Genomic DNA, 54,908 nt, shown 5'->3' with positions numbered 1-54,908 from the left:
ATCTCGGACGCGTGTGCGGGCTTAATCGCTTCGAACCTGTTGTTGGTCGAAGCCGGCACGAGCCGCGAGAGGGCTATGCAGGGCTTTCGAAGCCAGCGCCAACTGGGCGAGGTCCAGGCCCTTGAGCGCTACCACCTCGTCGATCCGCAGGGTCATATCCAGGCTTTTGCCGGCGTTGGTTGGACTCATGTGTAACTGCGCGGCGAATGATTCGTCGCTTATTGCGCGATTCAGAATAGTCGCGAGACGTTCCTGAAGGCAGGTATTGGAGTGGGGCATGGCGGTCTCCGGATAACGGTTGAAACTTTTATAGAGAAGCAGGCCAGGGGACTGTTTTCAATGGCGGTGCTCGGGTGAATATAGCAAGATGATTTTGTTTTTCAATGTGTCGTTATTGAATTTTTTAAGATTTTAATTGGCAGGTTTTGGAAAGTTGTTAGTTGTTGTTGTGGGGAAGGTTTTCAATGTTTTTATAGGTGAGATAGTTCTGTAGTTTCATTCGTACATAAAGGATCGATACGTGTTCTGTTGGCCGGGCCTGGCCATTGCTTTTCACGAGACTGTGCTGCACGGGCCTGTGTCTCGACTGACGGCTCTTGTCAGGGAAATCCCACAGGAGTACAAATGTACTCCATGACGACTTTAAGCCCCCGCCGTTCCGCCATCCTGACCTTTATCCGCGAGCGCATCGTGCGTAACGGCCAGCCCCCGAGCCTTGCCGAGATCGCCGAGGCCTTTGGCTTCGCCTCCCGCAGCGTGGCGCGCAAGCACGTGGTGGCCTTGGCCGAGGGCGGTTTTATCGAGGTCAACGCGCATCAGGCGCGGGGCATCCGCCTGCTCGATCAGGCACCACGGGCCGCGTTGCTGGATATCCCGTTGCTGGGCCGGGTCGCGGCGGGCCGGCCGATCGATGTCGATGCCCAGGAGCAGCGCCGCGTGCTGCTCGACCCGGCGCTGTTTTCCCGCACGCCGGATTACCTGCTGCGGGTGCAGGGTGACTCGATGATCGGCGATGGCATTCTTGACGGTGACCTGGTGGCGGTACGCCGCGCGGACGAGGTGCGCAACGGCCAGATCGTCGTGGCCCGGCTCGACGGCGAGGTCACCATCAAGCGCTTCGAGCGCACGGCCGCGGGCATCCGTTTGTTGGCGCGCAACCCGGCCTATGAACCCATAGTCGTCGATCCCGAGCATCAGGAATTGGCCATCGAGGGCGTGTTCTGCGGCCTGGTGCGGCCGGCATGAGCGGCGCCGTGGTCGCCTTGGACTCGCTGCTCGACGAGCGTCGGGTGTGGAAAGGCCGGGCGCCCGCGCCACTGGCCGAGCCACAGGCCGATCGCCAGCCCAGCGGCCATGGGCCCCTCGACGCAGCCTTGCCGGGAGGTGGCTGGCCGCCGGCGGCACTGACGGAAATCCTGATCGCCGGGGAGGGGGTGGGCGAGTTGCAACTGGTCTGGCCGACCCTGGCGCGGTTGGCGGCCCGGGGCGAGCGCATCGTCCTGGTGGCGCCGCCCCATGTGCCCTATCCCCAGGCGTGGTTGAGCGCGGGGGTGGACCTGCGGCAGTTGGCGGTGATCCAGGCGGCGCCGCGGGATGCCTTGTGGGCAGCCGAACAATGCCTGCGCTCCGGCAGTTGCGGCGCGGTCCTGTGCTGGCCGCAACAGGCCGATGACCGGGCCTTGCGGCGCTTGCAGGTGGCGGCGGAAACCGGCCAGACCCTGGCCTTCGCCTACCGCTCGCTGGCGGAGGCGATCAACCCGTCGCCGGCGGCCCTGCGGATTGCCGTCGAGGGCCGCCCCGCGCAGTTGCGGGTGCTCAAGTGCCGGGGCGGGTTGGCCCATTCGGCACCGATTGCCTTCAGCACCGGGCATTGAGGCGGGTATGCGTTGGGTCTGCATTGTTTTTCCGCAATTGGCCTTGGACGGAGTGCTGCGGCGAGCCTCTGAGCCGGAAGCGCCGCTGGCGCTGCTGACGGGCTCGCCGCAACGCCGGGTGGTGCAGGCGGTGAACGCCGCGGCCCGGGCCCTGGGGCTGCGTCCCGGGCAATCGCTGACCGCCGCCCATGCCTTGACCAAGGCCTTTGCCAGCGCCGAATACGATCCCGCCGAAATCGAGCAGTGGCAGCAGTTTCTCGCCGCCTGGGCCTACCGCTTCAGCTCCCAGGTCAGCCTGCGTTACCCGCGGGCCTTGTTGTTCGAGATCGAATCCAGCCTCGGCCTGTTCGGGCCCTGGCCGCAGTTGGAGGCGCGCTTGCGCGAGGAACTCACCGGCCTGGGCTTTCGGCACCGGATCGTGGTCGCGCCCAATCCGGCGGCGGCCCGGGTCCTGGCCAATGCCTACGATGGCCTGGCCCTGGCGGACGACGGGGCCTTGCGCCAGGCCCTGGGGCAGATGCCGATCGACCGGGTCGGGCTGGACAAGGACGCGGCCATGGCCCTGTCGCGCATGGGCCTGCGAACCCTCCAGCAAGTGCTGGCGTTGCCCCGGCATAGCCTGGCCCGGCGTTTCGAGGCATCGCAGCTCAAGCATCTCGACACCTTGCTCGGCGAGCGGCCGCTGGCCCTGGCGTTCTACCTGCCACCGGATCGCTTCGCGGCGCGGATAGAGCTGAATTTCGACGTGACCTCGAATCAGGCCTTGCTGTTTCCCTTGCGCCGCCTGACCGGGGATTTGTCGGCGTTTCTCTGCGGACGTGACAGCGGTGTGCAGCGCTTCGAACTGATCCTTGAACATGCCGGGGGCGCGGATACCCGGATCAAGGTCGGCCTGTTGAGTGCCGAGCGCGATCCAGCGATGCTCTTCGAACTGGCGCGCGGGCGACTGGAGCAGGTCCAGGTCGAGTCGGCGGTGCGTGGTTTTCGCCTGGAGGCCGAGGACCTGCCGGCCTTTGTCCCGCAGCACCGCGAACTTTTCGATGAGCGCCCGCAACAGTCCTTGCCCTGGGAGCAACTGCGCGAACGTCTGCGTGCCCGGCTGGGGGATGACGCGGTGCAGGGCTTGCGCTTCCAGGCTGACCATCGCCCGGAATGCGCCTGGCAGCCGCTGTCGGCGAACAGCCCTGGGCCGCTGGCTGTCGCCGGACCGTTGCGCCCTGGTTGGCTGCTCAAGGCGCCGTTGCCCTTGCCCGAGCAGGCGGCGCGGGTCCTGCTGGGACCGGAGCGGATCGAGTCGGGCTGGTGGGACGGCGCGGATGTGCGCCGTGACTATTATCTGGTCGAGACCCGCGCCGGCCGGCAGGCCTGGGCCTATCGCACGGTGGGGGAAAGCGGCCCGTTGCTGCTGCAGGGCTGGTTCGCATGAGTGGCGAATACGCCGAGCTGCATTGTCTGTCGAACTTCAGTTTCCAACGCGGGGCGTCCAGCGCCCGGGAGTTGTTCGAGCGTGCCCGGGAACAGGGCTATCAAGCCCTGGCGATCGCCGACGAATGCACCCTGGCGGGGATTGTCCGGGCCTGGCAGGCCGCGCAGGAGAGCGGCCTGCCATTGATCATCGGCAGTGAAATGCAGGTCGAGAATGGGCCCAGGCTGGTACTGCTGGTGGAAAACCTGGCGGGCTACCAGAGCCTTTGCCGATTGATCACCCAGGCCCGGCGGCGTGCGGAAAAGGGCCGTTATCAAGTGTTGCGGACGGACTTTGCACAGGCGCTGCCGGGGTTGCTGGCGCTGTGGCTGCCTGGACAGGGCATTAGCGACGCCGATGGCCGCTGGTTGCGCGAGCGTTTTCCCGAACGCCTGTGGCTGGCCGTGGAACTGCATTGCGGCCAGGACGATGAGCGGCGTCTGGCGCGCTTGCTGGCCCTGGCCGGCGAACTGGCGATTCCCGCCGTGGCCAGCGGTGATGTGCATATGCATGTGCGGGCCCGTCGTGCCCTGCAAGACACCATCACCGCCATTCGCCTGCACACCCGGGTGGCCGATGCCGGGCAGCAACTGCATCCCAATGGCGAGCGGCATCTGCGCAGTCTCGAGGCCTTGCGCGGGATCTATCCGGCGGCCTTGCTCGCCGAGACCCAGGTCATTGCCCGGCGTTGTAGCTTCGATCTCGGTCAACTGCGCTACCAGTATCCCCGTGAACTGGTGCCGCAAGGGCAGACCCCGACGTCCTGGCTGCGCCACCTGACGGAAGAGGGCGTTCGTCGACGCTGGCCGGAAGGGGTCAGCCGTCGGGTTCGGGACCTTATCGAAAAAGAGCTGGCATTGATCGCCGAGCTGGAATACGACAGTTATTTCCTGACGGTGCAGGATATCGTCGACTTCGCCCGCAAGCAGGGCATTCTCTGTCAGGGGCGTGGGTCGGCGGCGAACTCGGTGGTCTGTTATGCCCTGGGGGTCACCGAGCTGAACCCGGACCGCACCAATATGCTGTTCGAGCGTTTCCTCTCCCGCGAGCGCAACGAGCCACCGGATATCGATGTCGACTTCGAGCACGATCGTCGCGAAGAGGTGCTGCAATACGTGTTCCGGCGTTATGGTCGGAACCGGGCGGCGCTGACGGCGGTGGTCAGCACCTACCATGGTGCGGGGGCGGTGCGCGATGTGGCCAAGGCCCTGGGCCTGCCGCCGGATCAGATCAATGCCCTGGCCGACGCCTGCGGCCACTGGAGCGACGAGCCGCCGGCGCCGGAGCGCCTGCGCGAAAACGGCTTCGATCCCGACAGCCCGGTGCTGCGCCGGGTGCTCGGGCTGACCCGGCAACTGATCGGTTTTCCCCGGCACCTGTCCCAGCATCCGGGCGGTTTCGTGATTTCCGAGCAGCCGCTGGACACCCTGGTCCCGGTGGAGAATGCCGCCATGGCCGAACGGACGATTATCCAGTGGGACAAGGACGACCTGGACAAGGTCGGTTTGCTCAAGGTCGATGTCCTGGCCCTGGGCATGCTCAGCGCTTTGCGGCGTTGTTTCGACCTGGTCCAGCAGTATCGCGGCGGGCCGCGCTGGACCCTGGCGAGCCTGCCGCCGGACGATGAGCCGACTTACGCGATGATCGGCCGGGCCGACACCATCGGCGTGTTCCAGATCGAGTCGCGGGCGCAGATGTCGATGCTGCCACGGCTCAAGCCGAAGAATTTCTACGACCTGGTGATCGAGGTGGCAATTGTCCGGCCGGGGCCGATCCAGGGCGGCATGGTGCATCCGTATCTGCGCCGGAGGAACAAGGAAGAGCCCGAAACCTATCCGTCACCGGCGCTGGAAGAGGTCCTGAAACGCACCCTGGGGGTGCCGCTGTTCCAGGAACAGGTCATGCAGATTGCCGTGGTGGCGGCGGACTACACCCCGGGCGAGGCCGATCAGTTGCGCCGTTCCATGGCCGCCTGGAAACGCCATGGCGGGCTTGAACCGCACCGCCTGCGGCTGGCCGAGGGCATGGCCAGGAATGGCTATGCGGCGGAGTTCGCCGCGCAGATCTTCGAGCAGATCAAGGGCTTCGGCAGCTACGGTTTTCCCGAGTCCCATGCCGCCAGCTTTGCCTTGCTGACCTACGCCAGTTGCTGGCTGAAGTGCCATGAGCCGGCGGCGTTCGCCTGTGCGCTGATCAACAGCTGGCCGATGGGCTTCTACAGCCCGGACCAGATCCTCCAGGATGCCCGGCGTCACCACTTGCAGATCCGCCCGGTGGATGTGCGGGCCAGCGCCTGGGATTGCAGCCTGGAGCCGGGCGAAGGCTCGCAGCCGGCGCTGCGCCTGGGCTTGCGGATGATCCGTGGCTTTCGCGAGGAGGATGCGTTGCGGATCGAAGCGGCACGCAAGGCCGGGGACTTCGAGGATATCGCCGACCTCGGCGAGCGGGCGCGGCTGGATACCCGGGCCCAGGAGCTGCTGGCCGATGCGGGTGCCTTGCAGGCCTTGGCGGGTGATCGTTACCAGGCGCGCTGGGAAGTGGCCGGGGTCGAGGCGCAGCTTGGGCTGTTTGCCGGGTTGTCGAGGGCAACCGAGGCGCCGGTGAGCTTGCCGCGGCCGAGTATCGGCGAGGACCTGCAAGCGGATTACGCCAGTCTTGGCACAACCTTGGGGCCGCACCCGCTGGCGTTGTTGCGTGGGCAATTGAAGGCTTTACGCTGTCGCAGTTCGCGGGAATTGTTGGCGGTTGAACATGGGCGGCCGGTGAGCATTGTTGGCCTGGTCACCGGGCGCCAGCGGCCGGGCACGGCAAGTGGGGTGACTTTTGTCACCCTGGAGGACGAGTTCGGCAATGTCAATGTGGTGGTCTGGCGTGACCTGGCCGAGCGGCAACGGCAGGTGCTGGTGGGCGCACAGTTGCTGAAGGTGGACGGGCGCCTGGAAACCGAGGGCGATGTCCGGCATGTGATAGCCGGGCGCCTGAGCGACCTGGGCTCGATGCTGGCGGATATCACCGTGCGCAGCCGGGATTTTCGCTGAGGTCTGGATAATAGGGTGCCTGTGCAGGCCCCTTCGCGGGCAAGCTCCGCTCCCACAATGTCCGCGTCGGACTTGAATCTTGTGCGCGACGCAAATCCGATGTGGCAGCGGAGCTTGCCCGCGAAGAGGCCCTCAAGACCACCCGATGTCTACGAGCAAACCCAGCTCTCAATGTCAGTCCTTCGGCTTGACCGTCGCCACATCGGCCCCCTTGACCCGCACCTCTTTGCCGGAAATATCCCTGAACTCATAGAAACCATCGGCGGAGTGGGTTTGGGGAGCGTCCCTGGTCAGGTACTGGGTACCGTTCTGCAAGGTCACCACGGTGGGCGTGGAGCAGCCCGCCATGGCCAGGAACGTGGCTGCCAGCAGTGACAGACTGAAAATTTTCAGATTCATGATGCCCTCTCTGTTTCAGTGATTGACGGCTTATCGCGCAAAAAAATGTCTTGCCCGACGCTACAGGCCCGGCCCCGGGCTGTGCCTATAATCAGCGCCCGGACGGGTGGAAGGTCCTGACCCGTTGCCGCATTCCCTATCGCTTGCTGGAAGCTTTCCATGACTGATCTTTCCGAGTTCACCATCACGCATAAATGGCCTGCACAACATCCAGACCGTCTCCAGCTCTATTCGTTGCCTACGCCCAACGGCGTCAAGGTCTCGATCCTGCTCGAAGAGCTCGGCCTGCCGTATGAGGCGCACCTGGTGAGTTTCTCCAGCAATGACCAGTTGACGCCGGAGTTCATGTCGTTGAACCCCAACAACAAGATTCCGGCCATCATTGACCCCAACGGTCCTGACGGCCAGCCGCTGCCGTTGTTCGAGTCCGGGGCAATCCTGATCTATCTCGCCGAGAAAACCGGGCGCTTCATGTCCAAGGACCTGGGCCGGCGCTATGAAACGATCCAGTGGGTGATGTTCCAGATGGGCGGTATCGGGCCGATGTTCGGCCAGCTCGGCTTCTTCAACAAATTCGCCGGCAAGGACTACGAGGACAAGCGCCCGCGCGACCGTTACGTCACCGAGAGCAAGCGTCTGCTGGGGGTATTGGACCAGCGCCTGGAAAGCCGCCGCTGGATCATGGGCGACGACTACAGCATCGCCGATATCGCCACCTTCCCGTGGATTCGTAACCTGATCGGTTTCTACGAAGCCGGCGACCTGGTGGGCATCAAGGACTTCCCCCATGTGCTCCGTGCCCTGGAGCAGTTCGTGGCGCGTCCGGCGGTCATCAGGGGCCTGGGCATTCCGGCGGCATAAGTCTGCCAGGGAGCGCATGAGAACTGCCGAAGAGGGGGCCAGGCGACCTTCGGCGGTTCCTACAGCGAGTCCAGATGCTGGCCCAGCAGGCTCTTGAACGTCTGGACGACGCCCTCGGCGATTTCGGCGGACTCGTGGGCTTTGAGCGATACGGTGATTTTCATCAACTCCAGCAACATCACCGCCGTCAATGCATGGCGCTCGGCCGGTAGCGGCGGTTGTGCCTGGGCCAGCAGCCCGGTCAGCAGCGACAACAAGCCTGAGCGCGTCGCAGCCTTGGCTTTCTTGTCGATATCGCGTCGTTCGGCCAAGGCGATGAACGCCGGATTTTCCTCCAGGAAGCGCGACAACTCCTCCAGTATCCGCTCGGCCAGCTGACGCGGGCTCAGGCCGGGCGCCTGCTGCGCCAGGCTTTCCAGCCGGCCTCGCAGCACCTCCAACTGCGCGTCGTGCAGGGCCTGAGCCAGCAGCGCCTTGGTGGGAAAGTATTGGTACAGCGAACCAATCGACGCCTGGGCCAGGGCAGCCACTTCCGTCATGGTCGCCGCGTCGTAGCCGTGTTCGGCAAAGACCCGGGCGGCCGCCGCCATCAACTCGGTCACGCGTTGCTTGCCGCGTTCCAGCCGTGGCGTATGGATGCTGACATTTTTTTTACTTGAAGTTTGTGAGGGCATCCTCATATCCTGATTGTGAGGCTATCCTCATATTCTAACCGCAGCTTTGCCGTTCGTGCTTGCCTGGTTGCGCAAGCCGACGCCTGTCGACCAGGAGATCATCATGTCGCTTACCCTCGATCCTCGTACCTGTGCCCTTGTGATCATCGATCTGCAGCAGGGGATCATGGCCATGCCGGTTGCGCCCCATGCTCCGGAGGCGGTCGCCGAGCGGGCGGCGCGGCTCGGTGCACATCTGACCCGGGCGGGTGGCCTGGTAGTCGCCGTGCGCGTGGGTTTTTCCAGCGACTACGCCGACAAACTCAACCAGCCGGTGGATATGCCCATGGCGGTGCCTCCGGGTGGCTTGCCGCAGGATTGGGCGCTGTTGACTCCCGCGATTACCGCCTTGGACGCCCCGGTGCAGATCACCAAGCACAGCTGGAGTGCCTTCTACGGCACCGAACTGGACCTGCAATTGCGTCGTCGCGGGATTACCACGGTGATCGTCTGCGGCATTGCCAGCAACTCCGGCGTCGAGTCCACCGCCCGCGACGCCTGGCACCACAACTACGCCGTGGTAGTAGCCGAGGATGCCTGTTCGGGGCTGGGCGAAGACACCCATCGTTTCGCCATGGAGAAGGTCATGCCGCGCATTGCCCGGGTCCGTTCGACCCAGGCGCTGATCGAGGCGCTGCCGATCCGTTGCTGATCAGCCGAGGTGCTCGGCCAGCAGCGGCAGCAACTGTTCGCAAGAGGCTTCGAACTTGAAGTCGAGCAACTCGTCGGCGCGGGTCTTGCCCAGGTTGATGGCGATCAGTGGCTTGCCGCGCTCGGCCAGCAGCTTGCACAGGCGAAAGGCCGAATAGGCCATCAACGACGAACCGATCACCAGCAGGCCCGCCGCCTGCTCGGCGCTGGCCAGGGCCTTGGCGGCGGTAAGCGGGGCGACGTTTTCGCCGAAGAACACCACGTCGGGTTTCAACCGCTCGCCATCGCACCGGGGGCAGCGGGGTACCTGGAACCGCGATTCGAAGGCGGCGTCCAGCAAGGTATCGCCATCGGGCGCCTGCGCCGCCTCGACCCCCGCGAGATAAGGGTTCTGTGCCTCCAGCATGAGCTGGATGGCATCGCGCTCCAGGCGGGCGCCGCAATCCAGGCACAGGACCTTGTGCAGGCTGCCATGCAGCTCGATCACATCGTGGCTGCCGGCCTGTTCATGCAAGGTGTCGACGTTCTGGGTGATCAGGCCGCTGAGGTGGTGTTGCGCCTGCAGGCTGGCCAATGCCCGGTGTGCGGCATTCGGCCGGGCCTGGCGCACCCGTGGCCAACCGAGCATGGCTCGGGCCCAGTAGCGGCGCCGGGCCTGGGGTGAACCGAGGAATTCCTGGATCATCATCGGCGGCTTGCCGCGACGCACGCCATCGCTGTCGCGGTAGTCCGGGATGCCGGAGGAGGTGCTGATACCGGCACCGGTGAGCACCAGAAAGGGTTGTTCGGCCATCAATGGCAAGAGCGTTTCCAGGGCCGCGCTGACCTGCAGGTCGGGCATGGGGACATCTCCGGTGAACGAGTGGCTGACACGGCGATGATCGGCGTTCGCCTCGGTACGAATTGTCGTGATCGAAGCCCAAGGATAGACGCAGGAGGGCTCAATCGTCCCGCGTCAGCACTTCCAGCAACTCGATTTCAAAGGTCAGGTCGGCACCCGGCGCGACGAGCGAGCCCATGCCGCGTTCACCGTAGGCCAGGTGCGCCGGCACGAACAGCCGGCGTTTGCCGCCGACTTTCATGCCCATCAGACCGATATCCCAGCCCTTGATCACCCGGCCGCTGCCAATCACGCATTGGAACGGTTTGCCACGGCCATGGGACGAGTCGAACTCGCTGCCATCCTCGAGCGTGCCGCGATAGTGCGTGCTGATCAGGGCGCCCTTGACCACGGCCTTGCCGTCGCCTTCCAGCAGGTCGGTGACCTGCAATTCAGTGTTTGTCATGACTTCTCCAGGGTCGGTAGTCCATGCAGGATTTCCAGGTCGGGGTTTTCCAGGCGTTTGTGTGCCAGGCGTCGGTCGAAATCACTCGCCAGCTCGGCCAGGGTCACTTGCCCCAGGCGCCTGATCAGCAGCGCTTCGGCTTCCTGCAGGACATCGGTGAGACGAGCGTTGACCGCCTGTTCCACCAGGCACTGCGGTTCCTCCCGCGACAGGCCCATGGCAAACACCTCGGGCGCGCCGAGGGCGCGATGGATATCCAGCAAGGTGATCTCGCTCAGGGGGCGGGCCAGGGTCCAGCCGCCGCCGTGGCCTTTTTCCGAGTGCACATAACCGTGATCCCGTAGCCCGGCCATGGTCCGCCGCACCACCACCGGGTTGGTGCGCAGCATCTGCGCGATGGTCTCGGAGGTGGTGCGCTGGTCGTGCTGATCCATATGGATCAGCACATGCAGCATGCGGGAGAGGCGACTGTCGTTGCGCATCGAATGTTTCGTTTCTGGTTATTCAGGCGGCAGGTATAGCAAAACCGACTCTCCGTAACAAGATGAGTTACGGGAGTTGACGCGAGGGCTTTACGTAACTTATAAAGTTTCGTGAGTTCAATCCACAAGGAGTCCTGCTCATGTCTCATTTTGTCGTAGTGGTCGGTGCCAGCTTTGCCGGGTTGTCCGCGGCCATGCAGCTGGCGCGGGCCCGTCAGCGGGTGTTGTTGATCGATTCCGGTCGGCCGCGCAATCGGTTCGCGGCGACGGCCCATGGCTTCCTGGGCCAGGATGGCCAGCCCCCCCAGGCGATTCGGGACGAGGCGCTGCGCCAGTTGCTGCGCTACCCGACCGTTGAGTTCGTGCAAGGGGAGGTGGTATCGGCCCGCCAGGTCGATGCCGGGTTTGCCGTGATGCTGGCCGATGGCCGGGAGGAGCGGGCGGCCCGGTTGATCCTGGCCACCGGTCTGCGCGATGAATTGCCGGCGATCCCCGGCCTGCAGGAGCGCTGGGGGCACACGGTGCTGCATTGTCCGTACTGCCATGGTTATGAAGTCCGTGACTTGTCTCTGGGGGTGCTGGCCACCATGCCGCTCTCCGCGCACCAGGCCGGGATGATCCCCGATTGGGGCCCGACGGTGTATTTCACCCAGGGGCTCTACGAACCCGACGCCGAGCAGCTGGCCCATCTGCAAGCGCGCGGCGTACGGATCGAGCGGACCCCGGTGGTCGAGTTGCTGGGCCAGGCGCCGGCACTTGAGGCGGTACGTTTGAGTGACGGTCGGCTGATCGAGCTCCGGGCACTGTTCGTCGGGCCGAAAACCCATATGGCCAGCCCGTTGGCCGAACAGTTGGGTTGCCTGTTCGACGAAGGCCCCCTGGGTGCCTATCTGCGGGTCGACGAACGCAAGGAGACAAGCGTGCCGGGAGTGTTTGCCGCCGGCGATGCCGCCAGCCCGATGCATAACGCGACACTGGCTTCAGCGGCCGGGGTCATGGCTGGCTTCGGCGTGCATCAGTCGTTGCTGGCTGAAACCACGAACCACTAAAAAAGCATGGGCGCACGTTCCGTGTGGATTAAGATAGCCACTGGCCATTTACTCGTCGTGTGTCCATGTTCAAATCCCCAGGTTTCCCATGCTGACCTCATGGCTTGAGGTCGCTGTCGCGGTGCCCGTGATTGCCTTGATCGGTGTGCTGTTGCGTCGTGAACGCAGGGCGCGCCGGGAACTGGCCGAGTGCCGGGTACTTTTACAGCAATTGAGCGAGCGCCAGCGGCGGGTCGAAGCCGGCGACGATGTCGAACGCTTCAAGCGCAGCCAGTACTTTGCCCGTATCGGCACCTGGGACTGGGACGTCGATACCGAGAAACTCTACTGGTCGGAGGCCATCTACGGCATGTTCGGCTACAAGGTGGGCGAGGTGATCCCGTCCTACGAACTGTTCTGCGCCAGCGTGCACCCCGAGGACCGGGACAGGGTAAGGGCTGGCGAGGCGCGTTGCATCGAGACCGGCGAGAACCACGACGAGGAATACCGGGTGATCTGGCCGGACGGCAGTGTCCACTGGCTGCGTGAGACCGGTAATGTGGTGAAGAACGTCCACGACTCGGCGATCAAGATGATGGGGGTGGTGCGCGATATCACCGAGGAAAAGGCCTGGGCCAGCCAGTTGCATACCCTGGCCCACCACGACGCGCTGACCGGGCTGCCCAATCGACTGGTGCTGGAGGAGCGCCTGTCCAGGGCGCTGGAGCATGCCCGCGAGCAGGCCTCCCGGGTGATCCTGGTGTTTCTCGACCTCAACGGCTTCAAGGACATCAATGATGCCCACGGACATGCGGCCGGTGACCGGATCCTGGTTACCACGGCAACCCGCCTGAAGAACCTGATACGCAGTTCGGACACGGTGGCGCGCATCGGTGGCGATGAGTTCGTCCTGGTTCTCGAAGGACTGGCCCAGCAGGGCGACGGCCTGCTGGAGGAGGTTCACCTGCTGTGCGGGAAAATCCTCGCCGAGTTGTCGCTGCCGATCAGTCTTGGCGATCAACCGACGCAGATCGGCTGCAGCCTGGGGGTGGCGGTATTTCCGGATCATGCGCCGAGCATGGATACGCTGATCCATACCGCTGACCTGGCGATGTACGCAGCCAAGCGCAGCGGGAACAATCAATACCGCTTTGGACGCCAGGCCGCGTCGCCGGCCCATGCCGGCTGAAGGTCGCCGGCTGGCGCCCGGCGTGAGGGACCGGGCATAAACGCATGTAGGACATGCACGTCGTCCAGGCTGCGATTTCCTGTCTGAATAGAGTATTGTGGTTGCCTGCGAAAAAAACGTCATAAGCCTGAGCGATTCAGGCGGTTATCAGATGATTGAGGGTGCCATGGGTCAGGAAAGCATTAACTGGGACAAGCTGGGTTTCGATTACGTCAAGACCGACAAGCGCTACTTGTCGCACTACCGTAACGGTGAGTGGGACAAGGGCACGCTGACCGAAGACAACGTCCTGCACATCAGCGAAGGTTCGACCGCGCTGCACTACGGCCAGCAGTGCTTCGAAGGCATGAAGGCCTACCGCTGCAAGGATGGTTCGATCAACCTGTTCCGGCCTGACCAGAACGCCGCGCGCATGCAGCGCAGCTGCTCGCGCCTGCTGATGCCGTACGTGCCGACCGATGTGTTTATCGAAGCCTGCAAGCAGGTGGTCCGCGCCAACGAGCGTTTCATCCCGCCTTACGGCACCGGCGGCGCGCTGTACCTGCGGCCGTTCGTGATCGGCGTGGGTGACAACATCGGCGTGCGTACCGCTCCCGAGTTCATCTTCTCGATCTTCTGCATCCCGGTCGGCGCCTACTTCAAGGGCGGCATGAAGCCGCACAACTTCGTGATCTCCAGCTATGACCGTGCCGCGCCACAAGGCACCGGTGCGGCCAAGGTCGGTGGCAACTATGCCGCCAGCCTGATGCCGGGTGCCGAAGCCAAGAAGCGTGGCTTTGCCGATGCCATCTACCTGGACCCGCTGACCCACTCGAAGATCGAGGAAGTCGGTTCGGCCAACTTCTTCGGCATCACCCACGACAACGAGTTCGTGACGCCGAAGTCGCCTTCGGTCTTGCCGGGCATCACCCGCCTGTCGCTGATCGAACTGGCCGAATCGCGCCTGGGCCTGAAGGTCATCGAAGGCGATGTGCTGATCGACAAGATCGCTGACTTCAAGGAAGCCGGTGCCTGCGGTACCGCGGCGGTGATCACGCCGATCGGCGGCATCGAGTACAACGGCAAGCTGCATGTGTTCCACAGCGAGACCGAAGTCGGTCCGGTGACCCAGCGCCTGTACAACGAACTGACCGGCGTCCAGACCGGTGATGTCGAGGCCCCGGCGGGCTGGATCGTCAAGGTCTGATCCAGGCGACTGCCTGATTCGGCAGGCTGAAAGGCCCGGCATGAGCGATCATGCCGGGCCTTTGCATTTTCAGGCGCGGCGCCTCCCAAGCCTTTGGCAAACCTGCAAACGCTCAGTTCCCCCGCGGCAAACGCTTGTCAGCCCCGGCGGTTTTTTACGTTAAGATCGTGCACCCATCCCGAGTAGATAAGGACATCAGCATGGCCTCCAGCCTCATCCTCCTGGCCGTCATCGCCATCGCGGTTTTCTACCTCATCAGCCTCTACAATCGGCTGGTGACCCTGCGTAACCGCTTCAAGAACGCCTTTGCCCAGATCGAAGTCCAGCTCAAGCGTCGCCACGACCTGATCCCCAACCTGGTGGAGACCGCCAAGGGTTATCTGGCCCACGAGCGCGGCACCCTCGAAGCGGTGATCGATGCGCGCAACCAGGCGGTGACCGGCCTCAAGGCCGCCGCCGCCCAGCCGGGCGAGGCCGCCAGCATGACCCGGCTGGGCAGTGCCGAGGGCCTGCTGAACAGCGCCCTGGGGCGCCTGAACGTGACCCTCGAAGCCTACCCGGACCTCAAGGCCTCCGAAAACATGCAGCAACTCAGTGAAGAACTGAGCAGCACCGAGAACAAGGTGGCCTTCGCCCGCCAGGCCTTCAACGACTCGGTGATGGAATACAACACCTACAAGCAGTCGTTCCCACCGGTGTTCTTTGCCGCCAAATTCGGCCACGGCGCCGACGCCAGCCTGCTGGAGTTCGCCGACAGCGCCGAGATCCAGGCCGTGCCGAAGGTGTCGTTCTAATTCGCTTCTGCCCAGGGACGGCCCTATGAATTTCTTCGAACATCAGGACCGCGCCCGGCGCCAGACCGGACGCCTGGTCCTGCTGCTGGCGTTGGCGGTAACCTGCCTGGTCAGCTTGACCAGCCTGACCTTGAGCCTGCTCTGGGTGCTTTTCGGCGAGTCCTCGGTCCGAGGTGGCAGGCCGGTCTTCGACACGCCCCTGATCGGCGTTGTGGCGCTGGTGGTGATTGCCGTGGTGCTGGGCGGCAGCCTGTACAAACGCGCGCAGTTGAGTGCCGGCGGCAAGGTGGTCGCCGAGAGCCTGGGCGGGCGGCTGATCAACCTCGCGCCACAGAACCTCGATGAGCGCCGCCTGCTCAATGTCGTCGAGGAAATGGCCCTGGCTTCTGGCACGCCGGTGCCGTCGGTCTACGTGCTCGACGATATCGGCATCAACGCCTTCGCCGCCGGCCTCAGTCCGCAGGACGCGGTAATCGGCGTGACCCGGGGCGCCATCGGCCTGCTGTCGCGCGAAGAATTGCAGGGGGTGATCGCCCATGAGTTCAGCCATATCTACAACGGCGACATGCGCCTCAATATGCGCCTGATCGCCTTGCTCCACGGCATCCTGTTGATCGGCCTGATCGGTCAGTGGGTGCTGCGCAGCGATTCGGGATCGCGCGGTTCCTCTTCGGACAGCAGCAAGGGGGTGATACTGAAGTTCGCCATCGGTCTGGCGCTGCTGGCGCTCGGCTATGCCGGGACTTTTTTCGGCAACCTGATCAAGGCCGCGGTCAGCCGCCAGCGTGAATTCCTCGCCGATGCCTCGGCGGTGCAGTTCACCCGTAACCCCGAGAGCATTGGCGGCGCCCTGAAAAAAATCGGCGGCTACTCGCCCGGTTCACAGTTGCAGGCGCCGAACGCTACCGAATTCAGTCATCTGTATTTCGGTGCCGGGGTCAAGGTGGCGCTGGACGGCCTGTTTGCCACCCATCCGCCCCTGGCGGAACGTATTCGCCGGGTCGAGCCGGGCTGGGACGGCCGTTATCCCAAGGTCGAGCCATTGCCAATCGCCGCAAGCGGCGTACAGGAGCCGAGCGCCCAGCGGATCAAGTCTTCCGGCCCGACGCTGGCGGCGGCCTTCAGCGGTGCCGCGGTGGCCGAGTCGATTGCGGCGATCGGCGATCCGGGCCTGAAGCATTTGCAGATGGCCCAGGACACCCTGGAGACCTTGCCCGCACCCTTGAAACAGGCCGCCCACAGTTGTGAAGGCGCCCAGGCGCTGATTTATGGCTTGTTGCTGGATTCGGTGGAGTTCCTGCAACAGCAGCAGCTCGATCTGTTGCGAGGGCATCTGAGTCCGGCGCAGGCGAGCCTGCTGGAGTCCTTGCGCGGACCGTTGCGTGAGCTGTCCCCAGGACAGCGCCTGCCGTTGATCGACCTGGCCATCCCGGCGCTCAAGCAACTGGGCAAGAGCGAGTTTGCCAGCATGAAGCAAAACATGGCCTTGCTGATCCGCGCCGACGAACGTGTCGAACTGCTGGAGTGGACATTGCTGCGGATTGTCGAGCGCAATGTCGAAGGCCTGCGTACAGTGACCGGCAAGTACCGCCTGGAGTCATTGGCCGCGGAGGTGGCGGTGCTGCTGTCGTTCCTCTGCCTGGCGGGGCAGGCCGACCCGCGGCAAGCGCGCCAGGCCTTCGCCCATGGCAGCGGCGGCTTGTCGTTCACGCTGCCGGCGTTCAGGCCCGAGGGCGGCTTGCAGGCGCTGGAGGCGGCCTTGCGCCGCTTGACCCGGTTGCTGCCGTTGCAGAAGCCGCAACTGCTCAAGGCCATGGCCCGCTGTATCGGCTATGACGGCGAAGTCACGGCCGGTGAGGCCGAGTTGATGCGTGCGGTGGCCGATATACTCGATTGTCCGATGCCACCGCTGCTCACTGACCGGGAGGCAAGCCGCGCGGTCAACTGATATTCGGATCTGGCCCCTATGGACAATGCATCGATCCGGCGTACTCATGCGTTAAACTGATCAATCAGTTTCCGACGAGTAAGCCCGGTGGCCATCAACTTCGATTTGAACGACTTGCAGGCCTTCCGCGCGGTGGTCGAGCAGGGCAGTTTCCGCAAGGCGGCGCAGGCCATCAACCTCTCCCAGCCGGCCCTGAGCCGGCGCGTGGACAAGCTTGAGGAAGCCCTGGGTGTCCGGCTGTTCGAGCGCACTACCCGGCGGGTCAGCCTGACCCAGGTGGGCCGGGCGTTTGCACCGACCGTGGAGCGCCTGCTGGACGACCTCGACCTCGCGCTGCTGGGCATCACCGACGTGGCTTCGACCCGGCTCGGGCATGTCACGGTGGCGTGTGTGCCGTCGGCGGCCTATTACTTCATGCCCAAGGTGGTGGCCCACTATCACCGGCAATACCCGAAGATCAAGGTCAAGGTGCTCGACTCCAGCGCCAACGACGTGCATGCCGCGGTGCTCAGTGGCGAGGCGGATTTCGGCCTGAGTTTCACCGGCAACCTGCAGGCGGAAATCGAATTCGAGTTATTGGTCGAGGAACGTTATGTCGTTGCCTGTCGCCGCGATCATCCGCTGGCCGGTCGGGCCAGCGTGACCTGGACCGAGCTCTACCAGCAGGACTACATCAGCCTCGACAAGACCTCGGGCAATCGTTTCCTGCTTGACCAGGCGCTGGTGGGTATCGAGGCGCAGAAACCCGGGGTGTGCGAAACCCGGCATGTCACCACCATGATCGGTCTGGTGGAGGCGGGGTTGGGCGTCGCGGCGGTGCCGACCATGGCGATGCCGGTGGGTGACGAGCATCCGATTCTGACCAGTGTGCCGCTGGTCGAGCCGGAGGTGATGCGCAAGGTCGGGCTGCTCAAGCGCCGGGGACGGGTGCTGACCCCGGCGGCGCGGGAGCTGGAGCGGCTGATTGTCGAGATGAAACTGCCGCAGGTGTAGGTGCCGGCGTGCTCACGATGGGGTGGGGAAGCGCACCGTATGGCTTGAGGGCCTCATCGCTGGCAAGCCAGGTTCCTACAGGATTTGTGTCGTATACAAGATCTGCGTTTGGCACCGTACCCAATGTAGCTGGCTTGCCGGTGATGGCGCCCGTATGGGCGCCCAATGACTTGAGGACCGGAACGCGTTTGCTCAATGAGGAATGGAGTCCAGCCCGGTGGCCTTCACGCTAGCCTGGGCTGCCGGAGCCGCGAGGTACTCTAGCAAGGCCTTGGCCTGTGCGGGATGCTCGGCCCCCACCGGAATCCCGGCGGCAAACCGCGTCACCGACTGCACCGACTCCGGGATCTTGCCGACATAGGTCACCCCTGGCACCGGCAGCAGTTCGCTGACCTGCTGGAAGCCCAGTTGATAGTCACCGCTCGCCACCACCGTGGCCACCGGGATCTTCGGCACCATGGTCGCCTTGGGCTTGAGCTGCGCCTCGATGCCCAGGCGCTTGAACAACTGGTCCTGGATATACACGCCGCTGGCACTGTCGGAGTAGGCCACGGACTTGGCCTTGAGCAAGGTGTCTTTCAACTCTTGCTCGGTACTGATAGCTGGCAGGGCGCTGCCGGCGCGTACCACCAGGCCGATCCGCGAGTCGGCCAGTTCGACCCGTGAGCCGGGCAGGACCTTGCCTTGCTTGATCAACTCGTCGAGGGCATATCCGACCATGATCAGCACATCGGCTTTTTCGCCACGTTCCAGGCGGTTGGGAATGGCTTCCGGGGCCTTGCCCATGGACGGGCCGAGGATGGTGTCGAGGGTATTGCCGCTGTCGGCGGCGAATTTCGGGCCGAGCAGCTTGTAGGCGGCGGTAAAACCGCCGGAGGTCATCACGCGGATTTCCTCGGCCTGGGTCGCCAGGCTTGCCAGGGTCAGGCTGCCGAGCAGGGCGAGCTTGAGAAAAACTGCTTTCATTGGAGATCTCTTGTTTTTTGGTATTGAAAAGGCGGACTTGGGCTCAAGGCTCGTGAGCCTGTGGTGCCTGTTCCGCGAAGAGGCCCTTCAGGTCACCCTGAAAACACCGGACTTACACCGCCGGCTGGAGCTGCATCCTGGCCTTGCGATAGAGAAACAGCGTCGCGCACATGGCGCAGAGCGCGGCAAAGCTCATCCAGTAGCCCGGCGAGGCCTTGTCCCCGGTGTATTGGATCAGGGCGGTGGAGATTGCTGGAGTGAAACCGCCGAACACCGCCGTCGCCAGGCTGTAGGCCAGGGAGAAACCGGCGACCCGGACTTCCACCGGCATGATCTCGGTCAGGGCCGCGACCATCGCGCCGTTGTACATCCCGTAGAGGAACGAGAACCACAGCAGCACCAGCAGCATGCTGGTGAAAGTCGGCGCCTGGACCAGCAGCGACAGGGCCGGATAGGCCGTGGCCAGGGTCAGCCCGGACATGGTCAGCAGCACCGGACGGCGGCCGATACGGTCGGAGAGGGCACCGCCCAGGGGCAGCCAGCAGAAGTTCGAAACCCCCACCAGCAAGGTCACCAGCAGGCTGTCGGCGGTGCTCAGGTGCAGCACGGTCTTGCCGAAAGTCGGTGCATACACGGTGATCAGGTAGAAGGCGGTGGTGGTCAGCGCGACCATCAGCATCCCGGCGACCACGATGACCCAGTTCTGCGCCAGGGTGTTGAACACCTCACGCATGCCCGGACGATGCTTGCGCTTGGCGAATTCCTCGGTTTCCGCCAGGTTGCGACGCAGCAGGAAGATGAACGGCACGATCATGCAGCCGACCAGAAACGGGATGCGCCAGCCCCAATCGGCGACCATGCTGGCCGACATCCACTGGTTGAGCCCGTAACCCAGGGCGGCGGCGATCACCACGGCGACCTGCTGGCTGCAGGACTGCCAGGCGGTGAAGAAACCCTTGCGCCCCGGCGTGGCGATTTCCGATAGATAGACCGAGACCCCGCCCAGTTCGGCACCGGCGGAGAAACCCTGGAGCAGTCGACCGATCAGGACCAGGGCCGGGGCCAGCAGGCCGATGCTTTCGTAGCCGGGTACGAGCACGATCAGGATGGTGCCGCTGGCCATGATCGACAGGGTGACGATCAGGCCTTTGCGCCGACCGACGTCATCGATATAGGCACCCAGGATCACCGCGCCCAGCGGCCGCATGAGGAAGCCGGCGCCGAACACGGCAAAGGTCATCATCAGCGAGGCGAACTCACTGCTGGCGGGGAAGAAGGCGGCGGCGATATAGGTGGCGTAGAAGCCGAACAGGAAGAAGTCGAACTGTTCGAGGAAATTGCCCGAGGTAACGCGAAATACCGCGCCCGCCTTGGCACGGGCAGAACTGGCGGTCGGTGTTGTGGCGTGCATCGTGAAGGTCTCCAGCGTTTTTATGGCCTGCATCGCAGTGCAGATTTTTATTGGCCGGGATACTGGAGCAGCGCTATAGATTTGATAAGTGCATTTTTAGAATGGATTGATGCGCATGGCGAATTAATACTAAATGTTTCCGCTCAAAGTGTGGCGGGGACTGTGGCGAGCGGGCTTGCCCGCGTTCGGCTGCGCAGCAGTCGCAAAACCGGCCACCTCGGTCTACCTGACGCAGCGAATTCGCAGGTTCTAGGGCCGCTTCGCAACCCAGCGCGGGCAAGCCCGCTCGCCACAAGGGTAGGCTCGGCTTGAGGTCTTCTTGTGCGGCTGTCTCAGGCGAAGCGCTTGACCATGAACTCGATAAAACTGCTCAGCTTGGGCGTCATCTGCTTGTCCGGCAGATAGACCAGATGCAGTGGCCGATCCAGGGTCTCGTGGTCGGGCAGCAGATGGACCAGGCGCCCATCCTTCAGGGCGTCTTCCACCAGTGTCTGCGGTAGCAGGGCGATACCGACACCTTCCAGCGCCGCGTTCATCAACGCGGTGCCGTTATTGGCCGCCAGTTGCCCGTTTACCCGGATACTCTGGCTGCTCGCACCGTGGAACAACCAGTCGCGCTGCGGCGTGGCCCGCAGGAATACCAGGCAGTTATGTTGCCGCAGATCCTCCGGCACCTGCGGCGTACCCTGGGCTTGCAGATACGCCGGTGATGCGCAGGCGATGCGCCGGTTCTTGCTCAGCAGGCGCCCCACCAGCCCGCTGCTGGGCAATTCGCCGTAGCGAAACACCAGGTCGTAACCATCCTCCACCAGGTCCACCACCCGATCGTTGAACTTCAACTCGATCTCCACTTCCGGGTAGGCCTTGAGGTAGGCGGCGATCGCCGGGATCAGCCGGTCCGAGGCCAGGGTCGGCGAGGCACTGACCCGCAAGCGGCCGCGGGGATGGGCGCGCTGTTCCCGGGCAATCAATTCGGCGTGTTCGATCTGCCCGAGGATCGCCAGGCACTGGCTGTAATAGCCCTGGCCGATCTCGGTCAGGCTCTGGCGGCGGGTGGTGCGATGCAGCAGGCGCGTGCCCAGGTGTTTCTCCAGGCCCTGGACATGGTTGCCGACCATGGTCGGGGAAATCCCGATGGACTGCGCGGCGGCGCTGAAGCTGCCGTGATCCACCACCTTGACGAAGACCTTCATGCTTGCCAGAACGTCCATTGCCAACCTTTGATTGGGAGTGATCCAAGAACGCGCTAGTTTATCAAGCGAGGCTAGGGGATCACCATGGGCGCAGACGCCGGCTGAACCCGCGCTCGATGTCGTACAGCCGCGGTTCAGCAAAACGTCGTCATCGATATTGGGCAAAACGCTATGATCCGCTCTGGTCAGCGGGTTTCGGGGGTGTGCGATCAGCGGCTTATCGGGAATTTTCAGACCGCGTTTATCGCGTCAGGTCAGTGGCATGTTGGCGATCCTGATCTCCATCGCCCTGGCCTCGCTGGACACCGCCATCGCCAACACCGCGTTGCCGGCCATCGCCACCAGCCTGCACACCACACCGGCGGCCTCGGTGTGGATCATCAACGCCTACCAGCTGTCGGCGGTGGCGACCATCCTGGCCTTCGCCTCGTTCGGCGGGGTGATCGGCCATCGCAAGATCTATCTGTTCGGCCTGGTGTTGTTCACCGTCTCATCGGCGCTGTGTGCAATGTCCAGCACCCTCACCGAGTTGACCCTGGCCCGGGTCCTCCAGGGCGTGGGGGCGAGCGCGATCATGAGCGTCAACGGCGCGCTGATCTTCAGCCTGTTTCCTCCGGAAAAGCTCGGCAGGGGCATGGGGCTCAATGCCCTGGTGGTGGGGATGTCATTCGCCGCCGGGCCGACCGTGGCCTCGTTGATCCTGTCCGTGGCCAATTGGCCCTGGCTGTTCGGGGTGAACATTCCGATTGGCCTGGTCGCCCTGGCCATGGCCATTCCGTCGTTGCCGCATACGCCGCCCAATGGCCAGCGCTTTGCCTGGGGCACCGCCGGCCTGAGCGTGCTGACCTTCGGCTCGCTGATCTATGCCCTGGGGGAGGGCGCGCAGTTTGCCGGTGCGCTGCCGATCTGCCTGGCGTTGCTGGTCTGTGTCGGCGCCGGCGGCCTGATGCTACGCCGCGAGGCCGGGCATCCGGCGCCGATGTTTCCGATCGACCTGCTCAAACGCCCGATGTTCGCGCTGTCGGCCCTCACGGCCATCTGCTCCTTCGCCACCCAGGGCCTGGCTTTTGTCTCGCTGCCGTTCTTCTTCGAGACGGTGCTGGGCCGTGATCCGGTCCAGACCGGCTACCTGATGACGCCCTGGTCGGTGGTGGTGGCGCTGATCGCGCCCTTTGCCGGGCGCCTGTCGGATCGTTACCCGCCAGGCTTGCTCGGTGGCATCGGCCTGGGAGTGTTGTCGCTGGGCATGCTGTCCCTGGCGATGCTGCCCGCGGACCCGAGCGCCCTGGAGATCGGCGTGCGCATGGTGGTCTGCGGCCTGGGCTTCGGTTTCTTCCAGTCGCCGAACCAGAAGGCGCTGATGACCAGTGCGCCGCGTGAGCGCAGCAGTGGCGCGAGTGGGACGATTGCCACCGCGCGCTTGCTCGGCCAGTCCACCGGGGCCGCGCTGGTGGCCCTGAGTTTCGGCTTGTCGAGCCACTCCGGGCCGATCCTGGCGCTGTATATCGGTGCCGGCTTTGCCGCGGTGGCCTGCCTGGCGAGTTTCTCCCGGCTGGCGGCGCGCAACCTGGGTTGAGCCTGGCGCAACAGTCCGGGGTGTGCCGGCGTTGCCGTGGGTCGGGCTGCCGTAGGCGCCTGCGCCTTGTCCCCCCCGCCCTGGGGCGAACACGCTTGCGGCCAGTGCCATGAGTGCCGCGAGTGTTGTACTGTGCGCGCGACAACCTGTGAGGGACTGTGGATGGCTGGCCGATTGATCTATCTCATCGGGCCTTCGGGCTCGGGCAAGGACAGTTTGCTCGACGCCGCCCGCGAACCCCTGGCCGAGCGCGGCTGCCGTATTGCCCGGCGAGTCATTACCCGCTCGGCCGAGGCGGTCGGCGAGGCGGCGCAGTCGGTCAGTGTCGAGCAGTTCGCGACACTGCGGGCGCAGGGGGCTTTTGCCATGAGCTGGCAGGCCAACGGCCTGTGTTATGGCATTCCGCGTCGGGTCGACGACTGGCTGGCCGCCGGAGAGGATGTACTGGTCAACGGTTCACGGGCCTATCTGCCCCAGGCCCGCGAGCGTTATCCGGATTTGCAGGTGATCCTGCTCACCGTCGATCAGGCTGTACTGCGCGAGCGGTTGTTGGCGCGGGGACGGGAAAGCTTGCCGCAGATTGAGGCGCGCCTGGCGCGCAATGCCGAGTTCACCGCCTCGCTGCTGGCGGCGGACGATCCGTCGTTGAGTCTGCTGGATAATTCGGGCGCGCTTCGCCAAAGTTTGGAAGCATTGTTCAAACTGATCGGGAAATAGTGGTTTTTATAAGTGCCGCCCTAGTGTCCTGGCGTTTTTTTATTGCGCCTGACGGTTCTTGAATAAATGGCAAATTGAAGTAATAAATTGGTCTTTTTTTACCTCGTTGAATGGCGCCTGGGACTGATACTTTAATAAAAAAATCCCCGGCTTTTCAAATGCGAGAGGTAGGCCGATATGAATGTGGAGCAGGATAATTTTTCCGCCAGACTGAAAGAAGTTTCCCGGTACAGTTTCAATATGAATAGCCTGGTCCTGGACACCGCCCTGGCAGTTTCCGGATTGATCCCTCATGGCCTGGGGGTAGCCCTGGCACCCCTGGTGAGCGGCTATAAGGTGGGCCAGCCGGCGTCGGCCCTGGTGGATAATCCTTATTTCACGGTGCAGGGTGTTGAACGGCCTTCGCCAAAGACCAAACACTTGTTGCAACACCGTAAAGTGCGCAATTACGTGCAGACCTGTGTGGGCACGGCGGCATCGATTGGCTGCATGGCGTTGCCGGTCAACCCTTATGCGTTGATTCGCGACGGTAGTTCCGCCGGGGTTTCAGCCGTGCACTTGCATCGCTTTGCCGAAATGGCCAGGCACTGCCGGCAAAGTAAAACCTTATGCCAGTGGCTCGATCTGTTGAAACTCATGAAAACCCACAAGTTGTTCAACCGCGGCGTCGGCTTTGGCCTGGCCGCTGTTCCCGGTGGTGTATCATTGGCCGTCAGCGTGCCGGTCAAACTTTGCCTGCTGATCAAGAATACCGCCGTGGCGGCCCAGGAATCGGTGCTGTGCAAGGTCATCGCGATGGAACTGCACTGGCGAGCCTACCAGGAGCAGAGCCTGTTGAAAGGCCATGGCAGCGGCCCGGCGACGGCCATTATCCGTGAGCTCATGACGCGACGTGGCGTGATGCAGGGCTTTTCGCATAACTACCCGGCCTTGATCCAGGAGCCGGCCGGCTGGAATGCCTTTGCCGCCAAGATCATGGACCTGTAGCCGGTGACTTGCTCTAGACCGCGTCCTGCACCAGCACTTCCCTGAAGGTTGCCACCAGCGGTCGCAAGTTGATCCGATGCCAGGCCGCCCACAAGGGGGTGGTGTAGATCAGCCAGGGCAGTTCCCGCAGCACCACGCCCTGGGGCGTGTTGTGCCGCAGGCTCTGCTGGATCATGGTCAAGCCCAGTCCCGCCGCCACCAGCCCCAGCGCCGTCAGCGGTTCATTGGCCTGCAGCCGGACATTGGGGTTGAACCCGGCCCTGATACAGGCCTGGACGAAATCATCCTGCTTGCCGCTGCGCTGGGGGTGCTGCACGGCAATCCATTCCTGCTCCAGGAAGTCCGCCGGACTCAACTCGCTCAACTGCGCCAGCGGATGCCGCTCGGGCAGCGCCAGCAGCATGGGATCGTTGAGCACGCGGGCGCTGTTCAAGTCCGGGTCATCCGCGGCGGGCGGCTCGCTGACCAGGGCAATGTCGAGGCTGCGCTGGCGCAAGCCTTCCAGTTGCTGCGCCGAATTCAGGCTGTAGAGCGCGATATGCACATCCGGCCGCTCGCCACGCAAGCTGCGCAGGGCCTGGGGCAACACCCCCGAGTGCATGGCGTTCTCGATATAGCCGATGCACAGGCCGCCTTCTTCACCGCGCCCCAGTCGCCGTCCAAGGGACTCGAGTCGATTGGCATGGGTCAGGAATGCCCGGGTCTCGGCGAGAAAGGTCTGGCCGTCGGCGGTCAGGCGAATACGTTGCAGGCTGCGTTCGAACAGGGTCAGGCCCAGGCGCTCCTCCAACTGGGCGATCTGCCGGCTCAAGGGCGACTGGGAAATGTGCAGCCGCTCGGCGGCACGCCCGACGTGCTCCTCTTCGGCGACTACCACGAAATAGCGCAGTTGGCGTAAATCAATCATGTCAGACCTTTAGGGACTCAAGTTGTGCAAATTATGTCTTGGACGGTCAAAAGTCCGCAACCTAGTATTGATCCCGACAGCGAGCGCCATGTCACCCCCGAGCGGGTGAGACGGACTCGGCATTTCCATTCAAAGGATCATCACTATGAGCATCAGAGACAAACTGTCGGGCCCCCTGGGTTTCGGCACCGCGCCCTTGGGCAACATGTTCCGCGCCATTCCCGAGGAGGAGGCCATGGCCACCGTCGATGCGGTCTGGGACCAGGGCGTGCGCTACTTCGACACGGCGCCGTTGTACGGTTCGGGGCTGGCGGAAATTCGCCTGGGCGCGGCCCTGGCCAGGCATCCACGGGACCAGTACGTACTCAGCACCAAGGTCGGCCGGTTGGTCCTGGATGAAGTGGAAGATGTCAGCGCCCGCGACCTGGGCGAGAAAGCCGGAGTCTTCGAGCATGGCCGGCCGAACAAGATGGTCAACGACTATTCCGCCGACGCCACCCTGCGGTCCATCGAGGGCAGCCTTGAGCGCTTGCAGACCGACCGTCTGGACATCGTCTGGGTGCACGACATTGCCCAGGACTTCTACGGTGACGAATGGCTGGAGTATTTCAACCAGGCGCGCACAGGGGCATTCCGCGTGCTGACCCGCTTGCGCGAGGAGGGCGTGATCAAGGCCTGGGGCCTGGGGGTGAACAAGGTCGAACCGTGCGAACTGACCCTGCAGCTGGACGAAGCCCGGCCCGACGGGTTCCTGCTGGCCGGGCGCTATACCCTGCTCGATCATGAGCGGGCCCTGCAACGGCTGATGCCCGAGGCGCTGGCCCAGCAAGTCGATATCGTTGTCGGCGGTCCCTACAGTTCCGGTGTACTGGCCGGTGGGAGCCATTTTGAATATCAACCGGCATCGTCACAAATTATGGCTAAAGTTGAACGGATCAAGACCCTCGCGCAACGCTTCGGGGTGAGCATCAAGGCCGCGGCCTTGCAGTTTTCCCTGGCCAACCCGGCCGTGGCGGCGGTGATCCCCGGCGCCAGCCGGCCGGGGCGGATCGCCGAGGACGTGGCGGCCTTGAAGGAGAGGATTCCACTGGCGTTCTGGCAGGCGTTGCGTGAAGAAGGGCTGGTGGCGGCGCATGCGCCGTTGCCGCTGGTCTGAAACCACGCAGGTGTCTATGCCGATCCCGCTGGCCGCTGACGTCGCCATCGTCAGAGGCCCGGCCGCCGGGATCGGCCTGGCTATCCAACTTGTTCCTGGAGACTATTCATGGCTGCAACATCGGTAACCGTTGAAATCGCCGCGTCCCCCGAAGAGGTCTGGCAACTGATGGGTGGGTTCGATTCCCTGCCTGACTGGCTGCCGTTCGTCCCCCGCAGCAGTCTCAGCGAAGGTGGTCGTGTGCGCACCTTGCACACGGCGGACGACGTGCTCATCGTCGAGCGCCTGGAAGCCTTCGACAATCGGGCTCGGCGCTACAGTTATTCGTTTATCCAGCAACCCTTCCCGGTGGCCGACTACCTGGCCACCTTGCAGGTTCGCGAAGGCAACGATCCGCACACCTCGATTGTCGAGTGGGCGGGGATCTTCACCCCGACGGGGGTCAGTGAGGAAGAGGCGGTGGATTTGTTCCATAGCATCTATGCCGAGGGCCTGGCGGCCTTGAAGGCGAATTTCCGCGGCTGAATCCAGGGCTTTGGCGTTGATTCAGTCCATGCTCATCAGGCTGTTCCGGCAATTGAGGATCAAGCGCGCCCCGGCCTGTTCGCTGCTGCCGATGTCGAGGCTGAAACCGTGCAGGTTGACGATCGCGGCGACAATCGACAGGCCGAGGCCGAAGCCGCCGTGCTGGGTGCCTTCGTCGCAGCGATAGAAACGCTGGAACACCGCTTCGCGCTCGGCCGGCGGGATGCCGGGGCCGGAGTCGTGGACTTCGATGCGGGTACTGCCGGCATCATTGCTCGCCCGCAACAGCACCTCGCCACCCGGCGGGGTGAACTTGATCGAGTTGCTCAGCAGGTTGGCCAGGGCTTCGAACAACAAGGCCCGGTCGCCGGTGATCGCCGGCAGTGTCGCGGGCACCTCAAGGCGCAGGTGGATCTCGGCTTCCTCGGCCAACGGCAGGTAGAAGTCATGCAGCTCGTGCAGCAGCGGCAGGGGATCGAGGACCAGGAAGCCGGAGCGTCGCTGATGGTCTTCCAGCTCGGAAATACGCAATAAACCGCGAAAGCGCGCCATCAGGGTATCGGTCTCGGCAATCACCCCATCCAGTTGCAACGACTCGGGCGAACCGTCGACGGTCTGTTGCTGGATCCGATACAGCTGGGCCCGCAGGCGCGTCAGCGGCGTGCGCAGGTCATGGGCGATGTTGTCGCAGACCCCCTTGACCTCGTGCATCAGTTTCTCGATCCGGTCGAGCATGGCGTTGACGATCGCCGCCAGCATATCCAGCTCGTCGCGGCGGTTCGACAGTGGCAGGCGATGGCCCAGGTCGCCGGCGATGATCGACTCGGCACTGGCCTGGATCGCCCGTATCCGTCGAATCGGCCGGCGGCGCAGCAGGTGCCAGCCGGCGACGCCGGGCAGGATGGTCAGGGACACTGCCCAGAACAGGGCGTGGAGAATGATCCGGGTGACGCCGAACAGCGAACCGTTGTCGCGCACCAGCAGCAGCCAACGCCCGTCGTGGGTCTGGGTGACCACCGCATCGCAACTGTCCTGGGGCAGGTTCGGGTCGTCGGAGTCGATGCAGTTGGCCAACTCATGGATCCTGCCGTCCATCGGCAGGTCGGCCGGGATTTCCTGGATCGGCCCGCTCAGGTGCAGTTTCTGCTCGTTGAACAGGCCATAGGCATCCACGCCGCGCATGTCGAAGGTCATGCTGGTGGTCAGCGCTTCCATCAGGGCCTGGCCCTGGAAGCGCGAAAACAGATGTTGGCGTTGCATCAACGAATGCCGCGCCAGGGTACTCAGGTAACCGGACACCTCATGGTACAGCACCCCCATCAGGCTGCAGCTCCAGGCCACGAACAGGAAACTGTAGAGTGCCAGCAGCCGGCTGGTGGAGGAGCGCCAGCCTTTAGAGGGGTTCGGCAATGACATAACCCGAGCCTCGCACGGTGCGGATCAGCGGCGCCAGGCCCGGGCCATCGATCTTCTTGCGCAGGCGACCGATATGCACATCGATCAGGTTGGTGCCGGGATCGAAGTGATAACCCCAGACTTCTTCGAAGATCATCATCCGCGAGAGGATCTGCCCGGTGTTGCGCATCAGGAACTCCAGCAGCTTGTATTCGGTGGGCAACAAGGTTAGCAACTGATCGGCCCGGGAGGCTTCGCGGGTCATCAGGTTGAGTTCCAGGTCGGCCACCCGCAGCGAGGTTTCGAATTCCCGTGCCGGGCTCTTGCGCCGCAGCAGCACTTCGACCCGCGCGGCCATTTCGTCGGAGGCGAACGGCTTGGTCAGGTAATCGTCACCGCCGGCGCGCAGACCGCGTACGCGTTCGTCGACATCGGAGAGGGCACTGATCATCAGGATCGGCGTGGCCACCCCGATGGTCCGCAGCGTGGTGACGATGGCCAGGCCATCGAGCTCCGGCAGCATGCGATCCAGGGTAATCAGGTCGTAATCGCCACTCACGGCACGAACCAGGCCTTCGCGGCCGTTGTCGACCCAGTCAACTTCAAGCCCATGGCTGCTCAGTTCAGCCACGATTTCCTTGGCGGTTACAGCATCATCTTCGATGGTCAGGATGCGGGTCATGGATTGCCTCGACGGACCTTCAAAACAAGTGGGCAAGTGTGCCAAGAAGCGCGTGAAAACATTCTGAACAAATCTTCACGGGCCCTGGGCAGCTGTTCACAGGGCGCCTCGGGTCGCTAGAGAGGCTGGAAACATATAGCCACACCTTGGCTGAATAAAGCCTGTCAGTAAGTTTTCTGTAGGATATTGCGAACCGTCATCGGGATTTGTTATCTGTTACCTGTAGCCGCATTCGTTCGCAGTCTTGAACGAGCGCTTCTTTTGATCCGGCGCCCAACGGTTCCGGATGTCCGGCAGCTCCTGTACAGGTCTTTTTATGCACCGCCGCAATCTTCTGAAAGCTTCCATGGCCCTGGCGGCCTATACCGGCCTGTCGGCCAGCGGTCTGTTCGCGGCCCGGGCGCTTGCCGCCACCGCGGACGGCAACATCGAACACTTCGACTTCAAGACATTGCAGGCCCAGGCGAAAAAACTCGCCGCGAAGGACTATGCCAGCACCCGCCAGGTGTTGCCGCCGTCCCTGGCGGACATGACCCCGCAGCAGTTCAACGCCATTCAATACGATGCCCGGCACTCGCTGTGGAATGAGCTCAAGGGCCAGTTGGACGTGCAGTTCTTCCATGTCGGCATGGGTTTCAAGCAACCGGTGCGCATGTACAGCGTTGATGCGCAGACGCGCCAGGCTCGCGAGGTGCATTTCCGTCCGGCATTGTTCAACTATGCCCGCAGCCGCATTGATCCGGCACGGCTCAAGGGCGACCTGGGGTTCTCCGGCTTCAAGCTGTTCAAGGCCCCGGAGATCGACCAGCACGACATTGTCTCGTTTCTCGGCGCCAGCTACTTCCGCGCGGTGGACAAGACCGGGCAATACGGCCTCTCGGCGCGCGGGCTGGCGATCGATACCTATGCGAAGAAGCGCGAGGAGTTTCCCGACTTCACCCATTTCTGGTTCGAGACCCCGGACAAGGACAGCACCCGCTTCGTGGTCTATGCCTTGCTCGATTCGCCGAGCGCCACCGGCGCCTATCGTTTCGACATCGATTGCCAGGCCGAGCAGGTGGTGATGGCGGTCGATGCCCATATCAACGCGCGTACTGCCATCGAGCAGTTGGGCATTGCGCCAATGACCAGCATGTTCAGTTGCGGCACCCATGAGCGGCGGATGTGCGACACCCTTCACCCGCAGATCCACGACTCCGACCGCCTGGCCATGTGGCGCGGCAATGGCGAATGGATCTGCCGGCCGCTGAACAACCCGGCGACCTTGCAGTTCAATGCGTTCGCCGACAAGGATCCCAAGGGATTCGGCCTGGTGCAGACCGACCATGAGTTCGCCAGCTACCAGGACACCGTGGACTGGTACAGCCGACGTCCGAGCCTGTGGGTCGAGCCGACCACGGCCTGGGGCGAGGGCTCCGTCGATCTGCTGGAAATCCCCACCACGGGCGAGACCCTGGACAATATCGTGGCGTTCTGGACGCCCAAGGAACCGGTGGCGGCGGGGGCCTCGCTGAACTATGGCTACAAGCTCTACTGGAGCGCGATGCCGCCGGTGGGCACACCGTTGGCGCGGGTGCACGCGACCCGTTCGGGCATGGGCGGGTTTGTCGAAGGCTGGGCGCCGGGCGAGCACTACCCGCAGGTCTGGGCCCGGCGCTTTGCCGTGGACTTTACCGGTGGAGGGTTGGAGCGTCTGTCCCTGGGCGCCGAGATCGAGCCGGTGGTGACGACGTCCCGCGGTCAGGTAAAGGATATCGATGTCCTCAAACTGGATGAAATCAACGGCTACCGGGTGACGTTCGACTGGTACCCGAGCGACGACCAGGTCGATCCGGTGGAAATGCGCCTGTTCATCCGTACCCGTGACCGGACCTTGAGCGAAACCTGGTTGTACCAGTACTTCCCACCGGCGGCTGACAAGCGGCGCTACACCTGATAGGAAAGTTTGGAGTCCGAACACGCTCCTGCGGCGAGCGGGCAAGCCCGCCCGCCACAAATCGTGGCCAGACTCAAGATTGCTCTTGAGTCTGCAGCATTCGTCATCAATTGGCGTCCGGCACCAGCACCGGGTCGGCCCGATAAAGCTGCGGTTCCAGACGCTTGAGGTTTTCCACCTTCGGTAAATCATTGAAGGCGATATACGGCGCGGTCGGGTGCAGCGTCAGGTAGTTCTGGTGATAACCCTCGGCCGGATAGAAGACCTTGCCGTCCTCGATCCGGGTAACGATCGCCGCGGGAAACGCCTTGGCGGCATCCAGTTGGGCGATATAGGCCTTGGCGATGCTTTCCTGTTCGGCATTCACCGGGAAAATCGCCGAACGGTACTGCGTGCCGCGGTCCGGCCCCTGACGGTTGAGCTCCGTCGGGTTGTGGGCCACCGAGAAAAACACCTGCAACAGTTGCCCGTAACTGACCTGGCTCGGGTCATAGGTCACCTGCACCGACTCGGCGTGCCCGGTCGAACCTTCGCCTACCGCTTCATATCGGGCGGTATCCGCCGCACCGCCGGTATAACCCGACACTGCGTTCTCAACCCCCCGGACGTGCTGGAACACTCCCTGGACGCCCCAGAAACAACCGCCGGCAAATACCGCCGTGGCTTTGCCGCTGGCGCCGGCCGCTTGGTCCAGCGCGGGCGGGGCGATCTGCACCGCATCCTCGGCCGACCAGGCCAGGCGCTGGAACATCAGCACCGACAGGGACAGGCCGGCGATCGCGGCGAGCAGCAGCAGTGGCGACTGGGTTTTTCGTGGCATGACAGGCGTACTCATGGTGTTCATCCTCGTGGCGTTCAACCGAAAGTAAAGGCGTAGGCTTGTACGCCGGGATCGAGAAATTCGATGGAGAAGGTGTGGTCGCTGACGTCCCCTGCCTGGCGGACCAGTTGGTACAGGCGCTGCTCGGTCACCGTGCCTTCGCCGTTGGCGTTGGTATCGGTGCCGTGGTTGGCGCCGGGCATCGCGCCATCGATACGCACCTTGAAGCGCACCGGCTTGCCGTCCGCGCCCGGGCCCAGCACCAGGTGCAGGTCACGGGCATGGAAGCGGTAGACCACCTGGCCCGGGGCCTGGTTGAGCGACACCTGCTCGGCACGCGCGGTCCATTGGCCGTCCAGGCCCCACTGGTTCAAGGCCGGCTGTTTTGGCGCCGCGTAGTTTTTCGATCGGTCCGCCACCTGCTCGCCCGGCGAAGCGAAGTTTTCGGCGCGGTCATAGCCCAGGTAGGTTTCCGGCGATTTCACTTCGGCTTCGTCGGCGGCCTGCATCACGCCCTGGGCCTGGGCACTGACCATGCCGCCGGAGACATTCTGCTGGCCGGCTTCTTTCAGCAGTTGTTGGATCACCTGTTCGGAACCTTCATAGTCGCCTTCACCGAAGTGGTGATAACGCACGCGGCCCTGGGCATCGACGAAGTAGTGGGCGGGCCAATACTGGTTGTTGAAACCGCGCCAGATCGCATAGTTGTTGTCGATGGCCACCGGGTACTGGATGCCCAGCTTGCCCACGGCCTGGCGGACGTTGTCGATATCGCGTTCGAAGGCGAATTCCGGTGCATGCACGCCGATCACCACCAGGCCCTGGTCGTGGTACTTCTGCGCCCAGGCGTTGACGTAGGGCAGGCTGCGCAGGCAGTTGATGCAGGAGTAGGTCCAGAAGTCGATCAGCACCACCTTGCCCTTGAGTTCGGCGGCGTTCAGCGGCGCGGAATTGAGCCACTGCACGGCGCCCGACAGGTCCGGCAGGCTGCCTTCCACCGGCAGCGCCCGTTCTGCACCGCCAGTTTTGGCCGCCATGGCCATCATGCTGCCGGCGGGTTGGCCGGCGTCACTGTTGACCGCCGCCATCATCGCGCCGCCCTGGTCCGGGGCTTTCTTCGGTGTCAGGTTGTCGAGCAGTTTCTGCTCGAGGCCCGAGGTGGCCACCGTGGATACCCGGGTCAGGATACCGGTGTCCAGGCCCAGGCCGATGGCGACCACGCCGACCAGCATGGCCGCGCCCAATCCGCGACGCAGCCATTGGCCGGTGCCGAGGTTGCGCTTCATCGCATTGAACAGCTTGCCGCCCACCAGCAGCGCGCCGGCCAGGGAGGTCGCGGCACCGGCGGCGTAGGCCAGCAGCAGCAACGTGGTGCCGATGTTCGCGCCTTGCAGGGCGGCGCCGGTGAGGATCAGGCCGAGAATCGGTCCGGCGCAGGGAGCCCACAACAGGCCGGTGGCGATGCCCAGTACAAAGGACGAACGCGCGCTGGGCGAGCCATCGTGGCTTTGCGCCGAGCGCGACAGGCGGTCACCGGCGGCCACCAATGGCTGGGTCAGGCGCTCGGCCAGGTGCGGGAACAGCAGGGTAATGGCAAAAAACGCCATCAGCGCCAGGGCCAGCCAACGACCGTATTGGTTAGCCTGCACCACCCAGCCACCGCCGACCGCCGCCAGGGTGGCGACCAAGGCGAAGGTCAGGGCCATGCCGCAGAGCAACGGCAGGCCGCTGCGCCGAAACGGCTCGCCGGAACGGGCGAAGACGAACGGCAGCACCGGCAGGATGCAGGGACTGAGGATGGTCAGGAGACCGCCGAGGTAGGCCAGGATAAGCAGGAACATAAGGGAATCCTTGTTGCAACGTGGGAATCAGGCCGCGCCGGGGGCGAAGGTCATGGCGACACCGTTCATGCAGTAGCGCAGGCCGGTGGGCGGCGGTCCGTCGGGGAACACATGGCCCAGGTGGCCGCCGCAACGGTGGCAATGCACCTCGGTCCGGGAGACCCCGAAGGAAGTGTCGCGGCGAGTGGCCACGGCACTTTCCAGCGGCGCGGTGAAACTCGGCCAGCCGGTGCGGCTGTCGTACTTGGCGGCCGAGGAAAACAGCGCCAGGCGGCAGCCGGCACAGGCGAACACACCGTCGCGGTGCTCCTCGTTGAGGGCACTGCTGTAGGGCCGCTCGGTGCCTTCGTGGCGCAGCACTTCATACTGCTCGGCGCTGAGCATCGATTTCCACTCGGCGTCGGTATGGCTGACTTCGAAGGTTTCGCCGCTATCAGCCGAGCGGCTGCCGCTGCCGAAGGTGGCACCCACGGCGCGCCAGTCGAACAAACCGGCGGCGAGCAGGGTGGCGGCACTGGAAACAAGAAAGCGTCTTCTGGAGGACATGGCGTCGCGTCCACGGTGATTGATCAGGCTTTCATTGTTGGACGGCGAGGGTCGCCAAATCCTCCCGTAAAGTTAACTTATTTGTGAACATTGCTGCCTGGCGATCCGGCACAATGATCCAGGCGTCGTTTCCGGCGATTACCAGCACGAAGGCTGCCCATGGATTCACCCAAGCGTATTCTGATCGTTGAAGATGACCTGCACCTGGCGGGCCTGCTGAGCCTGCACCTGCGGGACGAAGGTTATGAGGTCACCCATTGCGCCGACGGCAACCTCGGCCTGGCGCAATTGAGCAAGGGCTCCTGGGATGCGCTGATCCTCGACCTGATGCTGCCGGGCGTCGATGGCCTGGAGATCTGCCGGCAAGCGCGGGCGATGGCGCGCTACACGCCGATCATCATTACCAGTGCCCGTTCCAGCGAGATGCACCGGGTGCTCGGGCTGGAACTGGGCGCCGACGATTACCTGGCCAAACCGTTCTCGATGCTGGAACTGGCGGCGCGGGTCAAGGCCCTGCTGCGCCGGGTCGACGCCCTGGCCAAGAGCCTGAAGATCGAGGCGGGGACCCTGGAGCAGGGCGGCCTCAGCCTAGATCCGCTGACCCGTGAAGCCCGGGTCGACGGCAAACCCCTGGACCTGACCCCACGGGAATTCGACCTGCTGCATTTCTTCATGAAAAACCCCGGCACCGTGTATTCGCGCATGGACCTGCTGAACCAGGTCTGGGGCTACCAGCACGACGGCTATGAACACACGGTCAACACCCATATCAATCGCCTGCGGGCCAAGATCGAAGTCGACCCGGCGCAACCCGAGCGGATCCTCACGGTCTGGGGACGCGGCTATCGCTTCTCGCCGGCGGGTCGCCCGTCATGAACCTGACCCTGTCGCAGCGCCTGTCCCTGGCCTTTTCGATCCTGCTGCTGGCCTGTTGCGGGGCCTCGGTGTGGTTGCAGGTGCGAGCCAGCGACATGCACGAAAAGGAAGTGGTCCAGGGCCTGTCCCGGGACCTGGCCCAGAGCATTGCCCTGGACAACCGGCTGGTGGGCACCGAAGGCCTGACCATGGAGGGGGTACGCGCACTGTTCGGCCAGTTGATGAACGTCAACCCGAGCGTGGAAGTCTATCTGCTCTCGCCCAGCGGCAAGATCACCGGCGATGCCGCGCCGCAAGGCCACCTGCACCGCGATCACGTCGACCTGGCGCCGATCCGCCGCCTGCTCGACGGCCAGCCGTTGCCGATCCTCGGTGACGACCCGCGCAGCGAAGACGGGCGCAAGGTGTTCAGTGCCGCCGCCCTGCGCGGTGGCGGCAAGGAACTGGGCTATCTGTACGTGGTCCTCCAGGGCGAAGAACATGATCGCCTGGCGGCCCAGGTCTCGGCCAGCTCGGTGCTGCGCACCACCTTGTGGGCCATGAGCCTGGTGGCCCTGCTGGGGCTGATCGCCGGCCTGATCGCCTTCCGCTTGATCACCCGTCCGTTGCGTCGGCTGACCGAGACCATGCGCGATTTCGATACCGATGCCGCGCCGACGCAGTTGCCGGTGCTGTCACGGGCCGGGGCCGGACGTCGCGATGAGATCGAGGTGCTGGAAGCCAGCTTTGCGCAGATGGCCACGCGCATCGGCGAACAGTGGCGCAGCCTGACCCAGCTCGATCAGGACCGCCGCGAACTGGTGGCGAATATTTCCCATGACTTGCGCACGCCCCTGGCGTCGTTGCACGGTTACCTGGAAACCCTGTCCCTCAAGGATGCGGTGCTGGCGCCGGATGAGCGCCGGCGTTACCTGGGGATCGCCCTGGCGCAGAGCAGCAAGGTCGGGCAGTTGGCCCAGGCGCTGTTCGAGCTGGCGCGCCTGGAGCATGGCGCGGTGCGCTTGCAGGTCGAGGACTTCTCCCTCAGCGACTTGATCCAGGACGTGTTCCAGAAGTTCGAGCTGATGGCCGAGACCCGCCAGTCGAAACTGCTGGCAGTCTTGCCCCGTGGGGCGTCGATGGTCAGCGCCGATCTGGGGATGATCGAGCGGGTCCTGACCAACCTGATCGACAATGCCCTGCGCCATACTCCCGAAGGCGGCAGCATCGAGGTGGCGCTGGCCCATGGGCGCGGCAAGATCCAGGTCACGGTCAGCGACACCGGCCCGGGGATCGCCCCGACCTTGCTGGAAAACCTGTTTCGCCGGCCGTTCAACCAGGACGGCGACCGGCGTTCCGGCGGCCTCGGGTTGCTGATTGTGCGGCGCATCCTGCAATTGCACGACAGCCAGATTCGCCTGCTGTCGATTCCCGGCAAGGGCGCGGTGTTCTATTTCGAGCTGACGGCGGTGGGCTGATCTTAGGCGCCCGCATCGGTGAGCAGAAATGCCTTGGCGGCGCCCAGGAACTCGTCCGATAGCGCCTGGCCCCGGGTCGAGCGGGCCAGGGTCAGGGCGCCGACCAGCAGCGCCTGTTGCACCAGGGCCTTTTGCCGGACGTGCGGATCCTTGGCGTCCAGCAGCGAGCTGTAGGTGTCGAGCAGGGTTTCCAGGCCCTTGACGTAGTTGCGGCGCAGTTCGCTGTCCCGGTCTTCATGGGCCAGGTCGCCGCAGAAGGCCGCCATCGGGCAACCTTCACCGGGGGTGTCGCGATGTTCGCTGCTGAGGTAGCGCTCGACGATAGCCTGGCGCGCTTTTTCGCCGTGACCCAGGGCCTCGGCTGTTTGCTGCCAGCGCTCGTCCGACTGCTGGAAACTGCGGTTGCAGGCTTCGGCGGCGAGGGCTTCCTTGGACTCGAAATGCCCATAGAAACCGCCATGGGTCAGGCCCGCGGCGCCCATCACTTCGACCAGGCTCAGGCCTTTCAGACCGCGCTCACGAAACAGCCGCGCGGCGGCGTCGGTGATGCTTTCGCGGTTGAGTTCGGCCTGTTTGCGCGATACGCGGGGCATGATGGGGCTCCTGAAGGAATGCGGTGGTCTGCCTAGCATCCTTCAGGTTATAGATTGTTGTAAACATCTATCTGTTCTTTGCCGTGCCTCGGATGACTACCCCGGAGCGGGCGTTCATTGGGCTGCAGGGGGATCTCTGTCGTTTGTGCCGTGCGCGGCATGATGATATTCAGCTCTTCGCCGAGAAAGTTCTGCAGTGCCTGGACCGCTGCCGCCTGGACTGCCGGGACCCGGCGGACATAGAGGGCGAAATCGACGATTGGCGGCGCTGGCAGGCCATCGGCCGGGCCCAGCACGCGCATGCTTTCGCTGCGGATATTGCCTTCCAGCAACACCGTGATGCCCAGGCCGGCCTCGACCGCAGACTGCACCGCCGGCAGGCTGGTGCTACTGCAGACCACGCGCCAGGGAATGTTCGACCGCTTGAGGATTTTCACCACCTGGCCATGCCACAGGCAGCCACCGCCGAAAGTCACCAGGGGCAGGCTCTGGGTGCTCAGGTCGGCTGGCAGGGTCAGGCCGCGGGCGCCGACCCAGAACAGCGACTGGGTCCAGCAGGCCTGGGGCTGGGCATTGATCGCCGAAGCGTCGCCGATGATCACATCCAGGGTGCCATCCGCCAGCTTGGCGGACATGGCCACGCTGCTGTCGATCACGATTTCCAGGGAAATGTGCGGGTAGGCCGCAGAAAATCGCCGCAGCGCCCGGGGCAGGCTGCCCACCGCGATGTCCTCGAGCAAACCCAAACGCACGCTGCCAGCGATCTGGCTGGCGGACAAGGCCCGTCGGGCATCGGTCCCGGCGCCAAGGATACTATGGGCGTAAGGCAGCAGCAGGTGGCCGGCTTCGGTCAGTCGCAGGCCCCGGGGCGAGCGGTCGAACAGGCGGCGTTCGAGGTCGTCTTCCAGGCGCCGCAACTGCATGCTGACCGCCGCCTGGGTGCGCGCCAGGCGCTGGGCGGCAGCGCCCACCGCACCGGTTTCGGCGACGGTGACGAAGGTTCGTAGCAGGCTGCTGTCGAGATCGCGCATTATCAATATCTGTGAAGTCGGGATAAGAAATATCAGCTTATTTGAAGTCTGTGCGACTGGCTAGGATGGTTCGACCTTCAAAGGAGACTTCAGCATGCAGGAAAATGCCACCGGTCTACCGCTCCCTGATACCGGCAGGGCCCATCGCCGAGCGCTGTTGTGGGCAGCCATGCTCTGCGTGTTGTCCATGCTCCTGGTTCAGTTCGGCGCGGCGCTGGCAACGCCGACCATGGAGACGTATGGCACGTTCAGTACCACCTGGTTGCGCCTGTGCTGGGCGGCGGCGATTCTCGCGCTGCTGGTGCGGCCACCGCTGTACAGGTTTTCGCTGTCACGCTGGCTGGCCGCCGGGAGCCTTGGCCTGGCGATGGCGGTGATGACCACCTGCTTCTTCGCGGCGATCCAGCGCATTCCATTGGGGCTGGCGATCGCCATCGAGTTTCTCGGCCCATTGCTGGTGGCCAGCCTCGGAGTGCGCAACTGGCGGGCCTTGATCTGGCCGCTGCTGGCCGTCACCGGGGTATTGCTGCTGGCCCGCAACGAAGGCGGCTGGATCGGCGAATCGCTGGGCTTGCTGCTGGCGTTCGGTTCGGCGGCGGGGTGGGCGGCTTATATCCTGATGATGAAAAAGGTCGGTCGACTGTTCCAGGGCTTTGAAGGCTTGTCGGTATCGCTGTTGGCCGCCGCCCTGATTGCCACGCCCCTGGGACTCTGGCAGAGCGGCGGCCCCCCGCCGTTGTTGCAGATCGCCAACTGCGCCGGACTGGCCCTGTTCGTGCCGTTGCTGCCCTATGGCCTGGAGATGGTCGCCTTGCGGCGGATGCCGGCGTCTTCGTTCGGCATCCTGATGAGCGCCGAACCGGCGGTGGGCGCCCTGGCCGGTTATGTGGTGCTGGCCCAGCCGATGATCCCGATGCAGTTTGTCGGCACCGCCCTGGTGATCAGTGCCAGCCTGGGCGTGCTGGCGCTGCCCTGACAGGCGCGGGTTCATGAGAGCACCAGGGGCTCCGGCGTTTTCGCGACCAGGGGCAGCAGTGGATACTCCCGGTCGGTCGCTTGCGCCACGGCGTAGCCGTGTCGGGCGATCCGTTCGAACACCTCGGGTTCAAGGCGATTCAGGGTGGTGGGGAACCCCGCGGCAAAGGCCGCATCGCTGCCTTCGACCGACTCGATCAGCGCGCTGGCGATGCTCAGGTAACCGCCACGTCCCGGGGCTCTCTTCAGGTATTCGACAAAGGTCCGGCCACGTAGCGCGCGGGTCTGGTCGGACATGATGTCGGCCAGGCGCTTGAGCCGCCAGGGACTCAGCACCCCGGCATCAAACCCCGGCCGCAACGGCGCGCCGGCGTCCGAGACAATGATCGGATACTCGTAGCGCTTGGTCTGTCCGGTCGCCGCGTCGAAAAAAGGTTCCAGGCCGAGGTTGTCGTAGACGCCACCGTCGTAGAGCCGCAGCTTCTTGAACGGCAGTCGCACCTCGACGGCGCTGTGCGGCGGGGCTTCCCACTCGCGCCGCATCCACTGGAAACGGCGGGTCTTGAGCGACAGCGGGCCGATGCCCCCGGGGAACGCCGCCGATACCGCCAGGGCCTGGGCCAGGGGGAAGCCGCTGGTGCTGGCATAGCCGATGGAGTAGTCCCCCATATTGCTGCGCTTGAAGCGAAAGCGCTTGCCGTTTTCCGCCGTGGTGCCGTTGATCGACCAGTCGGGTCTGGCGGCGATCTCCGGCAGCAGGGCGGTCACCCCCCAGTCCTTTTGCAGGGCCAGGGCCAGCAGGTTGGCCCGGGACAGCAGGAAGCGCCAGTTCAGCGGGTTGAGCAGCTGGCGCAAGGCACTCCAGAGCAGGCTGCGTGAGCACAGCTTGGCCTGCAGGGCGGGGTAGAGGCGTTGCAGGAAAGTCGCGGAGTCGGGCCATTGCCGGTGATTTTCGTGGAGCATCAGGCCCACCAGCAGGCTGCCGCCGGACACCGTGGAAATCTGCGAGACCCGTTCCAGGGCCTGTTGTTCGGCGAGGTATTTGAGCACGCCGAGGTGAAATGCCATGGCTCTGACGCCGCCGCCGGAGAGGGCCAGGGCAAAGTCCGAACGCGGGCCGATCGAGACTGCAGGAGACTCCATGTTTCCTCTCTGGTTGGGGCTGTCGTGAACAGGGGGATTGCGATGTCGTTGCTGTATGCGGGCACTCAGGTTTGCCACGTTAGCCTTGACGTCCGTCGCGAGCAAGCTCGCTTTGGGATGAGCGCAATTTACCTTTGGTCGGAGTGGGATTCGCAGCAACTGTGTGTAGGCGCCGGCGCATAACGATCAGCGTGCAGGAGCCCATCCGTGGGTTCGCGTTGTCTACTTCTATGCTTGGTCGAGTGAGCAGCGGCAACCAGTAAAAAAGATTTCGCCGGTTGTCGATTCCGCGATCGCCCATTCGATTAGTCAACAGAGCCGCCACTTGGCTTGTCGAATTTTGTCTACCACTGTCATCAGGAGATACGAGTATGCGATTTATGGTGATCGTCAAAGCCAGCCCGGAATCGGAAGCCGGCGAAATGCCCAGTCAGGAATTGCTGGCAGCCATGGGCGCCTATAACGAAGAGTTGGCCAAGGCCGGGGTGATCCTCGCCGCGGAGGGGCTGCACCCCAGTGCCAAGGGCGCTCGCGTGCAGTTCAGCGGCAAACAGCGGAGCGTGGTCGACGGCCCCTTCATGGAGACCAAGGAACTGATCGCCGGTTTCTGGATCTTCAATGTGCAATCGCTGCAAGAAGCCATCGATTGGGTCAAGCATTGCCCGAACCCGATGGTCAGCGACTCTGAAATCGAAATCCGCCAGGTCTTCGAGGCCGAGGACTTTGGCGAGTGCTTTACCCCCGAGTTGCGCGAACAGGAAGAACAACTGCGCGCGAAGATGTCCGGGCAATCCTGAAACCCTGCCAGAACGGGAGTTCTATCATGAGCTTGAAAATCATTCCTTACCTGACCTTCAACGGCAACTGCAAGGAGGCCTTTGCCCTGTACAAACAGGTGCTCGGCGGCGAGCTGTTCTCCCTGTCGTTCGCCGATGCGCCGGAAGAGGCCTGCGTGCCCAAGGACTCATCGAACCAGGACAAGATCCTGCACACCCGCCTGACGGTGGGGGATTTCAGCCTGATGGCGTCCGATTGTCCGCCGCATCAGCCATTCAGCAAGATCCAGGGCGTTTCGGTGTCGCTCAACGTCGACAGCGTCGCCGAGGCCGAGCGCCTGTTTCATGGCTTGAGTGCTGGCGGCAGCGTGCATATGGCGCTGGGCAAGACCTTCTGGGCGGAGCGTTTCGCGATGTTCGAAGACCGTTTTGGCGTGGCCTGGATGATCAATTGCGAGGGCGGCCAGTAAGCGCCTGAAGCGAACCCGCTCCTGCAGCCAGGCAGTCGGCTGCGGGGGCGAACCGGCTCGTGACGCCAGGCGGTGCGCGACACCTGTCGTTCAGGTAATTGTCGCGCGGGAGTGAGACACTGTGCCCGTTCGGTTCATGGGCGTAAACAGCAATGACGACTTCAAACAGTGCCGCGCCGCAAGCTGGAACCTGCGTGGCCTTCGATTTTGACGGCACCATCACCACCACCGACAGCCTGCGGGATTTCGTGCGTTACCAGGTCGGTAGCCGGCGCTTCCTGGTTGGCGGCCTGCTGGTCCTGCCCTGGCTGGTCGGCATGTATACCGGCCTGTGCAAGCGGGCCGAGGCCAAGGCACGGTTCCTCGCGCTGACCCTGCGCGGCAGGACCCAGGTCGAGTTGGAAGAGGCGGCGGCGCGTTATGTCACCGAGCGCCTGCCGACGCTGATCCGTCCGGAAATGCTCGAGAGGATCGAGGCGCATAAACGCCTGGGGCATCGCCTGGTATTGGTCAGTGCATCACCCACGCTCTACCTCGGGCGCTGGGCCGAGGCCGCCGGGTTCGAGGCGGTACTGGCGACCCGACTGGAGTTCCGTGATGGGCGTTTTACCGGGCGCCTGGCGTCACCCAACTGCTGGGGCCCGGAAAAGGTCCGGCAGTTGCAGCAATGGTTGGGCGACGCGGGCGGGCGGGTATTGTTTGCCTATGGCGACAGCCGCGGCGACCAGGAGATGCTGGCATTTGCCGAGCACGGCTGGTTGCGCGGACTGGGCGCCTTGCCGTCACTCGATGCCTGGCCTGATCGGTTGCACCACGGCTGAGGGTCTGTCGCTGTCGAGCAGGCGGCGTTCTTGCAACACATTGATCAGGGCGACCCGAGAGGACGGGTCCAACTGGTGTTCGCGTTCCTTGAGTTCCAGCAGGATGGGGTTGGACCAACTGCGATAGGCCCGTTCTGCAGCACGAACTGCGCTCATTTCTTTCTCCTTGTCCCAAAGCCCGCGAAATAGGCGGGCGAATCCATGAGCAGAAAATCCTAGTCGAGAAGTCGGGGGGGCGCTACCGCTCCCGCCGTACGGTTGTCTGTTGACCTCGGTCAAGGTGCAGCCGGCGCGGCGCTTTACTGTGGCGGCTCGAGTCGGGCCATGGATTGCTCGTTGCAGCAGGGGCCCGGCGTATTGCTCAAGGAGGAGTTGCGTCATGCGTTCATTGAAAATCATTCTGCTGGCATCGGCATTCAACGGCTTGACCCAGCGCGCCTGGTTGGAGTTGCGCGAAGCGGGGCACCTGCCGAGCGTGGTGCTGTTCAGCGACGCGGAAGCGGTCTGCCAGCAGATCGAAAACACCGAGGCGGCCCTGGTGATCTGCCCGTTCCTCAAGGACCGCGTGCCGGCCCGGTTGTGGCAGGACTCGCGGCGCCCGGTGGTGATCATTCATCCGGGAATCGTCGGTGATCGTGGCGCCAGCGCGCTGGACTGGGCGATCACCCGGCAGGTGCCGACCTGGGGCGTAAGCGCCTTGCAGGCCGCCGAGGAAATGGACAGCGGGGCAATCTGGGCCACCTGCGAATTCAAGATGCCGGCGAATATGCGCAAGTCCGAACTCTACAACGGCCCGGTGGCCGACGCGGCCATGGCCTGCATCCACGAAGTAGTGGCCAGGTTCGACAGTGACTTCATCCCGCAGCCGCTGGACTATCGTTTGCCGCAGGTCCGCGGTCGTCTGCAGCCGAACATGAAGCAGAGCGACCGTGCCTTCAGTTGGCAGGATGATGCCGAGCTGATCCAGCGGCGCATCGACGCCGCCGACGGCCAACCCGGTGTGCTTGCCGAGCTGCTGGGCGAGCCGTACTACCTCTATGATGCCCATCTCGACAGTCGTCGCGGCACGCCGGGCCAACTGCTGGCGGTGCATGACGATGCGGTGCTGGTGGCGACCGGGGACCGCAGCCTGTGGATCGGCTCGTTGCGGCGCAAACCTCGGCTGGGAGAAGAGACCTTCAAGCGCCCGGCACGGCATGTGCTGGCCGGTCGGCTCGACAAGGTGCCGGTGTTGAACTGGTCGGTCGCCAGTCATCCATATTGCAAGGAGGCCTATCAGCCGATCCGCTACCGTGAACTGGATGGCGTGGGCGAGCTGACGTTCGAGTTCTACAACGGCGCCATGAGCACCGAACAGTGCCGGCGGCTGGTCAGTGCCCTGCGCTGGGCCAAGGCGCAGGACACCGAGGTGCTGTTGTTGCGTGGCGGGCGCGGCAGTTTCTCCAATGGTGTGCATCTCAACGTGATCCAGGCCGCGGCGGTGCCCGGGTTTGAGGCCTGGGCCAATATCCGCGCGATCAACGATGTCTGCCGCGAGCTGTTGACCGCCCGGCAACTGGTGGTCAGCGGCTTGACCGGCAGTGCCGGGGCCGGAGGGGTGATGCTGGCCCTGGCCGCCGACGGGGTATTCGCCCGCAGTGGGGTGGTGCTCAACCCGCACTACAAGAGCATGGGCCTCTATGGCTCCGAATACTGGACCTACAGCCTGCCCCGCGCGGTCGGCTACGAGCGTGCGTTGCAGCTCAGCGAGGAGTGCCTGCCGATCAGTGTCGTCCAGGCGCGGGAGATGGGGCTGGTGCAGGATATCGGCCCGCGTTGTCCGCAGGCCTTTGGCAACTGGTTGATGACTCAGGCGCAGCGCGTGGCCCACGACCCGATCCATGAGCTGGTGCGTGCGCGCAGGCGAACCCGCGATGTCGAGGATATGGAACGCTGCCGCGATGAAGAGCTGGCCCAGATGCGGCTGGACATGGTCGAGGACCGCCACCGGTTTGCTGAAAAGTGCCGGCACTTTGTGCTCAAGCAGCGGGTCTGCGGCACACCTGGGCGACTGCTGGCACCCTGGGCGAGCAGTGCCGAGGTGGCGAACGCCTAGCGGGCGGGCTGTCGGCCCAGCACATGGGCATGGCCGATGGCCGAGACCAACACCTCGCTGCCGACCCTCGGCGCGTGCATGCCGCTGCTGCGCACCAGCAACGCACGCTTCTGGCCGTCGGCGGCCAGGGCTTTCAGCTCCACCGTCAAGGTACAGGTGTTGCCGCCGAAGTCGCATTCGGTGACCACGGCCGGGCTGCCGTCGCCGTCCGCTTGCCCCGACACGCGAGGCGCGAGCTGCAACTGCTCGGGGCGCAACATGATCTGCGCCTGGCCGTGCCGGCCCTCGTCGTTGACCGCCAGTCGGCCCAGCTCGCACTGGGCCCAACCGTTCTCGATCAGGGCGGGCAGGATCACCGCATCGCCGAGGAACAGCGCGGTGTCCTCATCGTCCGGCCGCAGGTACAGGTCCATCGGGTGCCCGGCCTGTACCAGCCGCCCTTTGCGCATCACCGCCAACTGATCGGCGAAGGACAGGGCCTCGGACTGGTCATGGGTGACCAGGATGGTGGTGACCCCGGCCTCGGACAGCAGCCGCGCGACCATCTTGCGCATCGACGCCCGCAATCCGGTGTCGAGGGCCGAAAAGGGTTCGTCCAGCAGCATCAGGCGTGGCCGTTGCGCCAGGGCGCGGGCCAGTGCCACCCGCTGCTGCTGGCCGCCGGACAGTTCATGGGGCCAGCGTTTGCCCATCTGCGGCTCCAGGGCCACGCTGTCCATCAGTTCGGCGACTCGCTGTTGCCGGGTGGCCTTGTCGACGATGCCGAAAGCGATGTTATCGGCCACGGTCATATGTGGAAACAGCGCGCCGTCCTGCGGCACATAGCCGATCAGGCGCTGGTGGGCCGGGACCTGGGTGTGGATATCCACCAGCGGCTGGCCGTCGAGGCTGATGCGGCCGGCGTCGGGAAACTCGAAACCGGCGATCATCCGCAGCAGGGTGGTCTTGCCCGAGCCGGAAGGGCCGACGATGGCGGTACGGCTACCGGTGGCAATCGACAGATGGATGTCTTCCAGGGCCGCTTGTGCACCGAAGGACTTGTACAGGGCGTTGATTTCAAGAGCGTTCATCGGCCAGCCGTGCGTTTGGATTGATGATAGAGAAGCCCGGTCAGCGGCAGTGACAGCAGGATCATGAGCAGCGCGTAGGGGGCGGCGCCGGCATAGTCGATTTCACTGGTCATGGCCCAGAAACCGGTGGCCAGGGTGCGTGTGCCGTTGGGTGCCAGCAGCAGGGTGGCGGTCAGTTCGTTGGTAATGGCCAGGAACACCAGTGCGGCCCCGGCGGCGGCCCCCGGCGCGGCCAGGCGCAGGGTGATCGACCAGAGCGCCCGGCCGGGTGAGCGGCCGAGGCTGCGGGCGATGTTTTCCAGTTCCACCGGCGCCTGGGCGATACCGGCGCGCAAGCTGACCAGGGCGCGGGGCATGAACATCAACAGGTAAGCCAGCAGCACGGTGATCGAGGTCTGGTAGATCGGTCGGGCGAAGTTGATGGTGACCGTGACCAGGGCCAGGGCGACGACGATGCCGGGCAGGGAGCTGGTAATGTAGTTGCAGCTTTCCAGCAGGCGATGCAGGCGTCCGGGCGAGCGGATCGACAGCCAGGCCACCGGTACCGCCGCGCAGGTGGTCAGCAGGGCGCCGGCGGCACCCAGCAGCAGCGTCTGTTCCAGGGCCGGCAGTAGATCACCCATTTGCCAGACCTCGCGACCACCGGCGATCAGCCAGTTGCCCAGGGTGACCAACGGCACGCCGAGGGCGAGCACGCTGCTGAGGAGCGGAATGCTCAGCGCCAGCAATTTGGTTGTGCGGCTGAGGCGTACCGTGCGTTGCTGCCGCGCGCTGCCGGAACCGACCCGGGCATAACGAGCCTTGCCGCGGGCGGCTGATTCGACAGTCAACAGGCCCAGGCAGCACAGCGCCAGGATACCGGCCAGGGTATGCGCCGCCGGACCGCTGAAGGTCGACTTGAACTGGTCGAAGATCGCCGTGGTGAAGGTGTCGAAGCGGATCATCGCGTAGAGGCCGTATTCGGCCAGCAGGTGCAGGCCGACCAGCAAGGCTCCACCACAGATTGCCAGGCGCAGTTGTGGCAGGACAATCCGGAAAAATACCGCCCAGGGCTTGAGGCCCAGGGACTCGCCGACATCCTCGATGGCCGGGTCAAGACGGCGCAGGGTCGCGGCAATCGGCAGGTAGAGAAACGGGAAATAGGCGATCACCGAGACCAGCACTCCGGCGAACAGCCCGTGGATCGGCGGCACCAGGCTGACCCAGGCGTAGCTGTGGACGAACGCCGGCACCGCCAGCGGCGCGGTGGCCAGCAATGACCAGACGCGTCGGCCGGGCAGGTCGGTGCGTTCGGTCAGCCAGGCCAAGGCCAGCCCCAGTGCCACGCAGAGGGGAATGGTGATGACCATCAGCAACAGCGTGTTGGCCAGCAACTCGCCGACCCGAGGGCGCCAGACCAGGACTTCCAGGGTGGCCCAACCGGTTTCCCAGGCAGAGAGGATCACGAAGGCGATCGGCAGCAAGGCCAGCAGGGACACCAGCACGGACAGCCCGATGATCCAGGCATTGCCCTGGCGCCCGAAAAAGTTTCTGGATCGCTTGCGCGAAAGCGCCGCAGGCGCGTGAGCGACTGCGGCGGTGTCCAGGGGAGAAATGGACTCTGGGATCAATTACAGGATTCCGGCCTGGGTCATCAACTCCACGGCTTTCTTGCTGTCGAGTTTTGATGCATCAACCTTGGGTGCGTCGAGGTCCTTGAGCGGCACCAGCTTGGCGTTGGACTCGGCGCCCACGCCGACGGCATATTCAAATGAGTTGCCGTCCTTGAGTACAGCCTGGCCGCCTTTGCCGGTAACCCACTTGAGGAAGGCCTGGGCTTCTTCCTGGTGTTTGCTGGACTTGAGCACGCCACCGCCGGAGGTGCTGACAAAGGCGCCCGGGTCCTGGTGCTTGAAGTAGTGCAGCGAGGTGTTCTTGCTGTTCTCGCCGGTCTTGGCCTGGTCGCCGAAGCTGTAGTAGTGGTAGATCACGCCGCTTTCGACCTGCCCGGCATTGACCGCCTTGAGCACCGCGCTGTTGCCGCGATAGATCGAGGCATTGGTTTTCATAGCCTTGAGCCAGTCCAGGGTGGCGGCTTCGCCCTTGAGTTCCAGTACGGCGGCGACGATGGCCTGGAAGTCGGCACCGGCCGGCGAGGCGGCCCAACGACCTTTCCACTCAGGCGAGGCGAGGTCGAGCAGGGACTTGGGCAGTTGCGCCTCGGTCAGCTTGCTTTTGTTGTAGACGAACACGGTGGAGCGGGCGGCGATGCCGACCCAGTTGCCGTGGGCCGGACGGTAGGCGGCGCCGATCTGTTCCAGGGTGGTCGGTGCCACCGGGGCGAACAGCTTGGCATTGTCGACCAGGACCATGGCCGGGGAGTTCTCGGTCAGGAACACGTCTGCCGGCGACTTGTCGCCTTCCTGGACAATCTGGTTGCCCATTTCGGTGTCGTCGCCGTTGCGCAGGGTCACCTTGATCCCGGTTTCCTTGGTGAAACCATCGACCCAGGCCTTGGTCAGGCTTTCGTGCTGGGCGTTGTAGACCACGATGCCATCGGCGCTCGGGGCAGCGTAGGCGTGGCCGGCGCTGAGCATGGCGCTGGCCAGCAGGGCGGTTTTCAGAAACGAAGGCAGACGGGGAATCATTGCGTGGGTAGCTCCTGCAGTCTTTTGGTAGTCAAGGTGGCTGGCGATTTTCGGCACATCCGCACCCGTTTCGCCGGTCCAGTTAAACAATGGGAATCATTCGCATGTTTGTCTGGGCGGCAATTTAGAGGGTGAAATGAGAAAAAAACGTCAAAACCAGCATGACTCTCAAACAAATCTTAATCAATGTCGTTCGTATTTTGACTAAGGTAACGCCGGAGATTGTGTCACGAATGCTTGGTCATCGGTGAGTCTTGTCGATCCTGGGGTTTGATTGGCGCGGAGAAGCGAATCACCAGGCGGGCAAAGAACGCCCCGGTAAAGATCACCGCCAGCAGGCGCAGGGTCTGCATTGCCAGGACCAGGCCGACATCCGAGTGGGTATCGACCGCGATGATCGCCATGGTGTCGAGCCCGCCGGGGCTGGTGGCCAGGTAGACCGAGAGGAAGTCCTGGCCCAGCAGTCGCGCCATGACCCAGGCCGACGCCGCGCACAGGGCGATCAGGCTGACGGCGCCGAGGATCATCGCCGGCAGGCGCTTCCAGACGTACAACACGGTCGGGCGATCGAAACGCAGGCCGACGTAGCAGCCGATGGCGCCGTAGGCGATCGCCAACAGCCAGGCGGGCAGGGTGATATGCAGCAGCCCCGAGAGTTGCAGGCTGCCACCGAGCAGCAATGGTACCAGCAAGGCCCCGGCCGGTATCCGCATGCCGAGCACCACGCCAACCACTGCGGTGGCCAGGGTCAGTCCCAGGTCGAACAGGTTGAAGCCGTGCTGTGCCACGGCGGTGGCGTGCAGATCGCTGCCGTTGGCCGGGGCTTCGAGCAGATGGCTGACCAGTGCGCCGATCAGTACCACGCACACCACCCGTACATACTGCATGGTCGCCACGACCCGGGCGTCGGCGCCGAAATCATCGGCCATCGAAACCATGGCCGACGCCGCGCCCGGCGAAGTGCCCCAGGCCGCGGTGCTCGGATGGATACCGCCGAAGCGCACCAGCGCCAGGCCCACCAGGGTACTCAGGCCCACGGTCAGGACCGTGGCGACCAGCATCAGGTGCCATGACTCGCTCATCGCGGTCAACACCGCCAGGGTCATCGAGTGCGCGGCCAGCAGACCGATGCAGCCCTGGCTCAAGCGGAAGGCTTCCTTGTGCAGGCGGATATGCGCGCCGGCGACCCCGAAGGTGATCGCCACCAGCATCGGGCCGATAAATTGCCCGGCGGGCAGTTCGAGATATTTGAGCAACTGTCCGCTGCCTCCAGCCAGTAACAGCAGGGCCAGCCATTGGCGCAAGCGCGACCAGGTGGACAGGGAAAACCATGATGATGCCGACAAGAACACTCTCCAAAGCGCTGGACGCTCCTGTTGCAGGGCGTTGAAAGCGGCGCGGTAGGCAAATTATTGATAGCGTAATTGATCAAGTCCAGTTTCTAATTGTGATGAAACGATAACTTTGGTTGATCAATATGGACCTGCGCGATCTCACCTATTTCGAAACCATCGCCGAGTTGGGCCATCTGGGGCGCGCGGCGCAGAAACTCAACCGCAGCCAGCCGGCCTTGACCAAGAGCATTCAGCGCTTGGAAGAGTCGTTCGGCACCAAGTTGTTCGAGCGCGAGGGCCGGCGGATCAAGCTGACGCCGGTCGGCGAGTTGTTGCAGCAGCGCGGTCGGCAGTTGCAGCAGAGCATTGCCGAGACCCATCGCGAAATCCGCGATTTCGCCAGTGGGGTGCTGGGCAATATCCGCCTGGGCTGCGCCGCGAGCATGGCCGAATACCTGCTGCCGCAATTGACCGCCGCCTTGCTCGAGCGGGCACCGGAGATTACCTTGAGCCTGGCGATCGGCCAGGACGACATGCTGCGTGAGTCCCTGCGTTCCGGGCGCCTGGACATGGTGATCTGCCCGCTGTTCGACGATGACCCGCAGTTGTTGTCGCATCCGTTGTTCGATGATGAAGCGGTGGTAGTTGCCAGTCGCAATCACCCGATTTTCGACGCGCCGATTCGCCTGAGTGAACTGGGGCGTTATCGCTGGGTGCTGCCGGCGACCGGGGTGTCGTCGCGGCGCTGGATCGACAATGTGTTCCTCGCTCATGACCTGCCGCTGCCTTCGGTGCAGATCGAGACCAACACGATTTCCCTGTTGCCGCGTTTGATCGGCCAGACCCGCTTGTTGAGTTTCCTCGCGCGGGAAACCCTGGAGGATGTAAAGGGGGCGACGCACTTGCGCGAAGTGCGGCTCAAGGAAACCACCATGAAACGTACCCTGGTGGTTTCCGTGCGGGCCGGCGCCTACCTGTCCCCGGCGGCGCAGACCATGCTCGACTTGCTCAAGCGCGATGGCCGTAGTTTTTTTGTGGCGCGCTGAGCGGAGCGCTGACTTGAGGCGCCGGAGTTTGTGGCGCGCGCGCGTTACCTGTGGGAGCGGAGCTTTTCGGGCCGCCGCATCGCTGCGAAGGGGCCCTTGAGACCGCTAAAAGCTTCGCGGGCAAGCTCCGCTCCCACAAAGGCACCCCCCACAAGGCGCATTTCTGCAGGGCTGCGCAAAGAGGTGACGATCAGCGCTGCTCGACCCGATTGAGGAAGCGCCGGGTGCGCTCGTTATCCGGCTCCAGCAGGATCTGCCGGGGCGTGCCGTCGGCGACAATGCGCCCGGCTTCCATGAACAGCACCCGGTCGGCGATGTCCTGGGCAAACTTCATTTCGTGGGTCACCAGCAACATGGTCACCTGTTGCTCATGGGCAATCGTGCGAATCACCGCCAGCACTTCGCCGACCAGTTCCGGGTCGAGGGCCGAGGTCACCTCATCGAACAGCATCACCTTCGGCCGCATCGCCAGGGCCCGGGCGATGGCCACCCGCTGCTGCTGGCCGCCGGACAGCTGGGCGGGGTAGGCATCGGCCTTGTGGCCCAGGCCGACCATCGCCAGGTAGGCATGGGCGCGGTCCAGGGCTTCCTCGCGACTGACCTTGAGCACCTGCAATGGCGCCTCGGTGATGTTTTCCCGCACGGTCAGGTGCGGGAACAGATTGAACTGCTGAAAGACCATGCCGACCCGATGTTCCGGCGGGGCTTTTTTCGAACCGGGCCAGCGCCAGCCGCGGCCCTTGGCGGTGACGGCTACGCCGTCGACTTCGATGCGACCCTGCTCGTAGCTTTCCAGGCCCTTGATCAAGCGCAGCACGGTGGATTTACCCGAGCCGCTGGGGCCGATCAGTGCGACTTTTTGCCCCTGGGGAATGCTCAGGTCAAGGTGGTCGATGACCCGGGTCGCGCCGAAGTGCTTGACCACCTGGCTGAGACGGATCTGTGCCGGCGCCAGGGCCGCGAGGTGTGCAACGTCAGACATGGCTGCGCTTTTCCAGGTACTTGAAGAACAGGGAAGTCGGTACGCTGATGATCAGGAACAGCACCGCCATCAGCGTATAGGGTTCGGTGTAGCGATAGCTCATCCCGGCCACCTGCTTGGCCGCCTGGAACAGTTCCGGAATGGTGATCACCGCCAGCAGCGGGGTTTCCTTGAACATGCCGATCAGGTAGTTGCCCAGCACCGGCAGCATCGGTTTCAGCGCCTGGGGCAGGATGATCCGGCGCCAGGTGGTGGCCGTGTCGAAGTCCAGCGCCCGTGCGGCTTGCCACTGGCCCGCCGGCACGCCCTCGATGGCGCCGCGATAAGCTTCGGCGATGTAGGCGCTGTAGTAGAGCCCGAGACCGATCACCCCCGTGGAGACCGCAGGAAGGGTGATCCCGGCCGAGGGCAGGGCAAAAAACAGCACATAGAGCTGGACCATCAGCGGCGTGTTGCGAAAGAAGCTCAGGTAGCCCTGGCAACCGCACCGTATTGCGCTGAGCGGCGAGCGTTGGGCAATCGCCAGGACCAGCCCGAGCAGCACCGCCAGCAGGAAGCCGAGCACCACCACCTGCACGGTGACCAGCAGGCCACGCAGCAGGTCGGGCAGGATCGACCAGGCAAACTCGAAGTCGAAGTCCATGGTTACTCCTGGCGCCAGGCCGAACTGTGCTGCTCATAACGCCGCACCAGCCAGGTCAGCGGCCAGGCCATGACGAAGTAGCAGACCAGCACGATGCTCCAGATCAGCGTCTGCTGCCCCAGGGTGGTCACCAGCTGATTGCCGGCGAAGGTCAGGTCGCTGAGGGTGATCAGCGACACCAGCGAAGTGGTCTTCATCAATTCGACCAACTGATTGCCCAGCGGCGGCAGCATGAAGGGCAGGGCCTGGGGCAGGATGATCCGTCGAAACGCCGCCAGCGCCCCGAAGTCCAGGGCGCGCAAGGCGTCCCGTTGCCCGGCGCTGACATTCACCAGCGCCGCGCGGACGATCTCCGAGCCGTAGGCCGAGAAGGTCAGGCCGAGGCCGATCACCCCGGTGATCATCGGCGACAGGCTGATACCGAACAGCGGCAGGATAAAGAACAGGTAGAACAGCAGCACCAGGGCCGAGATGCCGCGCAGCAGCTCGACATAGGCGCTGGCGAACCAGCGCAGCGCGCGCCAGGGCGACAGGCGCATCAGCGCGATCACAAAGGACAGCACCAGCACCAGCAGTTCGGCGAGCAAGGTGATCTGCACGGTCACCCAAGCGCCATGGGCCAGCTGGCGCGCGATGAACAGGGCCGTTTCCACGGCCGGGGTATCGAGGGGCATGGCCTGTACTCGTGTGGGTTTGAGGCCGTTTCAGCGCGTGGTTACTGGCTGCAACGTTGGGCGGCGGTGACGTCCGCGTCAGGCAGCTCGTTTCCGGTGTAGTCGTATTTCTGCAGGATCTTCAGCAACTCGCCGGAAGCCCGCAGTTTGGCCAGCTGTGCGTTGAAGGCCTGGGTGAAGGCCGGATCATTTTTCGGCAGGCCATAGGCCTGGTAGTTCCAGCTCGGCTTGCCCTGGGCATCGGGGATCTGCTCGAACGGCAGGGCGCGTTCGATGGCCGGGCTGGCGGCTTTCTTGAGTAGGCCGATGATTTCCGCGTCAGGGAAATACACCACGTCGATGCGGCCGGCCTCAAGGGCGGAGAGGGCTTCGGTGTCCTTGTCGAACAGCACCAGGTTGGCCGCTGGGACACCGCTGTCGCGGGCTTCCTGGACCTGGTTGGTACCGGCCTGGGTCGCCAGGCGTGCCTTGCCGTTGCTGGCGACGTCCTTGAGGCTGTGCAGGTTCAGCGGGTTGCCGGCCTTGACGATAAAGGCGCCGCCGGAGCGGGTGATCGGGTTGGAGAAGCCGATGACCTTGCAGCGGTTGGCGTTGATGAACAGGCCTTCGCCGATCAGGTCGAAACGCTTGGCGGTGACACCGGGGACCAGGGAGCCGAAGTCGGTGATCGGGGTTTCCAGCTTGCTGATGCCCAGCGGGCCGAGGATGGCCTTGAGCACATCGACATAGGCGCCGGTGACCTTGCCGTCGGTGCCGATGTAGGCATAGGGCTGTTCATTGGCGATACCGGCGCTGAGGCCTTCGCCACGACCCTTTTCCAGCAGGCCGGCGGCCACGGCCGACGACGGGGCAAGGTTCAACAGCACGCTGCTGCACAGCGCGGCCGACAACGACAGGGACTTGATAGCGTTCATGGAGGACCTGGAGAGAATGGAAAAGGTAAGCCGAACATGGAGGCTGCAGGCGTTGGCTTGCCAGCGATGGCGGCGGTTAATGTGACATCGCGATCGCTGGCAAGCCAGCGCCTACAGGTTAGCGGCATTTTTGCGATCCCATTTCCTTAACTGACTGGTACCGGCGACAAGTCCGCTTGTCGCCTGTCCAGCCTGGCCCGAGGGGTGTTCAGCCTCGACTGACAGAATCTGGAAAAGATTTTATCGATATAAGCGAAAACTTTTAAATATCGTTAAGTGATAAGTATATGTTTTTTGCCAGGGGTGAAGCCGAGCGGCGTTTACCCCGACCGGGCACGGCTACGGAACCGGCCTCCCATTTCGGCACGGTCATGGTCTCGAAAACCAAGGCGATTCCGGCGGGGGCCGCCGTGCTTGGCGCCACACTGGGTGCCGACGCGGCGCTGGGTCGAATCGCCGGCGGCGGCATCGTCCAACAGGGCTTCCGCTGGATGTTGCGCAGCGCCATGGTGGCCGGTGGTGGCGCCACGGTCTTTATCGCCGGCATGCTCCCCGCCCGTATGATTCTGTGACTGGCGAGCAAACCAAACCAGCTAAGCCTGGTCGTAAAGTAGAAAAATAGGAGCTTTTATGTATCTGTGTATTAGTGGCTTTTTGCTTGATAGTAGCCATGATGACTCTCTCAAATTTGAGCTTGATTTGGATAGCTGTTTTAACGAAAGAATCGTGCAGCTTCTCGGCCATAAAAGCCTAAATGAAATGTCTGCAGCAGAATGGTTGCTGGATAAGGAGCAACTAACGAAAATAGCTGAGCTT

General features: G+C 63.9%; 55 protein-coding genes (1 of these 55 running past the window's edge). 28 read left to right on the top strand and 27 right to left on the bottom strand.

Features of this window, described 5'->3' with window-relative positions:
- Positions 1–21 precede the first annotated feature (21 nt).
- Positions 22–279, bottom strand: coding sequence for an Os1348 family NHLP clan protein (locus M5B96_RS19000; protein WP_248798259.1), 258 nt, complete (start codon positions 277–279; stop codon positions 22–24).
- 345 nt (positions 280–624) lie between these two features.
- Between M5B96_RS19000 and lexA the strand changes: the two genes are divergently transcribed.
- From lexA to M5B96_RS18980, 4 genes are read left to right on the top strand one after another with little or no spacing between them, the layout of a single operon-like run.
- Complete coding sequence (lexA, locus tag M5B96_RS18995) at positions 625–1,245, top strand: transcriptional repressor LexA (RefSeq protein ID WP_248798258.1); 621 nt, start codon at positions 625–627, stop codon at positions 1,243–1,245.
- On the top strand, positions 1,242–1,874 hold the full coding sequence (imuA, locus tag M5B96_RS18990; RefSeq protein WP_248798257.1) for a translesion DNA synthesis-associated protein ImuA: 633 nt from the start codon (positions 1,242–1,244) through the stop codon (positions 1,872–1,874). Before lexA ends, imuA begins: the two co-directional genes overlap by 4 nt.
- 7 nt (positions 1,875–1,881) lie before the next feature.
- The gene (locus M5B96_RS18985; protein WP_248798256.1) at positions 1,882–3,300 is read left to right on the top strand and encodes a Y-family DNA polymerase; all 1,419 of its coding nucleotides are present in this window, start codon (positions 1,882–1,884) and stop codon (positions 3,298–3,300) included.
- Complete coding sequence (locus tag M5B96_RS18980) at positions 3,297–6,377, top strand: error-prone DNA polymerase (protein WP_248798255.1); 3,081 nt, start codon at positions 3,297–3,299, stop codon at positions 6,375–6,377. Before M5B96_RS18985 ends, M5B96_RS18980 begins: the two co-directional genes overlap by 4 nt.
- A gap of 174 nt (positions 6,378–6,551) precedes the next feature.
- Here M5B96_RS18980 and M5B96_RS18975 read toward each other — a convergent pair whose 3' ends face one another.
- The gene (locus tag M5B96_RS18975; protein ID WP_248798254.1) at positions 6,552–6,776 is read right to left on the bottom strand and encodes a YgdI/YgdR family lipoprotein; all 225 of its coding nucleotides are present in this window, start codon (positions 6,774–6,776) and stop codon (positions 6,552–6,554) included.
- 159 nt (positions 6,777–6,935) lie between these two features.
- Between M5B96_RS18975 and M5B96_RS18970 the strand changes: the two genes are divergently transcribed.
- A complete protein-coding gene (locus M5B96_RS18970; protein WP_248798253.1) occupies positions 6,936–7,637 on the top strand; it encodes a glutathione S-transferase N-terminal domain-containing protein in 702 nt (233 codons plus the stop codon).
- Between the two features lie 59 nt (positions 7,638–7,696).
- Here the strand turns inward: M5B96_RS18970 and M5B96_RS18965 are convergent, their stop codons facing one another.
- Entirely contained in the window at positions 7,697–8,311 is a 615-nt protein-coding gene (locus tag M5B96_RS18965) for a TetR/AcrR family transcriptional regulator (RefSeq protein ID WP_248798252.1), read from the bottom strand.
- 103 nt (positions 8,312–8,414) lie between these two features.
- Here M5B96_RS18965 and M5B96_RS18960 point away from each other — a divergent pair, with 103 nt between their 5' ends.
- Positions 8,415–9,002: a hydrolase gene (locus tag M5B96_RS18960; protein WP_248798251.1), complete on the top strand. Its 588-nt coding sequence runs from the start codon at positions 8,415–8,417 to the stop codon at positions 9,000–9,002.
- Here M5B96_RS18960 and M5B96_RS18955 read toward each other — a convergent pair whose 3' ends face one another.
- The 3 genes from M5B96_RS18955 to M5B96_RS18945 form a co-directional block, all read right to left on the bottom strand.
- Positions 9,003–9,842 carry an NAD-dependent protein deacetylase gene (locus M5B96_RS18955; RefSeq protein ID WP_248798250.1) on the bottom strand — a complete coding sequence of 280 codons (840 nt, stop codon included), beginning with the start codon at positions 9,840–9,842 and terminating at the stop codon, positions 9,003–9,005.
- A 100-nt stretch (positions 9,843–9,942) separates the two neighbouring features.
- Positions 9,943–10,287: an FKBP-type peptidyl-prolyl cis-trans isomerase gene (locus tag M5B96_RS18950; protein WP_248798249.1), complete on the bottom strand. Its 345-nt coding sequence runs from the start codon at positions 10,285–10,287 to the stop codon at positions 9,943–9,945.
- Entirely contained in the window at positions 10,284–10,769 is a 486-nt protein-coding gene (locus M5B96_RS18945) for an RrF2 family transcriptional regulator (RefSeq protein WP_248798248.1), read from the bottom strand. The genes M5B96_RS18950 and M5B96_RS18945 overlap by 4 nt, the downstream gene beginning before the upstream one ends.
- Before the next feature lie 140 nt (positions 10,770–10,909).
- Between M5B96_RS18945 and M5B96_RS18940 the strand changes: the two genes are divergently transcribed.
- The 6 genes from M5B96_RS18940 (at position 10,910) to M5B96_RS18915 (ending at position 17,907) form a co-directional block, all read left to right on the top strand.
- A complete protein-coding gene (locus tag M5B96_RS18940; RefSeq protein ID WP_248798247.1) occupies positions 10,910–11,818 on the top strand; it encodes an NAD(P)/FAD-dependent oxidoreductase in 909 nt (302 codons plus the stop codon).
- A gap of 88 nt (positions 11,819–11,906) precedes the next feature.
- The gene (locus tag M5B96_RS18935) at positions 11,907–12,986 is read left to right on the top strand and encodes a sensor domain-containing diguanylate cyclase (RefSeq protein ID WP_248798246.1); all 1,080 of its coding nucleotides are present in this window, start codon (positions 11,907–11,909) and stop codon (positions 12,984–12,986) included.
- 166 nt (positions 12,987–13,152) lie between these two features.
- Positions 13,153–14,172 carry a branched-chain amino acid aminotransferase gene (locus M5B96_RS18930; RefSeq protein ID WP_248798358.1) on the top strand — a complete coding sequence of 340 codons (1,020 nt, stop codon included), beginning with the start codon at positions 13,153–13,155 and terminating at the stop codon, positions 14,170–14,172.
- 200 nt (positions 14,173–14,372) lie between these two features.
- Entirely contained in the window at positions 14,373–14,966 is a 594-nt protein-coding gene (locus M5B96_RS18925) for a LemA family protein (RefSeq protein ID WP_248798245.1), read from the top strand.
- Positions 14,967–14,991: 25 nt separating this feature from the next.
- A complete protein-coding gene (locus M5B96_RS18920; RefSeq protein ID WP_248798244.1) occupies positions 14,992–16,914 on the top strand; it encodes a M48 family metallopeptidase in 1,923 nt (640 codons plus the stop codon).
- Positions 16,915–17,001: 87 nt separating this feature from the next.
- Positions 17,002–17,907, top strand: a complete 906-nt coding sequence (locus tag M5B96_RS18915; protein WP_248798243.1) for a LysR family transcriptional regulator — start codon at positions 17,002–17,004, stop codon at positions 17,905–17,907.
- A 192-nt stretch (positions 17,908–18,099) separates the two neighbouring features.
- Here M5B96_RS18915 and M5B96_RS18910 read toward each other — a convergent pair whose 3' ends face one another.
- The 3 genes from M5B96_RS18910 to M5B96_RS18900 all read right to left on the bottom strand — a co-directional run bounded on the left by M5B96_RS18910 (position 18,100) and on the right by M5B96_RS18900 (position 21,495).
- Entirely contained in the window at positions 18,100–18,873 is a 774-nt protein-coding gene (locus tag M5B96_RS18910; protein WP_248798242.1) for a substrate-binding domain-containing protein, read from the bottom strand.
- 112 nt (positions 18,874–18,985) lie between these two features.
- Positions 18,986–20,284, bottom strand: a complete 1,299-nt coding sequence (locus tag M5B96_RS18905) for an MFS transporter (protein ID WP_248798241.1) — start codon at positions 20,282–20,284, stop codon at positions 18,986–18,988.
- A gap of 332 nt (positions 20,285–20,616) precedes the next feature.
- Entirely contained in the window at positions 20,617–21,495 is an 879-nt protein-coding gene (locus M5B96_RS18900; RefSeq protein WP_248798240.1) for a LysR family transcriptional regulator, read from the bottom strand.
- 244 nt (positions 21,496–21,739) lie between these two features.
- Between M5B96_RS18900 and M5B96_RS18895 the strand changes: the two genes are divergently transcribed.
- The 3 genes from M5B96_RS18895 to M5B96_RS18885 all read left to right on the top strand — a co-directional run bounded on the left by M5B96_RS18895 (position 21,740) and on the right by M5B96_RS18885 (position 24,757).
- On the top strand, positions 21,740–23,053 hold the full coding sequence (locus M5B96_RS18895; RefSeq protein ID WP_248798239.1) for an MFS transporter: 1,314 nt from the start codon (positions 21,740–21,742) through the stop codon (positions 23,051–23,053).
- Positions 23,054–23,215: 162 nt separating this feature from the next.
- A complete protein-coding gene (gene phnN, locus M5B96_RS18890) occupies positions 23,216–23,770 on the top strand; it encodes a phosphonate metabolism protein/1,5-bisphosphokinase (PRPP-forming) PhnN (RefSeq protein ID WP_248798238.1) in 555 nt (184 codons plus the stop codon).
- A gap of 240 nt (positions 23,771–24,010) precedes the next feature.
- Positions 24,011–24,757 (top strand): hypothetical protein, encoded by a 747-nt coding sequence (locus M5B96_RS18885; RefSeq protein WP_248798237.1) that lies wholly within the window; start codon positions 24,011–24,013, stop codon positions 24,755–24,757.
- 13 nt (positions 24,758–24,770) lie between these two features.
- Here the strand turns inward: M5B96_RS18885 and M5B96_RS18880 are convergent, their stop codons facing one another.
- Complete coding sequence (locus tag M5B96_RS18880; protein ID WP_248798236.1) at positions 24,771–25,664, bottom strand: LysR substrate-binding domain-containing protein; 894 nt, start codon at positions 25,662–25,664, stop codon at positions 24,771–24,773.
- 145 nt (positions 25,665–25,809) lie between these two features.
- Here M5B96_RS18880 and M5B96_RS18875 point away from each other — a divergent pair, with 145 nt between their 5' ends.
- Complete coding sequence (locus M5B96_RS18875) at positions 25,810–26,820, top strand: aldo/keto reductase (protein WP_248798235.1); 1,011 nt, start codon at positions 25,810–25,812, stop codon at positions 26,818–26,820.
- Positions 26,821–26,928: 108 nt separating this feature from the next.
- A complete protein-coding gene (locus M5B96_RS18870; RefSeq protein WP_248798234.1) occupies positions 26,929–27,345 on the top strand; it encodes an SRPBCC family protein in 417 nt (138 codons plus the stop codon).
- Between the two features lie 21 nt (positions 27,346–27,366).
- Here M5B96_RS18870 and M5B96_RS18865 read toward each other — a convergent pair whose 3' ends face one another.
- Together M5B96_RS18865 and M5B96_RS18860 are read right to left on the bottom strand one after the other, a co-directional pair.
- Positions 27,367–28,761, bottom strand: coding sequence for a sensor histidine kinase (locus M5B96_RS18865; protein WP_248798233.1), 1,395 nt, complete (start codon positions 28,759–28,761; stop codon positions 27,367–27,369).
- The gene (locus M5B96_RS18860) at positions 28,739–29,422 is read right to left on the bottom strand and encodes a response regulator transcription factor (protein WP_248798232.1); all 684 of its coding nucleotides are present in this window, start codon (positions 29,420–29,422) and stop codon (positions 28,739–28,741) included. Before M5B96_RS18860 ends, M5B96_RS18865 begins: the two co-directional genes overlap by 23 nt.
- 316 nt (positions 29,423–29,738) lie before the next feature.
- Between M5B96_RS18860 and M5B96_RS18855 the strand changes: the two genes are divergently transcribed.
- Positions 29,739–31,358, top strand: a complete 1,620-nt coding sequence (locus M5B96_RS18855) for a glucan biosynthesis protein D (RefSeq protein ID WP_248798231.1) — start codon at positions 29,739–29,741, stop codon at positions 31,356–31,358.
- A 106-nt stretch (positions 31,359–31,464) separates the two neighbouring features.
- Here M5B96_RS18855 and msrA read toward each other — a convergent pair whose 3' ends face one another.
- From msrA to msrB, 3 genes are all read right to left on the bottom strand, one after another.
- Positions 31,465–32,109: a peptide-methionine (S)-S-oxide reductase MsrA gene (msrA, locus tag M5B96_RS18850; RefSeq protein WP_412548625.1), complete on the bottom strand. Its 645-nt coding sequence runs from the start codon at positions 32,107–32,109 to the stop codon at positions 31,465–31,467.
- Positions 32,110–32,213: 104 nt separating this feature from the next.
- Entirely contained in the window at positions 32,214–34,019 is a 1,806-nt protein-coding gene (locus M5B96_RS18845; protein ID WP_248798229.1) for a cytochrome c biogenesis protein DipZ, read from the bottom strand.
- Positions 34,020–34,046: 27 nt separating this feature from the next.
- On the bottom strand, positions 34,047–34,565 hold the full coding sequence (gene msrB / locus M5B96_RS18840; protein ID WP_248798228.1) for a peptide-methionine (R)-S-oxide reductase MsrB: 519 nt from the start codon (positions 34,563–34,565) through the stop codon (positions 34,047–34,049).
- Between the two features lie 159 nt (positions 34,566–34,724).
- Here msrB and M5B96_RS18835 point away from each other — a divergent pair, with 159 nt between their 5' ends.
- Positions 34,725–35,441, top strand: a complete 717-nt coding sequence (locus tag M5B96_RS18835; protein ID WP_248798227.1) for a response regulator transcription factor — start codon at positions 34,725–34,727, stop codon at positions 35,439–35,441.
- The gene (locus tag M5B96_RS18830; RefSeq protein ID WP_248798226.1) at positions 35,438–36,898 is read left to right on the top strand and encodes a sensor histidine kinase; all 1,461 of its coding nucleotides are present in this window, start codon (positions 35,438–35,440) and stop codon (positions 36,896–36,898) included. The genes M5B96_RS18835 and M5B96_RS18830 overlap by 4 nt, the downstream gene beginning before the upstream one ends.
- A 2-nt stretch (positions 36,899–36,900) precedes the next feature.
- Here the strand turns inward: M5B96_RS18830 and M5B96_RS18825 are convergent, their stop codons facing one another.
- Positions 36,901–37,491, bottom strand: a complete 591-nt coding sequence (locus tag M5B96_RS18825; protein ID WP_248798225.1) for a TetR/AcrR family transcriptional regulator — start codon at positions 37,489–37,491, stop codon at positions 36,901–36,903.
- A 47-nt stretch (positions 37,492–37,538) separates the two neighbouring features.
- On the bottom strand, positions 37,539–38,522 hold the full coding sequence (locus tag M5B96_RS18820; protein WP_248798224.1) for a LysR substrate-binding domain-containing protein: 984 nt from the start codon (positions 38,520–38,522) through the stop codon (positions 37,539–37,541).
- Positions 38,523–38,616: 94 nt separating this feature from the next.
- On the opposite strand from M5B96_RS18820, the gene M5B96_RS18815 reads away from it, so the two are divergent.
- The gene (locus tag M5B96_RS18815) at positions 38,617–39,498 is read left to right on the top strand and encodes an EamA family transporter (protein WP_248798223.1); all 882 of its coding nucleotides are present in this window, start codon (positions 38,617–38,619) and stop codon (positions 39,496–39,498) included.
- An 11-nt stretch (positions 39,499–39,509) separates the two neighbouring features.
- On the opposite strand, the gene M5B96_RS18810 is transcribed toward M5B96_RS18815, so the two are convergent.
- A complete protein-coding gene (locus tag M5B96_RS18810) occupies positions 39,510–40,640 on the bottom strand; it encodes a patatin-like phospholipase family protein (protein ID WP_248798222.1) in 1,131 nt (376 codons plus the stop codon).
- A gap of 371 nt (positions 40,641–41,011) precedes the next feature.
- Here M5B96_RS18810 and M5B96_RS18805 point away from each other — a divergent pair, with 371 nt between their 5' ends.
- The 3 genes from M5B96_RS18805 to M5B96_RS18795 all read left to right on the top strand — a co-directional run bounded on the left by M5B96_RS18805 (position 41,012) and on the right by M5B96_RS18795 (position 42,707).
- Entirely contained in the window at positions 41,012–41,437 is a 426-nt protein-coding gene (locus M5B96_RS18805) for a YciI family protein (RefSeq protein WP_248798221.1), read from the top strand.
- Between the two features lie 32 nt (positions 41,438–41,469).
- A complete protein-coding gene (locus M5B96_RS18800) occupies positions 41,470–41,886 on the top strand; it encodes a VOC family protein (protein ID WP_248798356.1) in 417 nt (138 codons plus the stop codon).
- A 152-nt stretch (positions 41,887–42,038) separates the two neighbouring features.
- Positions 42,039–42,707, top strand: a complete 669-nt coding sequence (locus tag M5B96_RS18795) for an HAD family hydrolase (RefSeq protein ID WP_248798220.1) — start codon at positions 42,039–42,041, stop codon at positions 42,705–42,707.
- On the opposite strand, the gene M5B96_RS18790 is transcribed toward M5B96_RS18795, so the two are convergent.
- Complete coding sequence (locus M5B96_RS18790) at positions 42,669–42,863, bottom strand: hypothetical protein (RefSeq protein ID WP_248798219.1); 195 nt, start codon at positions 42,861–42,863, stop codon at positions 42,669–42,671. The two genes, M5B96_RS18795 and M5B96_RS18790, sit on opposite strands and share 39 nt — an antisense overlap.
- Before the next feature lie 223 nt (positions 42,864–43,086).
- On the opposite strand from M5B96_RS18790, the gene M5B96_RS18785 reads away from it, so the two are divergent.
- Positions 43,087–44,802 carry a hydrogenase maturation protein gene (locus tag M5B96_RS18785; protein WP_248798218.1) on the top strand — a complete coding sequence of 572 codons (1,716 nt, stop codon included), beginning with the start codon at positions 43,087–43,089 and terminating at the stop codon, positions 44,800–44,802.
- Here M5B96_RS18785 and M5B96_RS18780 read toward each other — a convergent pair.
- The 4 genes from M5B96_RS18780 to M5B96_RS18765 form a co-directional block, all read right to left on the bottom strand.
- Positions 44,799–45,872: an ABC transporter ATP-binding protein gene (locus M5B96_RS18780; RefSeq protein ID WP_248798217.1), complete on the bottom strand. Its 1,074-nt coding sequence runs from the start codon at positions 45,870–45,872 to the stop codon at positions 44,799–44,801. The two genes, M5B96_RS18785 and M5B96_RS18780, sit on opposite strands and share 4 nt — an antisense overlap.
- A complete protein-coding gene (locus M5B96_RS18775; protein WP_248798354.1) occupies positions 45,869–47,479 on the bottom strand; it encodes an ABC transporter permease in 1,611 nt (536 codons plus the stop codon). Before M5B96_RS18775 ends, M5B96_RS18780 begins: the two co-directional genes overlap by 4 nt.
- Positions 47,480–47,482: 3 nt before the next feature.
- Positions 47,483–48,499, bottom strand: a complete 1,017-nt coding sequence (locus M5B96_RS18770) for an iron ABC transporter substrate-binding protein (RefSeq protein WP_248798216.1) — start codon at positions 48,497–48,499, stop codon at positions 47,483–47,485.
- 227 nt (positions 48,500–48,726) lie between these two features.
- Positions 48,727–49,845 carry an AbrB family transcriptional regulator gene (locus M5B96_RS18765; RefSeq protein WP_248798215.1) on the bottom strand — a complete coding sequence of 373 codons (1,119 nt, stop codon included), beginning with the start codon at positions 49,843–49,845 and terminating at the stop codon, positions 48,727–48,729.
- 131 nt (positions 49,846–49,976) lie between these two features.
- Between M5B96_RS18765 and M5B96_RS18760 the strand changes: the two genes are divergently transcribed.
- On the top strand, positions 49,977–50,879 hold the full coding sequence (locus M5B96_RS18760) for a LysR family transcriptional regulator (protein WP_248798214.1): 903 nt from the start codon (positions 49,977–49,979) through the stop codon (positions 50,877–50,879).
- 190 nt (positions 50,880–51,069) lie between these two features.
- Here the strand turns inward: M5B96_RS18760 and M5B96_RS18755 are convergent, their stop codons facing one another.
- Genes M5B96_RS18755 through ehuB form a run of 4 tightly spaced genes read right to left on the bottom strand, consistent with a single transcriptional unit; the run spans position 51,070 to position 54,092 of the window.
- The gene (locus M5B96_RS18755; RefSeq protein WP_248798213.1) at positions 51,070–51,861 is read right to left on the bottom strand and encodes an amino acid ABC transporter ATP-binding protein; all 792 of its coding nucleotides are present in this window, start codon (positions 51,859–51,861) and stop codon (positions 51,070–51,072) included.
- Positions 51,854–52,504 (bottom strand): ectoine/hydroxyectoine ABC transporter permease subunit EhuD, encoded by a 651-nt coding sequence (ehuD, locus tag M5B96_RS18750; RefSeq protein WP_248798212.1) that lies wholly within the window; start codon positions 52,502–52,504, stop codon positions 51,854–51,856. The genes M5B96_RS18755 and ehuD overlap by 8 nt, the downstream gene beginning before the upstream one ends.
- Before the next feature lie 2 nt (positions 52,505–52,506).
- Positions 52,507–53,178 carry an ectoine/hydroxyectoine ABC transporter permease subunit EhuC gene (gene ehuC, locus M5B96_RS18745; protein WP_248798211.1) on the bottom strand — a complete coding sequence of 224 codons (672 nt, stop codon included), beginning with the start codon at positions 53,176–53,178 and terminating at the stop codon, positions 52,507–52,509.
- A 41-nt stretch (positions 53,179–53,219) separates the two neighbouring features.
- Positions 53,220–54,092: an ectoine/hydroxyectoine ABC transporter substrate-binding protein EhuB gene (gene ehuB, locus M5B96_RS18740; RefSeq protein WP_248798210.1), complete on the bottom strand. Its 873-nt coding sequence runs from the start codon at positions 54,090–54,092 to the stop codon at positions 53,220–53,222.
- A 287-nt stretch (positions 54,093–54,379) separates the two neighbouring features.
- Between ehuB and M5B96_RS18735 the strand changes: the two genes are divergently transcribed.
- Both M5B96_RS18735 and M5B96_RS18730 read left to right on the top strand, forming a co-directional pair.
- Complete coding sequence (locus M5B96_RS18735) at positions 54,380–54,664, top strand: hypothetical protein (RefSeq protein WP_248798209.1); 285 nt, start codon at positions 54,380–54,382, stop codon at positions 54,662–54,664.
- A 58-nt stretch (positions 54,665–54,722) separates the two neighbouring features.
- On the top strand, positions 54,723–54,908 hold the 5' portion of the coding sequence (locus M5B96_RS18730) for a pyocin S6 family toxin immunity protein (protein ID WP_248798208.1). It continues 9 nt past the right edge of the window; 186 of the gene's 195 nt are visible here — the first part of the coding sequence; its start codon is at positions 54,723–54,725; its stop codon lies beyond the right edge, outside the window.

This window comes from Pseudomonas sp. MWU13-2105, from assembly GCF_023242315.1.
GTDB lineage: Bacteria > Pseudomonadota > Gammaproteobacteria > Pseudomonadales > Pseudomonadaceae > Aquipseudomonas.
This window is presented reverse-complemented; position numbering and strand designations above follow the sequence as displayed.

Coding starts and splice junctions, on each gene's coding strand:
- msrB (WP_248798228.1), bottom strand. CDS start 34,565: ATGTCCTCCAGAAGACGCTTTCTTGTTTCCAGTGCCGCCACCCTGCTC.
- M5B96_RS18980 (WP_248798255.1), top strand. CDS start 3,297: ATGAGTGGCGAATACGCCGAGCTGCATTGTCTGTCGAACTTCAGTTTC.
- M5B96_RS18965 (WP_248798252.1), bottom strand. CDS start 8,311: ATGCCCTCACAAACTTCAAGTAAAAAAAATGTCAGCATCCATACGCCA.
- msrA (WP_412548625.1), bottom strand. CDS start 32,109: ATGTTCCAGCGCCTGGCCTGGTCGGCCGAGGATGCGGTGCAGATCGCC.
- M5B96_RS18910 (WP_248798242.1), bottom strand. CDS start 18,873: ATGAAAGCAGTTTTTCTCAAGCTCGCCCTGCTCGGCAGCCTGACCCTG.
- phnN (WP_248798238.1), top strand. CDS start 23,216: ATGGCTGGCCGATTGATCTATCTCATCGGGCCTTCGGGCTCGGGCAAG.
- M5B96_RS18855 (WP_248798231.1), top strand. CDS start 29,739: ATGCACCGCCGCAATCTTCTGAAAGCTTCCATGGCCCTGGCGGCCTAT.
- M5B96_RS18815 (WP_248798223.1), top strand. CDS start 38,617: ATGCAGGAAAATGCCACCGGTCTACCGCTCCCTGATACCGGCAGGGCC.
- M5B96_RS18760 (WP_248798214.1), top strand. CDS start 49,977: ATGGACCTGCGCGATCTCACCTATTTCGAAACCATCGCCGAGTTGGGC.
- M5B96_RS18940 (WP_248798247.1), top strand. CDS start 10,910: ATGTCTCATTTTGTCGTAGTGGTCGGTGCCAGCTTTGCCGGGTTGTCC.
- M5B96_RS18835 (WP_248798227.1), top strand. CDS start 34,725: ATGGATTCACCCAAGCGTATTCTGATCGTTGAAGATGACCTGCACCTG.
- M5B96_RS18935 (WP_248798246.1), top strand. CDS start 11,907: ATGCTGACCTCATGGCTTGAGGTCGCTGTCGCGGTGCCCGTGATTGCC.
- M5B96_RS18895 (WP_248798239.1), top strand. CDS start 21,740: ATGTTGGCGATCCTGATCTCCATCGCCCTGGCCTCGCTGGACACCGCC.
- M5B96_RS18810 (WP_248798222.1), bottom strand. CDS start 40,640: ATGGAGTCTCCTGCAGTCTCGATCGGCCCGCGTTCGGACTTTGCCCTG.
- ehuC (WP_248798211.1), bottom strand. CDS start 53,178: ATGCCCCTCGATACCCCGGCCGTGGAAACGGCCCTGTTCATCGCGCGC.
- M5B96_RS18820 (WP_248798224.1), bottom strand. CDS start 38,522: ATGCGCGATCTCGACAGCAGCCTGCTACGAACCTTCGTCACCGTCGCC.
- M5B96_RS18920 (WP_248798244.1), top strand. CDS start 14,992: ATGAATTTCTTCGAACATCAGGACCGCGCCCGGCGCCAGACCGGACGC.
- M5B96_RS18865 (WP_248798233.1), bottom strand. CDS start 28,761: ATGTCATTGCCGAACCCCTCTAAAGGCTGGCGCTCCTCCACCAGCCGG.
- ehuD (WP_248798212.1), bottom strand. CDS start 52,504: ATGGACTTCGACTTCGAGTTTGCCTGGTCGATCCTGCCCGACCTGCTG.
- lexA (WP_248798258.1), top strand. CDS start 625: ATGTACTCCATGACGACTTTAAGCCCCCGCCGTTCCGCCATCCTGACC.
- M5B96_RS18955 (WP_248798250.1), bottom strand. CDS start 9,842: ATGCCCGACCTGCAGGTCAGCGCGGCCCTGGAAACGCTCTTGCCATTG.
- M5B96_RS18830 (WP_248798226.1), top strand. CDS start 35,438: ATGAACCTGACCCTGTCGCAGCGCCTGTCCCTGGCCTTTTCGATCCTG.
- M5B96_RS18905 (WP_248798241.1), bottom strand. CDS start 20,284: ATGCACGCCACAACACCGACCGCCAGTTCTGCCCGTGCCAAGGCGGGC.
- M5B96_RS18805 (WP_248798221.1), top strand. CDS start 41,012: ATGCGATTTATGGTGATCGTCAAAGCCAGCCCGGAATCGGAAGCCGGC.
- M5B96_RS18960 (WP_248798251.1), top strand. CDS start 8,415: ATGTCGCTTACCCTCGATCCTCGTACCTGTGCCCTTGTGATCATCGAT.
- M5B96_RS18770 (WP_248798216.1), bottom strand. CDS start 48,499: ATGATTCCCCGTCTGCCTTCGTTTCTGAAAACCGCCCTGCTGGCCAGC.
- M5B96_RS18945 (WP_248798248.1), bottom strand. CDS start 10,769: ATGCGCAACGACAGTCGCCTCTCCCGCATGCTGCATGTGCTGATCCAT.
- M5B96_RS18845 (WP_248798229.1), bottom strand. CDS start 34,019: ATGTTCCTGCTTATCCTGGCCTACCTCGGCGGTCTCCTGACCATCCTC.
- M5B96_RS18925 (WP_248798245.1), top strand. CDS start 14,373: ATGGCCTCCAGCCTCATCCTCCTGGCCGTCATCGCCATCGCGGTTTTC.
- M5B96_RS18970 (WP_248798253.1), top strand. CDS start 6,936: ATGACTGATCTTTCCGAGTTCACCATCACGCATAAATGGCCTGCACAA.
- M5B96_RS18825 (WP_248798225.1), bottom strand. CDS start 37,491: ATGCCCCGCGTATCGCGCAAACAGGCCGAACTCAACCGCGAAAGCATC.
- M5B96_RS18880 (WP_248798236.1), bottom strand. CDS start 25,664: ATGATTGATTTACGCCAACTGCGCTATTTCGTGGTAGTCGCCGAAGAG.
- M5B96_RS18885 (WP_248798237.1), top strand. CDS start 24,011: ATGAATAGCCTGGTCCTGGACACCGCCCTGGCAGTTTCCGGATTGATC.
- M5B96_RS18975 (WP_248798254.1), bottom strand. CDS start 6,776: ATGAATCTGAAAATTTTCAGTCTGTCACTGCTGGCAGCCACGTTCCTG.
- M5B96_RS18870 (WP_248798234.1), top strand. CDS start 26,929: ATGGCTGCAACATCGGTAACCGTTGAAATCGCCGCGTCCCCCGAAGAG.
- M5B96_RS18755 (WP_248798213.1), bottom strand. CDS start 51,861: ATGTCTGACGTTGCACACCTCGCGGCCCTGGCGCCGGCACAGATCCGT.
- M5B96_RS18900 (WP_248798240.1), bottom strand. CDS start 21,495: ATGGACGTTCTGGCAAGCATGAAGGTCTTCGTCAAGGTGGTGGATCAC.
- M5B96_RS19000 (WP_248798259.1), bottom strand. CDS start 279: ATGCCCCACTCCAATACCTGCCTTCAGGAACGTCTCGCGACTATTCTG.
- M5B96_RS18780 (WP_248798217.1), bottom strand. CDS start 45,872: ATGAACGCTCTTGAAATCAACGCCCTGTACAAGTCCTTCGGTGCACAA.
- M5B96_RS18735 (WP_248798209.1), top strand. CDS start 54,380: ATGTTTTTTGCCAGGGGTGAAGCCGAGCGGCGTTTACCCCGACCGGGC.
- M5B96_RS18950 (WP_248798249.1), bottom strand. CDS start 10,287: ATGACAAACACTGAATTGCAGGTCACCGACCTGCTGGAAGGCGACGGC.
- M5B96_RS18930 (WP_248798358.1), top strand. CDS start 13,153: ATGGGTCAGGAAAGCATTAACTGGGACAAGCTGGGTTTCGATTACGTC.
- M5B96_RS18790 (WP_248798219.1), bottom strand. CDS start 42,863: ATGAGCGCAGTTCGTGCTGCAGAACGGGCCTATCGCAGTTGGTCCAAC.
- ehuB (WP_248798210.1), bottom strand. CDS start 54,092: ATGAACGCTATCAAGTCCCTGTCGTTGTCGGCCGCGCTGTGCAGCAGC.
- M5B96_RS18875 (WP_248798235.1), top strand. CDS start 25,810: ATGAGCATCAGAGACAAACTGTCGGGCCCCCTGGGTTTCGGCACCGCG.
- imuA (WP_248798257.1), top strand. CDS start 1,242: ATGAGCGGCGCCGTGGTCGCCTTGGACTCGCTGCTCGACGAGCGTCGG.
- M5B96_RS18785 (WP_248798218.1), top strand. CDS start 43,087: ATGCGTTCATTGAAAATCATTCTGCTGGCATCGGCATTCAACGGCTTG.
- M5B96_RS18860 (WP_248798232.1), bottom strand. CDS start 29,422: ATGACCCGCATCCTGACCATCGAAGATGATGCTGTAACCGCCAAGGAA.
- M5B96_RS18795 (WP_248798220.1), top strand. CDS start 42,039: ATGACGACTTCAAACAGTGCCGCGCCGCAAGCTGGAACCTGCGTGGCC.
- M5B96_RS18985 (WP_248798256.1), top strand. CDS start 1,882: ATGCGTTGGGTCTGCATTGTTTTTCCGCAATTGGCCTTGGACGGAGTG.